The sequence below is a fragment of the Afipia carboxidovorans OM5 genome (assembly GCF_000218565.1).
Lineage (GTDB): Bacteria > Pseudomonadota > Alphaproteobacteria > Rhizobiales > Xanthobacteraceae > Afipia > Afipia carboxidovorans.
Genome location: NC_015689.1, coordinates 56,695 through 113,404, shown reverse-complemented (window position 1 = coordinate 113,404; position 56,710 = coordinate 56,695). Strand labels below are relative to the sequence as shown.

The following is a 56,710-nucleotide window of genomic DNA, read 5'->3' as shown; positions in this document are numbered from 1 at the left end:
CCACCTCCGGATTTGAAAACACGAGCGCGAAGCGGGCGGACATGTCCTGCCACTGCTTCCTGCACGCCGGATCGGCGACGATCTTGTCCTCGACCGACTCGGCGATGGATTTCGGCCATGTGGTAACGCCGGGCACCATGGGAGCGATCTCCTTCTTCCGTGAGAGGGGTGCAGTATGATGGCGGTCGAGAAGACCAAGATGGGCGCCAACGGCGCGCAGGCGCGCTGCCAGTTCATCAAACCGCTGCCTCTGTCGACGTGCCCAGTCCAGGCGGTCTGAGATGAGGGTGCGCGCGGCGCGCATGACGTGGAGACCGCGATTTGCGGCAAAGCGCAGCGCATCTCGATAAAGGCCGCCGCGCTCGTAGTCGAGCGTCGTTTCCTTGGCGTTGCGCTGTGACAGCAGCGGGACCAGACCCCCAGCTTTCCCGAAGGATCGGCGGCCGTAGTACAGCGCGACATCCTCGCGGTGGCGGGTCAGCGCCACGTAGGTCAGGTGCTTGTCAAGCGAGAGGCTCGCGAGCACCTTCACACGGTCGACAGTCGCGCCCTGAGCCTTGTGAATCGTGGTCGCGTAGCCATGGTCAACATTGCGATAAAAGCGCTGGTCGACCTCGACTCGCCTGCGATGTACACCCTCCCCGATCTCGGCCGTAAACCGGCCTTGCGCCGCCTCGACTACGTGCCCGATCATCCCGTTCTTGACGCCGAGAGACCCCTCATTGCGGAGAAACACGATCTGATCGCCGGCCGCGAACCGGCGCTCTCCGTCCTCGGTACGAAACGCGTGGCCAGCGTCAACGAGGCCGCGTGACACGAGGCTGGCGCGGGCCATCTCGTTGAGCGCGCGCACGTCACGACGCAGATGCGCCAGGATCAAGGTCGACTTCTTCGGATCGTAGTCTCGGCTCCAATCATCGATCAACGAAGTCACGGCCTGGGCCTTAAGCTCGGAGCCCATGACGCGTCCGTAATGACGGTACGCCGCCAATGCCTTACCGACCCGGCCACGCGCGAGATCGAGCGAGGCGTCGCGCATCCATTGCGCCTTTTGGCGGTAGATCGTCTCGAGCTCCGCGTAACCGATACGGTCGACCAGGGCACGGAATGCCGCGCCAGCTTCAATCGGTTGGAGCTGCTCAGGGTCGCCGACCAGGACCAGCTTGGCGCCCGCACGCGACACGGCTTCGACGAAAGTCGCCATTTGGCGCGAGGCAACCATGCCCGCCTCGTCGAGCACGAAGACCGTCCGGTTATCGAGGACCGATCGGCCCTTGCTCCATGCGAGCTCCCATGACGCCAGGGTGCGTGACGCGATCCCCGCTTCTTTCTCGAGGCCCTCCGCGGCCTTGCCCGCCAGCGTGCCTCCCACGACACGATAGCCGGCGGCTTCCCATACTTCGCGGGCGGCGCGCATCATGGTCGTCTTACCGGCGCCAGCACGCCCAACCACCGCGGCCGCGCTCCCCGCTGCCGTGATATGCTCGATTGCCGACCGTTGCTCACCCGAGATCATCGCATGGCGGCTCAAGACCGCGTTGCGGATCTTGTCACTCACACCGAAGCTGCTCGATCCCGACAGGCTCACTGCACGTTTTGCCATGTCCGCCTCGACGCGGATCAGCTCGCGCGTGGTGTAGCGCGCCGGCCGTCTCGCGCCGTTCGCGAAGTCGATCCCTTCACGCTCGAGGCGGATCGCATCCGGGCTTTGCAGGATGCGCGCAAGGAGCATCGCGAACGTGCCGGCGTCGTCGACATAGCGATGCAAAACCTTTGCAACATCTCGCTCGTCAAATACGCTCTTCTCGCGCGAAACGATGTCAAGGACGATCTCCGGGCGGCGCATAATCCGCTCAGCCGAGACCTGCCGTTGGTCCTCGAACAGGCGTAGCCGATCGAGGTCTGGCCCCCGCCCCTGACGCCTGGCGCGGCGCTCAATCGCTTTCGCGGCAACGCCGATATGGGTGGTCGGAACAACGTCGATGCCGCGTTCGGCATAGGATCGACCATCCACGCGCACATCGAGACCGGCCAGCGCAAGATGATGGTTCTGAAGGTCAATCCATCCCTGCCGGACCGACAGAAAGTCGTTCTTGTCGCCGGCCCAGAGCTTATAAACGATCTTGCCGGTTCGGCCGCGCAGCGTCGCACCGTCCTCGCCCACGACGTGCACCCGCTTCGGCCCAAATCCATCTTCCGTGAGTGGGCGCAGACTCGTCATCAGATGCACATGGGGATTGCCCGGATCATCATGATAGACCCAGTCCGCAACCTGTCCCTTGGATAGAATGTGCTCGGCAACGAACTGGCGCATGAGCGCCACGTTCTGCGCGGTAGTCAGCTCGATCGGCAGCGCGATGATGTATTCCTTGGAGAGCTGCGCGTCTGATCGCTTTTCGAACGCTTCGAGCTTGTTCCAGAACGCCGCGGAAACCTCGGCAGCGGAGCGCGTAGCCATCATCGCACACGCCCATTGCGGGGCATCCGGCGGCAGAACAAACTCGTCATGCACCATGTTGCGCTTGCCCGTGTAGTCGACAACGCGAGCTTCGGCCTCATAGGTCATTTTCGCGCAATGGCGATACGCGGCTGCCAGCACCGCACTGCGGCCATCTGCGCGGCTGATGATTTGCGGCGTGAAATGCGTGATGGCCAAGGCGGCAGTCCTGTACGAATGACGACACAGCACGTCCGGAGGGAACGGCGGCATCCTTCCGGATGAGCAGAACTACGTCGCGCCAGCGACGTATTACTGCGCCCTTGGTCCGCTCCTTCGGACCGGCGGGATGATCTCAGGAAGTGTCGGCTTCGCCGACCCGTCAAATTTGACGGGGTGCGCTTCGCGCATTTCCCGTCAATTCTCCTTCGCGCACAGCGCGTAAGAGCAAGAGAGAGATCAACCGGAATGAAAAAGCCGTCGCGCCAGATACGAGAAGAAATCGCCCGCCTGCAGGATCAGCTCAAGGCCGCTGAGACCCGCGAGGCAGAGCGCATCGGGCGGCTGGCTTTGAAGGCCGGCCTTGGCGATTTGGAGATTGAGGAGGATGCACTCTTGGCCGCGTTCGAAGAAGCCGCCGCGCGATTTCGCAAGGCTGGCGGCGGATCGAAGCCGACTCGCGCCGCGCCTGCGTCTGAGCCGCCTGGCACGAGTGCGGGCAAGGCTTCTGAGGCTTGAGCGAATGGAACGCACACGCCGCAGCGACGACCGTAAGAAAGACACGCGGGAGAAGATCCAGCTCGGCGGACTGATCGTGAAGGCAGGACTGCGCTACGAGAAACGCGCGGTTCTGCTTGGGATGTTGATCGACGCAGGAGGGCGGATACGCGCGAGCGAGAACGAACGCGAGCGGCTCGCGGCGATCGGTGCGGAGGCCTTCGGTGATGAGCGCGAATAAGGTCGCCCTGTCGATCGTGCCTTCGGCGCTGATGATCGGCGGCATGGTCGCGCTGCGCGGTCATGAGCAATGGCTCGCAAGTTTAGGTAAGACGCCGCAGGCGGCACTCCTGCTGGGCAGAACCGGCATCGCCCTGCCCTATCTGGGCGCGGCCGCAATCGGGTTAGTCTTCCTGTTCGCGAGCGCCGGTGCCCGCGCCGTACGAGCTGCGGGCTGGGGTGTGGTTGCCGGCGCTGGAGCGGTCATCGGCTTTGCGGGTTGGACGGAAGCGATCCGCCTTCTCGGGTTCGTGGACCGGGTCCGCAATGGATCGGTTCTTGCCTATACCGACCCCGCCATGCTCATCGGCGGCCTCGCAGTTGCAGGGTGTGGACTTTTCGCGCTCCGGGTGGCCATGAGCGGCAATGCGGCGTTCGCCGCGGCCGCGCCACGGCGGGTCTCCGGCCCACGTGCCATCCATGGTGACGCGCAGTGGATGACGATTAACGAGGCAGGCCGGCTCTTTCCGGACACAGGTGGCATCGTCGTTGGGGAGCGCTATCGGGTCGACAAGGACGTTGCCGGAGATCATGCATTTCAGGTCCGCGACCCGGAAAGCTGGGGTACAGGTGGCCGCGCGCCGCTATTGTGTTTTGATGCGTCCTGGGGCTCGACGCACGGCATCGTTTTTGCCGGCTCGGGCGGCTACAAAACAACGTCCGTGACAATCCCGACCGCGCTCAAGTGGGGCGGAGCGTTGGTGGCGCTTGACCCATCTGCCGAAGTCGCTCCGATGGTCATCGGCCATCGCCGCAAATTCGGGCGCGACGTTTTCGTGCTGGACCCCAAGGCACCGGAAATCGGCTTCAACGCACTCGACTGGATCGGTCGGTTTGGCGGAACGAAAGAGGAGGATATTGCCTCGGTCGCGTCATGGATTATGACCGACGTGGCGCATACTCACTCTGTCCGGGACGATTTTTTCCGCGCCTCGGCGCTGCAACTCCTGACGGCCCTGATTGCCGACGTCTGCCTGTCCGGTCGCACCGAACCGAAGGATCAACACTTGCGCCAGGTCCGAGCAAATCTGTCGGAGCCCGAGCCGAAACTACGGGAGCGCCTTCAATCGATTTACGACAACTCCACATCGAAGTTCGTCAAAGAAAATGTCGCTTCGTTCGTCAACATGACGCCCGAAACGTTTTCGGGCGTCTATGCCAACGCGGTCAAGGAGACGCACTGGCTTTCTTACGAGAACTATGCCGCGCTGGTCTCCGGCAACAGTTTTGCCACCGACGAGCTCGCCGCGGGAGCGATGGACGTCTTCATCAACCTCGACCTGAAGACGCTGGAGAACCATCCGGGACTTGCACGGCTCATCATTGGGTCGCTGATGAACGCCATCTATAATCGCGCTGGCGACGTCGCCGGCCGCACGCTATTTCTGCTCGACGAGGTGGCCCGACTTGGCTTCATGCGCGTGCTTGAGACGGCGCGAGACGCCGGACGAAAATATGGAATTACGCTTCTGATGCTGTTCCAGTCCATCGGCCAGATGCGCGAGGTGTATGGCGGGCGTGACGCCGCATCGAAATGGTTCGAGTCGGCCTCATGGATGTCATTCAGCGCAATCAACGACCCCGAAACCGCCGAATACATCTCGCGCCGCTGCGGCGATACAACGGTCGAGGTCAGCCAGATCAGCCGTAGTTCGCAGGCAGCCGGTTCCTCTCGAACACGCTCGCGCCTGCTGTCCCGTCGACCCCTGATCCTGCCGCACGAGATTACCCAGATGCGGAGCGACGAGCAGATCGTCTTCACTGCTGGCAACCCGCCACTGCGGTGTGGCCGCGCCATCTACTTCCGCCGCAAGGAGATGACGGCGAGCGTCGCCGCAAATCGCTATCAGGCGGCTTGATGACGGTCGGCGCGCGAGAGGAAATTAATCCACGCCGGCCGTGCAGGAAATCGGGACGTTCCTTGCCTGATGACGCCTTCATCGCAAGATCGACCGGCATCTGGTCGGTTGAACGCATAAGAGGGGAGCGCTGATGGGATTTGGAAGACCTGTCAGGAGACCGCTCGGATTCTTCGGAGGCTCCACCACCCGGAGGCTGGCGACCATCGTGTTGGTTGTCATCGGGATCGTGATGGTGATCGTCTTCATCAACGAAGGAAGCCCGCCTGCATCCCCGCAACCACACATCATGGCGAGATCCGAACAGACGCTCGCGGCCAACTTCGTGATCTGTGGGGAGGGGCCGCGCATCGATTGTGTGGTTGACGGCGACACGTTCTGGTATCGCGGCGACAAAATCCGGATCGCCGACATCGATGCACCGGAATTGAGCCCCCCTCGCTGCCAGCGCGAGGCAGAACTTGGGGAGGCAGCGAAGCGGCGATTGCGGGTATTGCTCAATGCTGGCCCCTTCACCCTCGCGGCCGTCGAGCGCGACCAGGATCGCTATGGTCGCAAACTGCGCACGGTGTCACGAGGCGGACGATCGCTCGGGGACATGTTGATCGCCGAGGGACTGGCGAGGCGTTGGGGCGGACCTCGCCAAAGTTGGTGCGGCGGCTGATGAGAGAGGAGCCGGACACTGGATCGCGAGAGGATCGTAACCCGGAGGGCGGAGACCGCCCTTGCGGGCTCCGTTCGCGCAGCGAATAGAGCCGTCCGCCGAAGGCGGCTCGCCCAAACCTCTACTCACCCTCAAATGTCGATAGCCGCGTCGATCATAATTTTGAATCGGTCAGGCCACTTTGATTCAATTTTCTAATTGGACACTGCGATGCTCGCGACCGAGACTCGTGGGATGGCCAACACCTCCACAACTCCGCGCTTGCTTCGACGGGTCGATCCGGCGCGGAACATGGCGCGCTTTTATACCATCGCGGTATTACCGACATTGTTCGGAACGCATTCCGTCATGCGATGCTGGGGACGCATCGGATCGAAAGGACGGCAGCGGATTGATCTGTTCGAATGCGAGTCGGAGGCTCAGTACGCTTTCGACCGGCTTTTGCAAGCCAAGTGCCGGCGAGGCTATCGCGAATGTTGACGGCGGCAAGGTCCGTGTCGATCTGCCAGAAGATGTACGATCGAGCCTATCGCAAGGCCGGACGGTCGATCCGTCCGGCCTCGCGGCTGGCGCAGGATGAAACCCTCCTATGACGGAGGGAATTCATTTCGCAAGAGAGCATCTTGAGCATTGAGCCGAGCGTCCAACTCGGCGAGCGCGGCGTCCAACATCGCCTTGGTCTCGCGGTACTCCTTGCGGTCGCAGCAATTCCGCAGTTCCGCGCGCAGCTCCTCGATATGCTGTTCCAATATCATGTGTCGTCTCCTTGAGTTCGTGTGAAAGATGACGACGTGGATCGTGACGGTACGGGTGGGTCGAGACCCGCCGCCAGGCGGCCGGCAGAGCCGGCGCGCGGAGGAACCGATTTTGTCGGAGCGCAGCGGAGGCAAAATTGGAGGCGCCGCGCGGTCTCGTACGCGCCCGTAGCGGCATGATATCCTCGGAGGAACTGAGCAGAAGTCTTGGGTCCTGGCCGATAAACGCCGGCGGCGGGCTCGATGCCCGTCGCCGGCGTCCGGGAGCGCAGAAAAGTGAGTCGACCCCGCACAGGGGAAGGCCCCGCCTCGCGGCGGGGCCTTCTTGCGCGGTCTCAGTCGCGGCTCGGGCGCGACCAGATAAGCGAGTAGCCTTCCTCGCCCTCGATCTCGACCAGGGTGGCGTAGATGGCAGCCGGGAAGCTCGGGTCGTCGAGCTTGACCGAGTGGTATTCGCGGCCCGTGTCCTTGTTCTTCTTCTTCCAGACGGCACCGAACTCGATGTTGGCGCCTGCGAGGATGCGGAAGTCCGGAGAGTTTTCGGAGGTGCGCTCGACCGGGACGATCTTCGCCTTGACCGTGCCGAGAGCAAGGGTCTTGACGGTGCCGACGAAGCCATTGCCGTTGACGGTGAAGTTGCCGATGGTAGCCATGTTCGTGTCCTCTTTCGTTTCTCGGGCCGCGACCATCGCGACCTCGATGGCTGTCGTTGACCGGGGGCGATCGGGCCGCACCCGAAGGGCCGAAACGCAGTGGAGGACGGCCAGGACGAGGCTTTCTTGCCTCGCGAGGAATGGACGCGCAGCGGCCAGGGGAAGAAAGCGGAGGGCGGCCGTTGCGGTCTTGAGATCGAGGCGGAGCGCAGCGAAGACGGACCTCGGTCAGACATGCCAAATCGAGGACGCATTGGGCGCATCAGGCCGAACGATCAGGACACGTTGCGGCGCTCGGCCCAAACCTCTGCGTCTTGGCGCCGGTGCCAAAATTGACGACGACGCGCATGCGACAAGGCCGATCTCCGGAATTGACGCTCCGGAGCGCTCTCGGCTGACCGATCGTGCCGCTACCATGCAGGTGTCGCGGGAAAGATGACTCACAGGGCATGGGCCGCTGACATCTCGGCCGGCGCATGATCCGCCGGGGCCAAACGTTGCCGCCAGTCGGAGGTGAGCCGGGAAGAATTGACTCTTCGAGTCGCCGCACCGCAGATCGTGATACGCGAAGAGGGCCCCGCCGCGAGGCGGGGCCTTCGCGAAATTTGCCAGAGGCGAGCAATTGCGCGCGATATGCGCGAGAAGGAACTTCCTCGAATGCCCTGACATGTGCTGCGCGACTCCAATTAGAGCAGCAAGCATCATGCGGCCTCTCGCACTGTATCAGACAGTGGCTGGAGGCTGTGCAGGTACGCGACCGCGCGCTGAGCATGCGCGGCCGCGGAGAAGATGAAGCGCTTGTCGTTTGATAGCACCTCGAGCCACGAGGCCAGATAGCTCGCATGATCCGCCCGAGGTTCAAGCTCGGGCACAATGCCAAGGTCCGCGCTGAGGAAACATGCGCCGAGATCGGCGATCAGCTCTTCGCGTGCGCGTTCACTGCGATCCTTATGATAACGACTGAGATCACGGTTGAGTCGCTTGGGAGCACCGGTCCAGTGAACGCATTCGTGCCCGAGCGTCGCATAATAAGCTGGCGGATCGCGAAACGTCTCGAACGGCGGCATTTGCACGGCGTCGATCGATGTCGCGTAATAGGCCTTATCACCGCCATGACGAATGTCCGCGCCTGTTTGCTCAAAGAACCGGTCAACGTGAGCGACGCGCTCGATCGGACATGGCTTTGGCTCGGTAACGTGACCATAATAGTGGTCTGGCAGACCGTCGATCTGGTCAACACAGAATACCGTGTAGGCCTTCAGGAACGGGATATCCTTCTCGACCTCGTCGCCATGAGCGTCCGTTTCCGTCTTGGTGAAACGGCTTGCGTAGACGACAAGGCTGCCTGTCTCACCCTTTCGGACATGCGCGCCGAGCTCCAGTGCTTGCTTGAATGTCATCCAGATCGGCGATCGAAAACCTCGTGCAACCGCTTCCGACCAAAGCAAGAGGACGTTGATACCCGTGTAGGGTTGCCCGGTATGGCGCAGCGGTCGTGTGATACGTCCGGCCATGTTCGGCACACTCCAGGGTCTGACCCATGGGCGGACGCCACGCTCAAGATCGGCAACGATGCGATCGGTGATTCGCGCGTAGATATCGGCGCGCTGCTTCTGCTCTTTCCTGCTCATTGTGAGGACCTCCGTTTCGGAGGCCGCGCCCATCGCGGCCCCTTCCGGGGTCCGCCGCCGGGCACAAGGACCGCGCACCCGCCGGCATGGCCATCGAGCGAGCACAGTTCAATGAGGCCAAGGGCCGAAGCGCAGCGAAGGACGGCGACGCCGTTGCGCAGGCCGCCGGCCCGGCGCAGGACCGTGAACCGGAGGGGCCGCTGGGCCGACCGATTCTGCTATTTTCGGTTCTGCATTTTGACGGGACTTCTCATCCGGGCGACAGACGCGATGCACTGCGAGTAGCCGGATAGCGATCGACGACATCGGAGCCGCAGCGCGATTCGCACAGCGCGCAAGGGCTTCTTTCTTTAGTCCCGATCCCCCGAATTCCGCACTTCATCGTGCGGCTGATCTCGCGCGGGGCTATTCTTGTGCCGGTTCGACGCGATTCGGACGGATCGCTGCTTTCGTTTCGAATCCCGGCAGAACGGGGACCATCTCAGATGAACCAGGCCGCACACAGATTCGAGCTCGCAGCAACGCCATCAATTCCGACCCTGCCGCATAACATCGAAGCGGAACAAGCGCTGCTCGGCGCGATTCTGATCAACAACGCCGCACTCTTTCGTGTGTCGGACTTTTTGCGATCGGATCACTTCTTCGAGCCGCTTCATGGCACGATCTTTGACATTATGTCGGGTCTCGTCAGCGCCAACAAAGTGGCAAGCCCGATCATCGTCAAGACCTTCCTTCCCGGCGGCCTGAACGTCGCCGGGCTGTCGGCGTCGCAATATCTCGCCCGCCTTGCGGCCGAAGCGACGACAGCCATCAATGCGGTAGATTATGGCCGCACCATCTACGACCTCGCAATCCGGCGTGAGCTCATCAATATCGCGGAAGACCTGCGTAGCGCCGCCTTCGATGCGGCCGTCGATTCCGCGCCGACAGATCAGATCGAGCTCGCGGAGCAACGTCTTTACGAGGTCGCGGAGACCGGACGTTTCGGGGGCGGATTCGAAAGCTTCGATACCGCGCTCGATCACGCGATCGAGCGCGCGGCACAGGCCTATCAGAGCGACGGGCAGTTATCCGGGCTACCGACCGGACTGAAAGACCTCGACGCAAAGATGGGCGGCTTGCAGCCATCCGATCTCATCATCATCGCGGGTCGCCCGGGAATGGGCAAGACATCGCTTGCGACGGATGTCGCGTTCAACGTCGCCCGCGCTTATGAGCCCCCGACTGATACTTCCGGCAAGGCCGCCGCCGGCGGCATTGTGGCCTTCTTTTCGATGGAAATGTCTTCGGAACAACTCGCGACGCGCGTGATATCCGAGCAAGCGGAGGTGTCGTCGTCGCGGATTCGCCGCGGAGCCATTGACGAAGGCGACTTCGAGCGGCTCGTCGAACGCCGGCGGAACATGCGGCAACTGCCGCTCTACGTCGATCAGACCGGCGCGCTCACGGTCAGCCAGTTGGCCGCCCGCGCACGCCGGCTAAAGCGCCAGCGCGGTCTTGACCTTGTCGTGGTCGATTACATCCAGTTGATGCAGGGCCGCTCTCAACGTGCGGCACAAAACCGCGTCCAAGAGGTCACAGAGATCACGACCGGATTAAAGGCTTTGGCAAAGGAGCTTAACGTTCCGATCATTGCACTCTCGCAGTTATCGCGGCTCGTCGAAAACCGCGACGAAAAGCGGCCACAACTTTCAGATCTCCGAGAATCGGGCTCGATCGAACAGGATGCTGACGTCGTCCTGTTTGTATTCCGTGAGGAATATTACCTGAAGAATAAGGAGCCTCGTGCGGGCACTGAGGATCATGTGAAATGGGAGGCTGAGCTCGACGCTGCGCGCGGCAAGGCGGAGATCATCATCAGCAAGCAGCGTCACGGGCCGACGGGCACGGTGCTGCTGTCGTTTCAGGGTGAGTTCACGCGTTTTGCAGATTTGGCGGACGAGCGCGGTTGAGAACCGTCCGACGGGAAAGCCGACATGAAACAAGGCCGCTCTTTTGGAGCGGCCTTGTCAGATCGAGAGAAGCGAGTGGCGGGGCCGAAGCCCCGCCAGCGACGTCAACCGAACGCCGCCATCTGGAGTTCGGCGGCCTTGCGGCTGACGGTCTCGCCGACGTGCTCGGACTGACGCTCGAACGGCTTCCAGCTCTCGCCCACGACATGCTCGTAGGCTACGACAGCGCCCTCGGCCGCCATGCGAAGAGCGTGGGCTTGAATGGCGACCTCGGCGGCAAACTCGCGCTTGCGCTGCGCCGCGGAATCGAAGCCGACAGGACCGTCGAGGTCTTCGTCACGTGCATCGTTGGCGAGTCTCGCCGTCGCCTCGCGCGCCTCGGTGACGGCGCGGCTGTAGAACTGGCCAGCGCCATGGGCCGAGCCGACATACGACCCGACGATGCGCTGAAGGTGGATCTGCATGGCGCGTTCGCTGAGACCTTCCTTGAGTGCGTCTGCGGTCTCGACGATGAGCCTCTCGTGCAGATCGCGGATGCCGTCGCTATCGAGAACCGCGAGGCCGAAGCTTTCGGCGATGCGGGTGGCCTGGGCAGCATCCGGGCTGGCGAGCCGGACCATTTCGAGGGTAGTGCCGCGGCGGAGCGGGATAACGCGGGCGCTAGGGCGGGCGGCGCGAGCGGTCTTGGTCATGGAGAAGTCCTTTCCTGGTTCGCCGTCGGGTTCAATCCGGCACCTGCCGGACCCCCCTTCGGGTGCGGTCGCCCGACGCCGCCGGAGTGAGGGCCGGTTCAAGGTCCGGCGACTGCCAGGCGAGCGAGGTCCGGTTGCGGACAAGCGGGGCTCTTGCCCTGCGCAGGCCGCGACTGGGCCTTGCCGAGATCGGCGGTCTCCGGTCGCTTGCGACTTGGCCTTGAATCGGACCGCCGGCGGCGTAGACCGCAACAAACCCGAGGGGGCCCGACAGGGTACGGGCCACGCCGGCGATACCGGACAGGACGTGACCGGACCGCGGAGCCCGCCCGATGCAGCGACCCGTCCGCTCGTTCTGGAAAGACACCGATGGGAGCCGCTCGCGAGGCCACTGTGGCAGCGTCGCTCACAAGCTCGGCCCGGGCGAGATGCCGCGACCACAAGATTCTCGCGCGCAGGCGAAGCGCGCCGGCGGGAGTCAAGGATCGGCGACGGCGCGGGTCGTGCACCTGACGCGCAATGCCGTCAGGGCGGCATCCTCCCGGGCGAGCTGGCCTGTCAGCGCGTCGATCTCCGAATGCCGCGCGAGCGTCAGGTCGGCGACTAAGGCCTGATAGGCACATTCGTCGACACCGGTCCAGGCGTGCGCGCCGCGCCGGCCGCGCCGTCGTTGCACGCGCGCCGTGATCGTCATTCGCTCCGCGCGTTTGGCGATCTGCCGCTCGATCACGCCGAGTTGACGTTGCGTGCCGCAACGCGCGTCCGCAATCCGAGACAGCAAGACGCCGATGTCAGTCGGACATGTCATGGCCGCCGCTCCGCCGGCCATGAAGGGAATGCGGTTTCGTTGGGCTCGTAATCGCCGGACGTCACGACGGGCGCGATCGATTCCGAAAAATTTCCGGCGGCGATAGCCCAGTCGATCAGCGATGACTGCGGACCGGCGTATTTCCGCATGTTCTCGGTGAGGATGCCGTGCAGCACATCGGCAACCTCGCCCTCTGGATCAGTGTTCGCCTCGATAAGAAGACGCACCGCGACAAGATAAGTTGTCATCGCAATGGCTCCTTTCGCGAGCGAGAGAGGCTTTGCGATGCGGGTGCACGGATCGAGAGCAGAACTGCGCGCTTCCAGCAATCCGCGCCGGTAAAATGCCGGCGTAATCTCGGGTGCCACACCACGAGCTGGTTATTGTGGTCATCGCGTGCCGGCTTCCAGCCGAACGCAGCGGCGATGATTTTCCATGGCATCGCCGCCTCCTATGGTTGCCAGCCGACAAAGCTCGACAGACCGCCATAGAGAGAGTGCCGAGTCTCATCGATGACGAAGCCGAAGCGGCCGACCTGATATTCGTCCGCGGGAACGAGAAAGCGGCGCTCCTCAGTACCCGGACCGCGTTTGCCGCCCAGCGTGGCGACGACCTCGACGAACCCTTTTCGGTGCTCGGATGTGATCGCGGAAACGACAATCCAGTCCGCGGCATGGTCACGCTCGAACGTGCGGCGATCCTTCTCGTGAGATTCGCCCGGCAGAAGCGAGCGGCCATGGATCGCTTCCCAAACGTCCGGATACCAGTCGCGAATGGTCTGCTCGGCATGGTGGCGTTCGTAGTCCGTGAACAGCTCCGGAAACGCCTGGGCGACGGCGGCCCAGGCGGAATCTTCCTCGTACCAGCCGCCTCTTGTGCGAAGTGCAGGGTGTACCTTCGCATTGTGGGCCGCATCGAGATGGAAGCCGCCGTGACCGGCTGTCGAATGACAGACGACGCCGTCGGCATAGACCGTCGCACCCTGCGAGGCACCCCACGGCGTGTTCGCCGTGGAGTGTATTTCGCGACGGCCAAGTGCCGCGCGTTGCCTCAGATGCTCGGCACTTTCCGCGACGCGCGCGCGGAAGGCGGCTTCGTCGGCGACCTCGCCGCTTCGGCTATAGAAGTCAGCGTGCGCCCATTCTTCCATCGGCTTGTACAGCAGCCAGGCCGATGCGAAGTAATAACGGCCGCTGTGGCCCGGCAGCATCGCGAAGGCATAGTCGCCGATCCTGGCAGCGAGAAAATCTTCGCGGGTCCGGGCAAACAAAACCCCCGGCGAATCGGGGGTTGTAGGGCTGATCGGATCGGGGGTGCGTTGCGTCATGCCGCCCTCCCTTCGCTCGATGCCGTCGCGGGATCGTCGCCGACGACCTCGTCCAGGACCGCGTCGGGATAGCCATGGCTCTTGAGCCATGTTTCGGCATCCTCGCGATCGCACGCGAGGTAAACGAGTTCGCCGCTCTCGCCCGCACGGCTGAACACACGGACAGAGCCGATCGCAGGCTGCTCGATGACGCGAAAGGTCAACTCGCTGTCGACCGAAAAGGTGCGATACACGCGCAGGACGACGACACCGCCGCCGCCATGGTCGGCTTCATGCAGCGTGAAGTTCGCTGGCAGCACGGTGTTGCCGACGCATTTCTCATTCTGCTTGCGGGTCAGCCGCCCGCGGCTGTTGCGGCTTTCCCACGCGGCAAGTTTATTTCTGAAGCGCGCAGGCGGCCGTGGCGTGCCGTCCGAGAACTGAATCGTCGCGCCGAGTGGCGCGTGGTCGAAGATCGATCGTGCGGACATCATGTCCTCCTATTTCCAACGGTGAAAACGAAGCCGCCGCCGGCTGGGCCGGCGGCGGGGAACGATTGAGATCGCGGAAGCGGCTACTCGGCGGCTTCGGCGTAGCCGCCATGCTCGTCGTCGCCAGCATCGATGTCGTCGGCGGCATCGTCGTCCTCATCGACGAACGCATTGTCTTCAGCCCATTCCGCGACGATCTCGGCCGTCGGCGCGAACAGTGCCGCCGGATAGACGAAGCGGCCGTCGGCGTAGTGCGCGACCAGCGCTGCGCGCGTGTCCTTCACCCGCTGGCGCGGCAGGACGGGCGTGCCTTTCAGCGATGCCTCGAGCGCACCGCGCGAGAGGCAGGACAGGAATTCCTCCGTCGCGAGATTGGGGAGGAACTCATCGGCACCGATCGCAGAGCCGGCAACGCGCGCGACCACGCCGCTGTTCGAACGGTTTTCACGGCATGACAGAACGTCCGTCAGGACCTCCCGCGCGACCTGCTGCAGCGTCTCGCGGTCATAAGCGAGGCTGCCGTCGTCGCCGATCAGTCGCCGCGCCTGCTGCGCGCGGATACCGTGGTCGGAGTTACGCCCCGAGGCGACCGACACGTTCCCGCCGGCGAAGGCCAGCACGAGCAGCGCGGTCAAAGTGTCGTCCTCGATCGGTGCGCGCGCGAACGCCTCGTGCAATGCATCGGTCCGCAGGTCGCCGATCATATCCATGCCGCGTCGAGTGACATCGGGCCGCGATGCCGGCGCAGTGCTGTCGGAGCCGGAAGCGTGGGAGCCTTTCGCCTTTGCCTTGTCTTTCTTCGGCTTCTGCATCCGGTATGCGATGGACTGCACCGAACCGTTGCGCGGGTCGAGATACCAGCCGGTGCAGTCGCTCTTGTTCGGCTTGCCATAGACGCGCTCGGCCTTCGGCGGCAGCTTTGGATCACCCCAGGTCGTAACCTCGATAACCGTGCTGCGCTTGGGCATATTGGCGGTCATCCATTCCTGCTGCGCACCGAGGAACGCCTCGACGTCGTTGGTGTATCGGCTGTCCTCGTCGGCGGGCGCGAACAAGTCCTCCTGCCACACGATCCCGTAAGCCTGCGCGAGGTCATCGCCGAAATTCGCATGGCGCGCATACATGCGGTCCTTCGTCAGTGCGCGCGCCACATCACTCCATGAGACCTGCGGATCGGTCTTGCGCGGCTTGTGCTTCTTCCAGACCTGCGCCTGCTCGTCCTGTGTGGCTGCAACGATGGTGCGCAGGTGCTGCTCGCTCGGCATATCGCCTTTGGCGATATGGTCGAGCATCGCGGGCAGGATGTTCGCAAGCAGGCGGAGCTTGCGGATCTGACGCACGGACTGACCGAGAGCGGTGCCGATCGACTCCTCGTTCCAGCCGAGCGCGACCAGACGCTCGATGCGACGCCAGAGGTCGACGGGATTGAGCGCCTCCCGCGCCACGTTCTCGATCAGGCTGCGCAGCGCATCCTTCTCCTCGTCGGGATCGGCGACCAGAATCTCGATCTCATCGAGTTTGGCGGCGATCGCCTGCGTTACGCGGCGATGACCGATCTCGATGGTAAAGCCGTTGCCGCGGCCGCGCTGAGCGGTCACGATCGGTGGCTGGATGATGCCCACGGCCTTGATGGTCGCGAGCAGTAACGCGTCACTCTGCGGCGAGGACTTGGTGCGGCGCGTCGGGTCGGGATTCTCGTTGAGCGCGCGTGGATCAACTTTCATCAGTTTCATCGGATTTTCTCCATTGCAGGGTTGCGGACCGCGCGGTTCCGGGCGGCCCTTTCTCGTCTCCTTTCCGGAGACCCCTGCCCCGACCGCAGGGCGCGAGCGGCCGGCGCAACCGCGGGCGAGCATCCCTGCCCGGCCGCCCAAGCGGGGCTCTTGAGCCCTGCGCCGGGCGCCGCGGCCGGGATCGCGGAGGCGGCGGTTGAGACTGCGTCGCCGGCCCGAACGCTCTGCGAGGACCGTTCCCCCTGCTTCCAACCCCTTGCTTTCCACATTTTCTGACGCTATATTGCGCCGGATTATGTGGATAATGGGAAAGGAGGTGGCATGAAAGAGCCTCGCCCTTCCACTGAGAGAACGATTCACTGAGATGCAGATGACTTTGGGACAGTCACGCTTTGCGCCGTTTGGCCTACCTTACTTGGGTTTTGCGGAACTCAATGAAGGGAGACAAAGCGTGACTGCATCCTATGATTATCACATTGGCGTCGATTACCACAAAAGCTACAGCCATCTGGTCGTTCAGGACACGGCCGGGAAGACGCTACGCTCCGGGCGGGTGAAAAACGATCGCCAGTCGCTCGGTTCGTTTCTGGAGCGGTACAGGGAGAACAGCCATGCGGTCGTGGAAGCGACCCGCAACTGGATGGTGATGTATGATTGGCTCGACGACATCTGTGATGATGTCGTTCTCGCCCACCCCTTGAAGGTCAAGGCGATCGCCGACGCGAAGATCAAGACGGACAAGATCGACGCGACGGTTCTGGCCCATCTGTTGCGGGCTGATCTGGTTCCACAAGCCTGGGCGCCGGGAGAGAAGGCACGGGAGCTTCGCATCGCCCTTCGCGAACGGATGTTCTACGTGCGGCTTCGCACGATGGTGAAGAACCGGATCGTGACGGTGTTCGACCGCTATCCAGAGCAGACGGCACAGCTAAAAAAGCTGGGTGACCTGTTCGGCAAGGCCGGACGCCAGCAGTTCGCCGCACTCCATGTCTCGGACATCGACCGCATCCAGATCGATCGCGGTCTCGACTTCATCGGCGACATCGACGTGCGGATCAAGCAGTCGGAAGCCACCATCCGGGCGATGACGAAGACCAACAGCAATGTGAAGCTCCTGAAGACGATCCCCGGCATCGGTGAGTTCTTCGCAAGGCTGATCGACGCCGAGATCGACGACATCCGCCGCTTCCGCACGTCGAAGAAGCTGGCCGCCTATGCGGGTCTTGTTCCCTCGACCTATTCGAGCGGGGGCAAGACCTATCACGGCGGGATCATCAAGCAGGGCAACAAGTGGCTGCGCTGGGCCTTCGTGGAGGCGGTCGCACCAGCCGTCGCCACCGATCCGCAGCTTCGAGCCCAATATGAACACCTGAAGTTCAGAGGAGCGAATAAGGCGCGTGTCGCAATCGCGCGCAAGCTTTTGACGATCGCCTTCCAGATCCTGCGTGACCAGCGCCCCTACGAGCGGCGCGGTCTCAACAGCGAGGAAGGCGCATCGTCGACGACATCCCGGCTGTCCTGATGATCGTTTAGCGAACCTGGCAGGCCTGGGTTGCGCTCTTAAAGGAGAATGGGAAGCCGGGAGCCGAACGCCACTATGTGACCGAAGCCACGAAGACAAACGGCATCAGGGTCACGGATTGGAGAATGGTTCAGAACCGCAGGACAGCAAAAGCCCGTCCTGCGAACGGAGAAGATTTAGCCGATCGGCCGGAACGCCGGTCAAAACACAACCAAGCCCAAGGAAAAGCAGCGCAAAGCTAACGTTTTTCCCTCTTGAGTTCTTTCATTGGAGGCCGATCATGGGTCTGGCCCAGTACGCCGATGATGGATTTTTCGCCCCGCGCAAGATCGCTCAGGCGCTGCGCACCACGAGCGAGGAGGTCGCCCGTACGGCGGGGCTCGGCCGGGATGCGGTGCAGCGCAAGGACCGGGTGCGGTCGGACCGCACCCAGCGGCGGCTGCGCGAGATGATGGAGGTCCTCAACAAGCTCGAGCCGCGCTTCGGCTCGGCGCTCATGGCTTATGCATGGTATCGGTCGGAGCCGCTGCCGGGCTTTTCGGGACAGACGGCGATGCAGCTCGTGCGCAGCGGACGTGCTGAGGATGTTCTCGACTATATCGACGCAGTCGACGCGGGCGTTCACGCCTGATGCCGTATCGCGGGCCGCTGTTTCGCGCGCTCAATCCGGTTTACGCGCGCAATCCTCTCTCCGGAGAGGGTGCTGCGCTGCACGGCGGCCGCTTCAATGTGAAGGGAATGCCGGCACTCTATGCTTCGCTGTCGGTGATGACAGCGTTGCGCGAGGCCAATCGCGCTGGTTCCCTCCAGCCGACCATGCTCGTGTCCTATACGGCCGAGATTGAACACGTGTTCGACAGCCGGGATGACACCGCGCTCGCGGCACACGGGATCGATGCTGCGGCGCTGGCGGACCCGACATGGCGCGATCAAATGAAAGCAGCCGGAGAAGCGAAGACGCAGGCATTCGCCCGGCGGCTTATTGCAGCGGGCTTCGACGCCCTGCTGGTTCGCAGTTTCGCACCGGGTGCCGCGGCTGATGATCTTAACCTCGTCCTATGGCGCTGGAGCGATAAGGCTCCAGCCCGCCTCGTGCTGATTGACGATGAAAACCGCCTGTCACGTTAGCCCATCACGCGGCAATCCGGTTGGCTGGGCTCTCGCTGTCGTTGGCGAGCTCGGCCTCGATCGCGCAGAGCTGCTGGCGCTTGTCGGCGAGTTCGGCGGCGAAGGCGAAGTCTCCGCCTTCCCGTGACTGGTAAGCGGCCAGCCGCCTGCGCGCGTCAATGAGACCCTGGCGGAAGTGTTCCTGCTCCGCCTCGAAATCACCAACTGCGTGCTCCAGACGCGAGATCGCGCCAAGCGGCGTCACCGTCACCGGAAGGTCGATCTCATCATTGGTACCGGTACGCATCAGCCTCGTCGTGTAGCAATAGCCGTCGCGGCCGATGCGCTCGCCGACATATTCAACGTCGAATCCGCCGATCGATGCGATGACGCTCGCGCCTTCGTGCTGAAGCTGGACCAGTGTGAGGAGCTCCTTCATCAAGGCACGGCCGGCCTCCTTGCGCTCGGAGTAGCGCCTCTCCTTCACGCGCATCGCGAAGGCCTCGCCGCCAGTTGGCACGAGACGGGCGATATCCTGGCCAATCTCGGCGATGCGCCGGGTTGCAAATTCGATGTCGCGCTCAGCATCGCGGACCTGCCGGCGCACGGCATGTTGATCGTCGATGTGCGCAGCACGCAATCGATCAAGCCGCGCGATATCCGCTTCAAGTCCCGCCTTGCGCATCAGTCGCTCGTCGCCCGATGCAATTGCCTTGGCCATGGCGAACTGGTTGGCCTGGCTCTCTCCCAGATCTTCGAGCCGACGGATCGAGGTGTCGCCCGAGAGCGCGGCCGCGATGAAGCGGGCCTTGCGCTCGTTATTCTGCCACATCTGCGCATCGAGGCTGCCTTCAGTCGCGTAGGCGTAGATATCGACTTCATCATTCTGGTTACCCTGCCGAACGATGCGACCTTCACGTTGCTCGATCTGCGAGGGCAGCCATGGCACGTCGAGGTGGTGAAGCGCCCGCAGTCGGAGCTGCGCATTGACGCCCGTGCCCATCGTGTCGGAGGATCCGAGCAGGAAGCGAACCTTGCCGGCCCGCACATCGCCGAACAGGCGCTGTTTGGCTTCAGTCTTCTTGAAGTCCTGGATGAATGCGATCTCGCTCGGCGGAACGCCCATGCGGATCAGTTCGTCCCTGATCCAGCGATACGCGGAGAAGCCCCTCGTCTTCTCGACGTTGATGGTGCCGAGATCGGAGAAAATCATCTGTGCCGCGCCGGGAAGCTCGAACGGCTTGCCGTCTGGGCGCACATAGGTGTTTTTCGCCGTCTCCCGCCAGATGCGGAAGGCGTTCGCGATCAGCTTGTTGAGCTTATTCTCAGGCTCGTTGTCATTGTCGGAATCGACCAGGCGCAGGTCGATCGCTGCGTGACGGCCGTCCGTGATGACAGAGAGCAGGATATCGTCGCCGGGCTCAGGCGGCCGGTCGCGCTCTTCGATTGCCTTGATGCGCGCGTCGAGCAGAACCTGGTATCGCTTGAACGCGGCGGTCGGCTTCGCGGTCAGGATCTGACGCCGGCCGGTCGAGATCGCTGGCACCTTCACATATTGCCGCAGGTCCTCCGGCATCACCACGTCCGCGAAGGAGCGGAACATGGCAATCAACTCCGGCACGTTGACGAACGTGGCAAAGCGCGTCACCGGCTTGTATTTGCCGGAGGGCTGGAGCTCGAGTTCGGTCGACACGTCGCCGAAGGTCGACGCCCAGGCGTCGAACTCGTGCAGTCCACGCTCGAGGAGCGCAGCGAAGCCGAGATAGCGCTGCACCGAGAACATCTCGCCAAGTGTATTGGTGATTGGCGTGCCGGACGCTAGAACGAGCGCTCGTCCCGGGTTCTTGGTCTCGACGAAGCGCGACTTCACGTAAAGGTCCCATGCGCGCTGCGAGCCGTTGGGATCGACGCCCTTCAACGTCGACATGTTGGTGGCGAAGGAGAGCTTTCTGAACTCCTGCGCCTCGTCGACGATGATCTGGTCGACGCCGATCTCCGAGATGGTCAGGAGATCATCCTTGCGCGTGGAAAGAGATTCGAGCCGCTCCTGCAATCCCTCCTTCAGCCGCTCGAGCCGTTTTCGTGAAACGCGGTCGTCGCTCTCGACCTTGGTCAAGAGCGTCTCATAGAGCTCCAGCTCGTCCTGGATCATCTGCTGCTCGAAGGCCGAGGGCACGCTGATGAAGCGGAAGGCGCTGTGCGTGATGATGATCGCATCCCATGTCGCCGTGGCGGCGCGCGACAGGAACCGATGCCGCTTGTCCTTGGTAAAATTGGTCTCGTCGGCAACGAGAATGCGGGCGTTCGGATAGAGTGCGAGGAACTCGCGCGCCGCCTGCGCCAGGCAATGACCGGGAACGACCAGTATGGCCTTGGCGATCAGGCCAAGCCGGCGCTGCTCCATGACCGCGGCTGCCATCGTCATGGTCTTGCCGGCGCCGACCGCATGAGCGAGATAGGTCGACCCGGAAGAGATAACGCGCCAGATGCCGCGCTTCTGGTGCCCATAAAGAACAAAGGCGCCAGAGGCGCCCGGGAGCTTCAGATGAGAGCCATCAAAGGCTCGTGGCGCGATGTTATTGAAGCGATCATTGTAGAGCCGGGCCAGCCGGTCAGTCCGATCCGCATCGGACCAGATCCAGCGCTGGAAGGCATCCTTGATCTTCTGCAGCTTTGTCTTTGCGGCCTCGGTGTCAATCACATTGAGCACCCGCCGCTCGCTGTCACCGTCCTTGATGGTGTCGAAGATTTGCGGAACGCGGCTGTTCAGCGCATCGGAGAGCAGTTCGCCGGCATGTCGGCGATCCGTGCCCCATTCCGACGTACCGGCCGCCATCCATCCAAGCTGTCGGGCCTCCACAGTCCAGGAGGCGAGCTCAGGCATGTGGTGGATTTTAATCTCGGCATCCATCGTCTCCTTGACGAATGCAATAATGTCGGCGGCCGGAATCCACGGCGCGCCGAGTCGGGCGGTAATGTCGGAGGGACGCAGATCAGCAGGCTGTACTCCCTGCAGCGCGGCGACGTTGCGCTCATAGACCGGGTCGAGCGCGGCGGCGGCCTTCGCCGCCTTCAGCCTGTCGCGGACCGGGCCGGACAGATAGGCGTCCGCAGTTTGCCAGGAACCGTCGGCAGGATCACAGAAGATCGCGCTGCCGAGCTCGGCAACGACATCGTCGCGATCGCGATGCAAGAGTTCGGCGATATGATCGACGTCGACACGGCCGCGCTCGTTGAGAACAACAGCGAGTGCGTCGGCCGCGCTCGTGATCACCGGTGCGGCCGGCGGTGAGATCACACGTTCGGTAAAGATCGGACCGGGCTTCGCCGTATTGGTTTCGAGGTCGTAGTCCTCGATCGAGGCGACCAGCCAGCAGTCGGGATCGTCGAGAAATGGCTGGATATTGGGGCGGCGATGCGTCTCGCGCACCTCGCCGGTTTCCTCGTCCTCTGTCAAAGACACCGTAGTGAAATTAATCGGGCCGAAGTCGCGCACGAAATTCGACCAGGCGATGCGCAGCTTCACCTGCGCGTCCTTCCATGGCCGATCGAGCTCTTGGGTTTTCAGGACCTCGCGCACAGCGTCCCGGATCGGGATAAGCTTGCGGATGATGCGGATGTGCTTGTCGGGCACGCCATCGCCGCTGCGGCCCTTGCGCATCTTCACCGCGACGGGCTCGCCGTCGAGGATCTGCATCAGGCCGCGGGCCTTGTCGAAGAAGTAGCTGCCTTCGCGGACATGCCGGTCGGATGGCAGATCGTCCAAGGATGGATCGTCGAGCGCCTCCAGATCGAGATCGATCACCTCCGGCTCGCCATCATAAATCGCTTCCGGGAGGAACTGGATCGCTGTCGAGATGGCCGCAGCGAGGTCCTCGCCTTCGCGAGGAAGGCATGTGTAGGTCTCACCGAAGGGACCGGAAGCCAGGGCATGGGCGCCCAGCACGAGATCCGGGTGCTTCACGAACCAGCGATTGACGCGGATCGCACCTTCGTCGTCTGTCGCCGGTCGGACCTCGTCGAGATCGAGCCACGACAGATCGCCTTCCGCGTCTCCGATTTTGTGTTTGCGGAAGAACAGCACGTCGACAACCACCTCCGTGCCGGCGCTGGCGCGGAAGCTGCCCTCAGGCAAGCGGATTGCGGCAATAAGGTCGGCCGATTTCGCGATACACTCGCGCATGGTGCTGTCAGCTTTGTCCATTGTGCCCGCACTGGTCACGAAGGCGGCAAGCGCACCGGGCTTCAACAGGTCGATCGCCCGCGCGATGAAATAATCATGCAGGCGAAGGCCGAGCGATCGATACGCGCGATCGGAACGGACGGTGCGATCCGAGAACGGCGGATTACCGATCGCAAGATCGAAGCTCGCCGGCAGCTCCGTGCGAACGAAATCGCCGGCGATGATACGCGCCCGCGGCTGCAACAGCCGAGCGATGCGTGCAGTGACGGGATCGAGCTCGATGCCGGTGACGCGGGAGACGTCACGCAGGCCGTCCGGCATGAGTGCCGGGAACAGGCCTGTGCCGATGCCGGGCTCCAATATGCGGCCGCCGCGCCAGCCGAGCCGCTGGAGCCCTGACCAGATTGCCTGGACGATGAACTCGGGCGTGAAGTGAGCGTACTGGGTACAGCGGGCTAGCGATGCATAATCGGCTTCACCGACAGCGTCCTCCAACGCCGTGCCGATCTCGTCCCAGCCCTCGCGGAAGTCACTCTCTCCGGGCCGACGGAAGACTCCGTTGGCAAGGTCGGATGCGCCAAAGCCTGTAAAGAGGATCAGCTTCGCCTGCTCCTCCGGAGTGGCGGCTCGCTCGGCGGCCCCGATTTCTGCCGCAAGCCGGATCGCGGCGATATTATCGCGGGCGCGTTCCTTCCAGCCGCGTGCGAGACCACGGCTATCCGCGAGATAGAAATTGCTGCCTTGTAAATGCTGGGCGGGCGGTGCCGATCGTGCGACCATAGCGACCGCAACAGCAGAAGCCGGAGCCGACGGATTGGCATCGTCGCCATCGTCCGCGACGGATGCTGAGTTACCGGCGAATGCGGTGACGCCGAGGCCGAGGCCGGACGACAGAGCAGATGTGTTGAAGAGATCGAGAGTAAAGGGATCGTCGTGCGCCATTGGAGAATCTCCTTGTCATGAAGGCGCGCGCCATCGTCCGGCCCAGGCTGGCCGGCGACGGCGTTCGCATCGTGTGGAAGAAGGGGACCGGCATTGCCGGCGGTTGAAACGCGAAGCCCGGCGCATGGCCGGGCTTTCGCGAGGTTCGAGCGGTGATGCCGCCTATGACGTTCGTTCGGACGGAGTGGGCCGAGGGTTTGGCGATGCCTTGGCGGCCTCGTTCCAGAATTTCTCAAGCATGTCGGCCGTAGAGCAGTATCGGATGGCGTCAGCGGTGATGAGCATCACACTGCCGCCGAAGCCGTTGGGTCGCATCCTGGTGCATGTGAACGCCGAGGTTACAACGATCTCATCGATCGTGGCGGATCGGCGCACGATGTCCTGAAACATCTGATCCCAGCCGTTCTCGCTGTCGGTGAGATCGACGTCGATGTCGTCCGGAGGGTCGTCACCGGCCTGCTCATCGTGTCGCGTGAGCAAGGCGCTGACATATTTGCCGATGCTGCTTTCACCGCGATCTCGTGACGCCTCGAAAGCGGTACGCAGGTCCTCAACGGACAGGGTGACAATGTCGCTCGGCCCACACTCCGAATGGAAATAGATGCCGTCTGTCTCGCTCTCCGCGTCGAAGGCGAGATCGAGGATCAGCCGCTCCAGCGGCGTCATGTCCGCGGGCGGGATGTTGGGCTGAACGACCGTCGGGGAATGATAGTCCGTCATGGCATCCTCCCTCACGCCGCGATCGCTTCGGGGAGATAGCGCAGATGCACGGGCAACTTCGCGGCGATCTCGTCGTCCGTGAGACGATCGAGCAATTTCAGCAAGCTCCCATGCCGTCCGCCATAGAACAACACGGTGCGCTTGCCGCGGTCGGCTATCGGCCAGCGTTCACCGGCGTAGCCGCGATAGTCATCATGCGTGATCGACCATATGTGCTCGAGCCGTTCGTCGCGCGTCATGGTGCAGACAGGCCGAGATTCGCGCACGATGATGGACTGCTTCATGCGCTCAGGCGAACCGCGATCGGACAGGTCGCAGTAGCCGTGGAAATACCGCGGCCGGTCGCTGACCTTGAGGTTAAAGAAGATGCTCGTTAAAGCGCCGGTCAGCGGCCGCGAGAGCGCGAACATGTCCCACTCCATCCAAAGCGGCGGAAGGATGTCGAACATGTACTGATAATTTTCCGGAGAGATCTCGAACCATTCGCCCACATAAAGGTGTTGATCATCGGCTGGATGTGCATTTGGCCGCTGTTCATGGCGATCGAACAGTCTGAACATCTGCCGGCGGTCGGCGACGCCCTGGAAGATTTTGCGGATCGGAGAGAGGGTCATAAGCGGGCTCCTTTCAGCCTCGTCGGGCGGAAGCGCGGCTCATCATTCCGATTTTGCCATCATCTTCGGCCCTTCCTGACCCTTCCCTCGCAGCCGCCTCACCGGTCCGGCGGGTCAAGGGGCGCGGCACGCGGGCGAAGCTTCACCCTTGCACGCGCCGGCCGGGCATGCGGCAGCGCGTTGCTATTTTCTGTTTCTCCACTCTTTCCTGTTTGGGGCTTTGTTTTCGGCCGATGCAGCGCCGCGGCTCTTTGCGGCCGCTGCGATCCCCACTAGGGATTACCGGCGTTGTCGCAGCACGGCCTGCAGATCTTCGTTCCAGTCGTCGCGCGCGGACCGCAGGCGCTCAAAGCCCGAGCCGACCTCTTCAGCGATCGCACGAATGCGATCACCGAACACGTCGCCCTGCCGGTTGCTGTCGGTCGCGGCGACAAGCAGCGCTTTCGGGCGCGCGCCGAGGATTCGAATTGCCGCCTCGGTCGCGGGCGACCAGCCGCCGCCAGTGCTGAGATAGAGGGAATCGTGGCGTAGCCCCTCAATAGCAGCGAGACTCATCGCGTCGATTGCCGCTTCGGTAACGCAGGAACGTAATGCCTGTGGGGTGCCGAGACGGAAGAGCACTTTCGATCCACCGGTTGCAAACCCGCGCCACTCCGGGCCGCGCTCCTCCCAGCCGACCACGCTCCCGGCATCATTGGTGTGCGAGGCCCACATGCTTCCGTGGGGACCTTCGCGAAGCCGGTCCTGTTCGAGAGCTTCCTGAATCAGGTGGTCGGGAATGGAGCGCGACTCCGAGAGGTAGCGCCAGGCCGGCGAGCCTGGCCGCGGTTTGAGGCGAGCATTCCAACGGTTCGCAAGCGGCAGTGCGGGCTTAGCCCGTGCCGGACGGTTCCAGGCCGGCTGGGTTGGCACGAACCCGTCGAGCTCCGCGACCTGCTCCAGGGCCTCAGGAAAGTTCTTCGCGCCAAGGTGTTCGGCGAGCTTGAAAACGTCGCCCTTGGCCTCGGACATCGGGTCGAACCAACCGCGCCCTTTGTGGATGACGATGACGATCTGACCCTCGCCGCGGCGGTATTTGACCGCGTCGCGAGTGCTCTCCTTCAGGTCGACTTTCCAGCCTGCTTTTTCCAGGAGAGACGCACAGGGCACCTTCCCTCGCAACGCATCGATGTCTTTCTGGTCCATGACATTTATGCCGAACCCGCCACGCCGGCGATGTCCAGCCCTTTCCTCGGTTGACTTCCCTTTTCCCGTGAATTGCGGGACGCCCCCGGCCGGCCGCGAAGCCTGCCGGGGGCAAGGGCGCGCTGGCGAGACGTCGTTCCGGCCGCCTTCCTGTCGCGGCGGAGCTTCCCTTGCGCCCGGCAAGGCGCAAGCGGCAGCGGATGGGCCTCAAGGTCAAAATCACGGCTCACCCCCCCCCCCCCCCCACCGCTCCCCTGACCACACACCACCACCCAGATCGGACGGACACCACGTTTCGGGCGCGCGTCCCAACGCCGGTGCTGCCCGTCCCGCCCGATGCCCGGCTGCTTTAGGCCGTGTGGTCCCAGGTTCGACCCGTCAGATTTGACGGGGTGCGCGAACCTTCCGCTCGCGGAATCCTCAGGCCATGGCGCAAGCAACAATGAGGGCAAAGATGCCGGCGAACGGATTGGCGCGACTGCTTGAGCTCAAGGTGAACACAGACAGGGCCGGACCTGTGCAGCAGACGGGCGCGCAGTCCGGGCCAGTTGCCAGCCTGGATCAAGTGGGGAGACATCAGATGCCAGCCATCGGTTTCGTCAACAAGCTCGATGATGGTTCCTATCGCGGTACATTGCGGACGCTATCGATTTCAGCGGCGCTCAAGATCATTCCGAACAAGGAGAAGAAGCCGGGCAGCGACCAGCCGGACTATCGCGTCTACGGTAACGACGCCGAGATCGGCGGCGGCTGGGATCGCAAGAACAAGGACAATGGTGCAGACTTCGTTGCCCTGTCCTTTGCTGCCCCGGAATTCGGCGCCCGCAGGCTGTATGCAAATCTCGGCAGGATGGCCGGATCGGACCGGGATGACGAATTTGCGGTGATCTGGAATCCGGCGGAGTAATTCGTACATGCAGCGAGCGTGGTGATCTTGCTTGCGTGAGGGATCGATGCCCGAAGGGTGAAAACCCGGCCACGCCGGGGTTTCAGCGGAGCCGAGAGCCCGGCCCGCAGGGACACGCCGTCCGCCTCTCGTATCTGCTGCGTATCGGACCTAAATAAAGGACAAGTGCAACGCATATGAGCAACATGTCCGCTGGGCCGAATACCGCAAGATGATGCAAGATCTTGCGCTCGACATTCCGGCGCAGCAGACCGACCTCGATCTGCCGCAAGCCGACGATATCAAGATCAATGATCGCGGACCGGTGATGCGGCTACGTGACAATCATATTGAACTTCCTGCATAGCCTTGTTCGGCGAGCCACGCCGTTAGCTTGTCAAACGTCGGCATATCCATTTGGGTTCGCTGTGCGCTTGACTGGTGTGGACCTGTGATTCACGATGACTATGGGAAAGGGTCGTCCTTCGGTAGGAGGTAACGCCTTGTGAGGATTTGTCGACCGGAATTGTTTGGGAGTGGAGGCTTGCAAGAGCGCCCCTCCTTCCCATGCTGCCAAATATCCACTTGGCAATCCTGGCATCCCAATCGGACATTATTCCGTCATCAGAGATCGGAAGCAGGATGCGGCTCTCGCTTCTGTATACCTGCACTATATTAGCGGAACTCTCGCGTGTTTACCTCAATCTCATCGGAGTGGCCGAAAGGATCGCAAATCTTTTTGGCATGCTAGACTTCGCGGCTGCGACGCCTACGAATATGGACCACCATGCCGCATCTAGTCATCTTTGGCCCAGCTTCTCCCGCCATGTTCGCCCGCGTCGGCTATTGATCTAAAAAGATAGATTGTAGACGCTAAACGTGACGCGTTATGGCAGTCAAGAACGGATCGCACATGAAAGAATGGATCGTCTCGTTCCCACGCAGTGAGTTCGCGCGATATTATTTTTTTCGCTGTATGTCTGGATTCTTCTATGTGTCGGAGCAGTCGGGATAGTCGTATATCTCGATCGATACAAAATATTTGTTCAGAGAGATCGGAGCTACATCTACGAGTTTTTCAAAACAAGGCGAAAGGAAGCCGCCATTCTTCTTGTCATGTTTGGTGTCGCATACATGATGTTCATTGGTCTGTTTGTTCTATTGACGATGGCCAAACGATATTCAGGAGGAATTAACTGATCTTGTTCGACGACGGTTTCGGCCGAATTAATGCTTGACTGGCCCCCACGGAGTGGTCCGGTCAGAATGTTAGTTTAGGGATTGCATTTTGCCTATCTCCTTTGGTGCTGGCCAGACGAGAGCCTCGGGTGCGGGTGGTTGATATCCCAGCGATGAGTGTGGACGGACCGTGTTGTAGTGACGGCGCCAGTTTTCGATCACGATCTGCGCCTCCTTCAATGTGTAGAAGATCTCGCCGTTGAGTAGTTCATCGCGCAGTTTGCCGTTGAAGCTTTCGCAGTAGCCGTTCTCCCACGGACTTCCGGGTTCGATGTAGGCCGTCTTGGCGCCGACGGCGACGATCCAATCGCGCAGAGCCTGGGCGACAAACTCGGGCCCATTGTCCGACCGTATGTGCGCAGGAATGCCCCGCGAGACGAACAGCTCGCATAGCGCCTCGATGACATCCGTCGCTTTGAGCTTCCGTGCGACACGGATGGCCAGGCTCTCACGACTGAACTCGTCGATGATGCACAACATCCGGAACGCCTTGCCATCGTGGGTGCGGTCAGCGACGAAGTCATAGGACCAGACATGGTTGGGGCGCTCCGGCCGCAGGCGGATGCACGAGCCGTCGTTGAGCCACAGACGCCCGCGTTTAGGCTGTTTAGCAGGGACCTTCAGCCCCTCACATCGCCAGATCCGCTCGACACGCTTCTTGTTCACCGTCCAGCCGGCTCTGCGGAGCAACGCCGTAATCCGGCGATACCCGTAGCGGCCATATTGGCGGGCAAGCTCGATGATGTCGGCAGTCAATGCTACCTCGTCATCGGGTGTCGTTGGAATCTTGCGCTGCGTCGATCGATGCTGACCTAATGCCCGGCACGCCCGTCTCTCAGATATGCAAAGCTCGGTTATCACATGATCCACGCACGCACGGCGTCGGGAGGGGCTTAGAAGTTTCCCTTTGCGGCCTCCGCCAGGATCAGCTTGTCCAGCGTCAGATCCGACACCGCTCGCCGGAGCCGGGTGTTCTCGGTCTCCAACTCCTTCAGTCGCTTCACCTGGTCGCCCTTCAGGCCGCCATACTCATTCCGCCATCGATAGTACGTGACTTCCGTCACGCCTATCGCTCGGACTGCGTCTGCTACCTGCCGGCCCTGTGCCATCAGCACATCAACCTGCCGCAGCTTCGCAACAATCTCTTCAGCCGTATGCCTCTTCCTTGCCATCGATCTTATCCTCCATCCGAAAATCATACTTCAGGGAGGACCACTTCAAAGGGGGCAGATCAGACAATGTGGTTGCATTCATCCGCAGCCTGTCCAACCCCGGCGACAAAACCATTGCCGCCGACAAGATCGCAGCCGGCAAGGAGGCCTTCGCCGCCAATTGCGCCGCCTGTCACGGCGAGAATGCCAAAGGCAGCCATGATGCCGGCGCGCCCGATCTGACCGACGCTTTCTGGATTTACGGCGGCGATGCCCAGTCGATCACCGACACCATCTGGGGCGGACGGCAGGGTCACATGCCGACCTGGGAAGGCCGCCTGTCCGATGTCGACCGGAAGATCCTCGCGCTTTACATCACCGACCTGCGGGGTGCGAAACAATGAGCGCCGGTATCGCACTTGGCCGACGCGGCCGCCAGGCGATGTGGATGATCGCGAGCGCGATCATCCTCGTTGTCGCCGTCGCGAACTGGCATCTTGTGTACGTCGCCGTGACATCGCAACCCGATTGCGTGTCGCATCTGAAACTTGGCAGCGGTCACGCCGCGCAGAATTCTTTCAGCGCCGCGAAATCGTCCTGCACGCCGAAATAAACGAGGGCTGACATGGTCGTCATTCCGGCGGTTGTTCCGCCACTGCCACACGAAAACCGCTGGACCCGCAACCTGCCGGCCGCGACCGCCTTCAAATGGCTCGCGCAGGGCTGGCAGGATTTCCGCACCGTTCCCGGCCCGAGCATCGCCTACGGCATGCTGATCTTCCTGCTGTCGGCCGCGATCATCGACGGACTGTTCCTGTTCGGGCGCGACTATATCCTGTTTCCCGCGCTTGCCGGGTTCATGGTGACGGGTCCGCTGCTGGCGATCGGGACCTACGCCAAGAGCCGGCAGATCGCGCGCGGCGAGCCTGTCAGCCTGATGCGGATGATTTTCGTCCGCCCGGCGGCGGGGGCTCAACTTCTGTTCACCGGCGTTCTGCTGTGCCTGTTGATGCTGATCTGGATGCGCGCCGCTGTCATCGTCTACGCGCTGTTCTTCGGGCTTCTGCCGTTCCCTGGCCTCGACCATGTCGCCGCGATGCTGTTCACCACGCCCGTCGGCTGGGCGATGCTGATCGTCGGCAGCGCGGTCGGCGCGCTGTTCGCCTCCTTCTCCTTCGCCATCAGCGCATTCTCGATTCCGATGCAGCTCGAACAGCGCGTCGATGCGCTGACCGCGATGGGCACGAGCTTCGCGCTGGTCGGCAAGAATCTGCCGGTGATGCTGACCTGGGGCATGATCGTGCTGGGATTATTCCTGTTGTCCCTTGTGACCGGCCTGCTCGGTTTGATCGTGGTGTTTCCGGTGCTCGGGCATGGCACCTGGCACGCCTATGAAACAATGAAGGCCGCGCCTTCCGCCGAGAAGGCGAGCTGATCTGAATCTCCGGCGGTGATCGCCGGATCGTCAAAGCCCTTCGCGCCGCCAGTCGCCGCGAAGGGAAATTGGAGAAGCCGATGACGTGTTGCACCTCCGCCGGAGGCATCGCGCTGACCGTCGCGAACGACATCAACAAGGACGGCGAAATCCTGCTCGCCAGCCGGGTCGTCGGCGACGGCCTCCGCCAGACTGATCTCTCGGTGCCGTCCATTCATTGCGGCGCATGCATCCGCAACGTCGAGACCGCGCTTGCCGCGCTGCCCGGCGTCGAGGCCGCGCGCGTCAACCTCTCGACCAGGCGCGCCACCATCCGCTGGCGCGATGGCGCGCCGCCGCCCTTCATCGAGACATTGCGCCATGCCGGTTACGAGGCGCATGTCTACGACGCGGGCGCGGAGGTCAAGGACACCGGATTCAGCGAACTGATCCGCGCGCTCGCGGTCGCGGGGTTCGCCGCGAGCAACATCATGCTGCTGTCGGTGTCGGTCTGGTCCGGCGCGGATAGCGCGACCCGCGACCTGTTCCACGCGATCTCCGCCGCGATCGCCCTCCCCACCCTTGCCTATTCGGGCCGCGTGTTCTTCCGCTCGGCATGGCGCGCCCTGCGCCATGGCCGCACCAACATGGATGTGCCGATCTCGATCGGCGTGCTGCTCGCCTTCGGCATGAGCATCTACGAGACCGCGACCCACGGCCCGCATGCCTACTTCGATGCCTCCGTCACATTGCTGTTCTTCCTCCTGATCGGCCGCACGCTCGACCATCTGATGCGAGAAAAAGCCCGCACCGCCGTCAAGGGCCTCGCCAATCTCGCGGCGCGCGGCGCGCTCGTGCTGCAACCGGACGGCAGCCGCATGTACATGCCCGTCAACGAAATCGCAGTAGGCATGACGATCCTGCTTGCTGCGGGCGAGCGCGTACCGGTCGATGCAAACGTTCTTGCGGGTCACTCCGACATCGACAGCGCATTGCTGAGCGGCGAGAGCACGCCCGTGGCAGCCGCGCCGGGCATGCCCTTGCAGGCGGGCGTGCTGAACCTCACGGGACCACTGACGCTGGTCGCCACCGCAGCCGCGAAAGATTCAACGCTCGCCGACATGGTCCGTTTAATGGAAGCCGCCGAGATGGGCCGCTCGCATTATCGCCGGATCGCCGACCGCGCCTCGCAACTTTATGCCCCGGTGGTGCACGCCACCGCGTTTCTCACTTTCGTCGGCTGGATGATCGCCACCGGCGACATCCACCGCGCCGTCACCATTGCAATTGCCGTGCTGATCATCACCTGCCCGTGCGCGCTCGGTCTTGCCGTGCCGATGGTGCAGGTGATGGCCGCCCGCCGCCTGTTCGAGAACGGAATCCTGCTCAAGGACGGCGGCGCGCTGGAGCGGCTCGCGGAAATCGACGCCATCGTGTTCGACAAGACCGGCACGCTGACCTCCGGAATACCGCGCCTGATCGACCCCGCCTCGATCGATCCGGATTCATTGAAGCTCGCCGCCGCCATCGCGGTTCATTCCCGACACCCCTATTCGCGCGCTATCGAAGCGGCTTATCCCGTCAATTTCGTTCAGCCCTTCCAGCCGGGTGCGGTCACCGAACATCCGGGTTGCGGGCTGGAAGCGCGCATCGGCCCGCATTGCTACCGCCTCGGCCGCGCCGGATGGGCGCTCTCCCATGCCGCCGATGGCGACGACGGACTTGTGCTCGCGGAAAACGGCGCGCCGCTCGCGCGATTCCAGTTCGAGGACCGCCTGCGCGAGGGCACATCGACCGCGCTTGCCACTTTGAAGCAGAATTTCGAGATCGAGATTCTGTCAGGCGACCACGACGAAGCAGTCAGCCGGATCGCCGACACGCTTGGTCTTCGCTATTCCGCCGGGATGCGGCCCGCTGGCAAAGTGGCGCATATCCGCGACATCGAGACCAGCGGCCGTAAGGTGTTGATGGTCGGCGACGGGCTAAACGACGCGCCCGCGCTCGCCGCCGCTCACGCGTCGATGGCGCCCGCGACCGCCGCCGACATCGGCCGCAACGCCGCCGATCTTGTGTTCCTGCACGAAAATCTCGACGCCGTGCCGCGCGCCATCGGCATCGCGCGCGCGGCGGCAAGGCTCGTCCGCGAGAACCTGAGCCTTGCTGTCGGCTATAATCTGATCGCGGTGCCGGTCGCGATCATGGGATATGTGACCCCGCTGGTCGCCGCGATCGCGATGTCATCGTCATCGATCATCGTCATCGCCAACGCGCTCCGGCTTGGCGGCCGCGGCACAACCGAGACTGCTCCAACAAAGCCCGTTCCATTAAATATCGTGGAGCATGCGTGATGGATGATTTTCTGTTTCTCGTCCCTGTCGCGCTGCTGCTCGGGCTTGCCGGCCTCGGCGCCTTCATGTGGGCGCTTGGCAATGGACAATATGACGACCTCAACGGCGCGGCCGAGCGCATCCTGCTCGATGATAAGGATGTGCCGCTTTAAAGCGACACATCCTGTTGCCGTCGAGATCTGTGTTACGAAATCCTTCAGAACCGTCCGGCGAGCGTCAAGCGGATCGCCAGCGGTTCGATCGGGTGCAACACACGATCCATGACGCCCGTGCCACAAACCGCAGACGGCGGCGGCGAACCAGAGCCGCACATCGCGTACAGGTTGTCGGTCTTCAGCAGCGACCCATAGGCATAGGTGATCTGGTCCGCCTTTGCGTCGAACAGGTTGATCGCATCGAGCTGGATGCGCCAGCCGTTCTCGAAGCGATAGCCGATCCGTCCGTTGAACACGCTGGTGGCGGGCGAGCGGAAGACATTGTCTTCGGTCAACGGCCGCTCGCCGAGATAGCGCCAGCGCAATCCGGTGAACCACCCTGTTGCTTCGCCGATCGTGATGCCCGCGGACGCGATCAGCGTCGGCGCGCCGGGGACATAATTGCCGGGCGCATTGCCGATCTGGGCTTCCGGATACCCCGCAAGTTCGGCGTAGGCATCCGCCTGATCCTGGTTGAATCCGACAAACCGGGCGTGCGACCACGCCACGTCGGTATCCAGCGTCAGCCACTTCAGCGGTTTGTATCTGTTGGTCCACTCGATGCCGTAGCGGCGGCTCGCGCGGCTCGCTTCCGTATCGCCGCCGTCACCCACGAACACGATCTCCGAAGCCTGATCCAGCATGAACAGGCTGAAGGTGGAATCGAGGCCTGGAATGAGCCGTGTACGCAGCCCCACCTCCGCACCTTTGGTGCGCACAAGCAGCGGCGACGCACCGACCGGATCGGATGCCGCGTTCGGGTCCTGAACACGATCGACAGGCACTTCGCGAATGGTGCTGCCGCGCGCGTCGTTGCTGTGCATGCCCATGCCGGCTCCGACGAACAGTTCGGTCTTGTAGAACGGCCCAAACGTCATGCTGAATTTCGGGCTGCCCATCGTGGCACTGGCCTTGCCGGAATTATTGGTATCAAACAGGGAGTTCACCGTGGTGGTGTAGTAATCGCCGCGCCAGCCGAGCGTGGTGCGGAACCAGTCCGTCCAGCGCACGGTGTTCTGGATATAGGCCGCGACGCTTGTTTCCTTCACCTTGTCGCTGCGGGTATTGGCGAGGAAATTACGTTGATAGGTCGTGGTCAGCGCGACGTTGATGTCGTCATAGCGCGTCTGCAATCCGATGGTGGTTTCGGATGGCAAGCCGGCAAAGCTGCCGACAAAGGTGCGCGACACCGCGCCACCGGCCACCACGCGATCGTCATGCTGATGGAATTGATCGCCCAGCGTCGGATCACTGAGGTAATAGGTAAAATTGTTGAAGAGATCGAGACCACTCTTGATAACGTAAGCGTTGGCCTTCCACGAGCCGAGGTCGTCGGTCTGCGCCACGCGCGTCGAGAGCGAGAAGCGATTGGCGCGGCCTCCGTCGCTGGGATCTTCCGCATCGAAACGCCCCAGCAGCCCGCTGGTGATGGCGCGCAGCGGGATCTGGTCCGTCGAATTCCAGCGGTTGCCGTAAGCCATCGCCGTCGCGGAAAAGCCATCGGTCGCGGTGCCCTGCGAATAGCGGACCATGCCATTGAGCTTGCGCACCTCGTCCGGATTGCTCCACGGCCCGTTGTAAATGTTCGCTTCTCCGGCGAACAGCAGATTGCCTTCGCCGAGCTTGACGGAATTCATGACGAACGCGCGCTTGTAGCCGAAGCTGCCGAACGTCATTTCCGCGAGGCCGCGATTGACGCGGTCGATCAGATCGAGATTCAAGGCGCCCGCCGAACTGAAGTCCCCCTCGTCGGCATAATACGGCCCCTTGCGGACGCGCATGCTGTTGACCGTTTCCGGCATCAGAAAATTGAGGTCGGCATAGCCCTGCCCGTGCCCGTGGGTGCGCATGTTCACCGGCATGTCATCGACCGTGATCGCCATGTCGGTACCATGATCGAGATTGTAGCCGCGCAGGAAGTACTGGTTGGCCTTCCCCTCGCCGCTGTGCTGGGTGACGATCAGGCCGGGCGCTGCTTCCAGCACTTCACCGGGCCGCGTCACCGGACGGTCATTGATCTCCTTGCCGGACACCGTCATCTCGCTCGCCATCGACGGCGCCGATGCGGAGCCGCCCGCGACGTTCGGCGCTCCGGAGAACGCGGTGTCCACGGGGACGGGCTTGTGGGCCGGGTCGCGCGCAGGCACGGCACGACGCGCGGTGGTGCGTTCCGAATGCTGGGGGCGCTTCTTTTTCCGATGAGTGTGCGGCGCAGGCATGATCTCGATCTCGGGCAACGCCGATGGCTCTCTCGGCGTATGAGGATGCGCCGACGCCGGATACATATCCGCTAGCAGGAACGCGGTGGCTGCCAGCGGTACAAATCGCGACGTCATCAATCGCGGTCCGGTGTTCTGTCGCGCTCCTAAAAATGCTTCTGGAGATACATGCGCTGCTTTATTTGATGTTGCTGACATTCAGCCCTCCCCCTTTTTGGTTTCTCTTACAGAGAGACGCTGGACATGCTGTCGCGTATAATCCGCCTCGGCGTTGCGTGCGGCGACCTCTGTGCGATTTCTGCGATATGAAAAAAATCTAAAATCATCATACTCTTGGAGAAAAAAATGGAGCGGATCACGATCACTCTCGACGACGACCTTCTTGATGAGGTGGATCGCATGATCACGACCAACGGCTATCAGAACCGCTCCGAAGCCATCCGCGATTTCGTGCGCGCCGGAATTCAGCAATCGCGGCGCGATGCCGGACGCAGCGAGAATTGCGTCGCCGCACTGGTTTATGTCTACGATCATGCAGCGCGCGAACTGTCGAAGCGGCTGGTGGAAAGTTTTCACGGCCATCACGACCTGTCGCTCGCGACGCTCCACGTCCACCTCGACGACGACATGTGCATGGAGGTGACGGCGCTGAGAGGCCCGACGGCGCAAGTGCAACATCTTGCCGAACACGTCATCGCCGAACGCGGCGTGCGCTACGGCCGCGTCGTGATGATCCCGGCGAAGCCCGCGGGCAACCGGCATGGCTCGCACGGGCACGGGCATTCCCACTCGCACGACTGACGCTGCACCGCGTTCGCCCAGACGATGTTTGCGGTGCGCGTCAAACATGGGCAAGCACCGTCTCATAAATCGTGGTTGCGCCAATCCCGACCGTGACAATGCCGACGACCAATTGAAGGCCACGGTTCGCCCAGGTCAGCGACCGCGCCGACACCGCGAGCGGCACCGCGATCACTGCCGACAGCACCCCCATGCCGATCATCGAGCCGACGCCGAACAGAACGAGATAGAGCAAACCGTAAGCCGGACTTGCGACCTGCGACACCGCGATCACCAGCAGCGCCGCCGAGCCTGCCATGCCGTGGACGAGACCGACCAGCAGCGTCCGCCAGCGGAAGCCGTGGCCGTGATCGTGCGTGCTGCGCTGGTGCGGCACCGCATCGTCACGATGGCTATGCGCATGGAAATGTGACGCCCCGTCATGCGCATGGGAATGGAAATGAACGCGGTCGCGCCAGAGTTGCCAGAGCACGTAGCCGCCGAGAATGACCAGCATTATCCCGACAGCAAATTCCAGCCGCTCGGCAAGATGCTCCGGGATCATCTGGCCAAGCAGCAGCGCGGCGCCGGCGAACAAAAACAGCGTGAGGGTATGGCCAAGCCCCCAGGTCAGGCCGTGCTTGACGATCTCGCGCACGCTGGAGCGCCGCGCCGCGATGCTCGACACCGCCGCGATATGATCGGCCTCGAGCGCGTGATGCATCCCGAGCAAAAATCCAAGCCCCATAATCCCGAACATCCGTCCCCCACAACCTGCCAGACTTCGGCTCAGAGAATGGCGGCGTCGGCGCGCGCCTCGGTGGCCTGCGTCCGCAGCCATTCGTACCACTCGGCCATGCCCTCGCCGTTGCGCGAAGAGACTTGCAGCACGGCGATGTCCGGATTGACCTTACGCGCGTTAGCGACGGCCTTGGCCACGTCGAAATCGAGGTGCGGTAGAAGGTCGGACTTGCTCAACAGCATCATCCGCGCGGCGCGGAACATGTGCGGATATTTCAACGGCTTGTCCTCGCCTTCTGCAACCGACAGCACGACAACTTTGGCGCGTTCGCCAAGATCGAACAGCGCTGGGCAGACGAGGTTGCCGACATTCTCGATCAGCACTGTCGCGCCGACCGGAGGCTTTAATGCAGCAAGGCCCTGCGCCACCATATCTGCTTCGAGATGGCAACCCATGCCGGTATTCACCTGCACGGCTGCGGCACCCGCAGCGCGAATGCGCTCGCCGTCATTCGCCGTCGCCTGGTCTCCCTCGATTACATAAAGAGTGTTTTCATTCTTCAGATCGGAAATAGTGCGTTCAAGCAGTGTGGTCTTCCCCGCGCCGGGTGAACTGACGATATTGACCGCAAGGATTTCACGGCCCGCCAGCCATGCACGATTGCGTGCCGCCAGCGCATCGTTCTTGGCCAGCACCCGCGCTTCCAGCTCCTCGATTTCCGCGGGCTGCACATGAGAGCCATGGTCATGATGGTGACTGTGGGCGTGATCGTGGCCATGATGATGGCCGTGGCTGTGGCGCGTGCCATCGGCATGCACATGATCGTGTCCGTCATGATCATGATCGTGATCGTGGTGATGGTGGTGGTGATGACCATTATGATCATGGTGGTGGTCGTGGTCATGATGATGGCTGTGATCATGATGATGATCGTGACCATGGTCATGACTATGCCGCGTGCCGTCGGCATGAACGTGCTCGTGCGCATGGTTGTGAACATCCTGCGCGACGATTGTTTCCGTGCCTGTCTGCAAATCAAGCACGGTGGCTTTTGTCTCGCTGCTGCATCCGCAATGCCCGCACATCAGACCATCTCCTGCTTGAACACTTCGCTCATCATTTCCATTTTTCCATGCCAGCGCGCTCAACAGATGCGCGGCAATTGTTCGCCGACCAGCATGTCGACGATACGGCTGCCGCCGAATACTGTTTTCATGACCACGCGGCCGGCCTCGCCATCTCCGATATGGCCGATCAGCGCAGCCTTCTCTCCGAGCGGATGGACGCGCATCGCCGCAAGCGCCGCCGGAATTTCGTCCGGTGGCACCACGATGACAATCTTGCCTTCATTGGCGAGATAGAGCGGATCGAGCCCGAGAATTTCGCAAACGCCACACACTTCCGGCCGCAGCGGCGTCTGATCTTCCGCGATCAGGATCGATACATTCGAAGCCTCCGCCACCTCATTCAAAACGGTCGCAAGACCCCCACGGGTCGCGTCCCGAATAAAACGGGTGCCCGGCGCGGCACAGAGCAGCGCCTCGATCAGGCCATGCAGCGGCGCGCAATCGCTTTGGATGTCCGCATCGAGGGCGAGATCTCCGCGCGCAGCCAGAATCGCCGCACCATGATCGCCGAGCCAGCCATTGACGAGAACCCCGTCACCAGGTTGCGCTCGCGACACGCTGATATCCCGCCCTTTCGGAATGACGCCGATGCCTGTCGTGGTGATAAACAATTTATCGGCAGCACCACGCGGAACAACCTTGGTGTCACCCGTAACGATGCCGACGCCTGCGTCCGTCGCAGTCTTCGCCATCGACAGCGCAAGGCGGCGCAGCATATCGAGCGACACGCCCTCTTCGACAATGACGGCGCATGAGAGATAAAGGGGCTTCGCACCGCCCACCGCGAGGTCGTTCACCGTTCCGCAAACCGCGAGCTTGCCGATGTCGCCGCCTGGAAATTCCAGCGGATCGATCACGAATGAATCGGTCGTGAAAGCGAGACGATCGCCATGCACCGCCAATGCGGCGAGGTCGAACCGCGCCTGATCCTCCAGTGCTGGCGCGGAGGCGCCTGCAAAAGCGGATATAAAGACATCGTCGATCAGATCCTTCATCGCCTTGCCGCCGCCGCCATGGGCGAGCGTCACGGTCGGCACATGAATCTTGCCAAGCTTGCGACGCGGCGGAAGCTGGACGACGTTCATGCCGCACCTGTTTTCTGTCGGGTGATGCCGCCATATTGATAATAAGCGGCGCAGGCTCCCTCGGGGGATACCATCAGCGCGCCAAGCGGTGTCGCAGGCGTGCAGGTGGTTCCGAACACCTTGCATTGCCACGGCTTGAGCACGCCCTTGAGCACCTCGCCGCATTGGCACGATTTGGGATCGGCAATCTTCGCATTGGGAATGTCGAACTTCCGCTCAGCGTCGAAATCGGCGTAAGCATCGCGAATCTTCACGCCGGAATGATCTATCGACCCAAGGCCGCGCCACTCGAAAAATTCACGCAGTTCGTAGACTTTGCCGATCGCCGCCAGCGCGGGATCGTTGCCGTCTTCCGGCACGATGCGCGTATACTGGTTCTCGACTTCCGCGCGGCCGTCCTGAATCTGCTTGAGCAGCATCCAGATCGACTGAAGAATATCCAGCGGCTCGAATCCGGCCACCACGACCGGACGGCTGTAGAAATCCGCGACAAAATCATAAGGCGCCGTTCCGACCACCATGGAAACGTGGCCTGGCCCGAGAAAACCGTCGAGATGCAGGTCCGGACTGTCGAGTACGGCCTTGATCGTCGGCACAATGGTGATGTGATTGCAGAACACCGAAAAGTTTTTGATGTTCTCCGCCTGGGCTTGCAGCAGCGTCAGCGCGGTGGACGGCATCGTGGTCTCGAAGCCAAGCGCGAAAAACACCACCTCATTGTCCGGATTTTTCCGGGCGAGTTGCAGCGCGTCCATCGGCGAATAGACCATGCGCACGTCGGCGCCCTCGGCCTTGGCCTGCAGAAGACTCTTCTTTGAGCCAGGCACGCGCATCGCGTCGCCAAAAGTAGTGAAGATCACGCCGGGATTCTCTGCGATAACCACGCAATCATCCACGCGCCCCATCGGCAATACGCAGACCGGACAACCCGGGCCATGAATCAGTTCGATGGTTTTCGGCAGCATCGTTTCAATGCCGTAACGGAAGATCGAATGGGTGTGCCCACCGCAGACTTCCATGATGTTGATCGGCCGCGTTCGCGTGATCTCGATCTCGTCGGCCAATTTTTCGATTTCACGGATCAGGATCCTCGCCTTCTCCGCATCGCGAAACTCGTGGGCGAATTTCATTGTGCCGCTCCCTTTCCTGCCGCCGAGCCGCGCTCATCGGCAAGAAGCGTGTGAACAAGATCCCAGAGAATGTGATATGCGGCGACGTGGCATTCCTGGATGCGATGGATCGAGGTGGATGGAACGACGAGGCAGTAATCCACCGCGCCACAAGTCTTCATCCGGCCACCATCGCCACCGGTGAGACCCATGGTGACGATGCCCATCTCCTTTGCCTTGACGAAAGCCGCGACCAGATTTTGCGAATTTCCGCTGGTCGAAATCCCGATCAATCCATCGCCCTTGCGTCCCTGCCCGATCAACTGGCGGACAAACACATGGTCGAAGCCAAGATCGTTGCCGACCGCTGAAATCATCGCGAGGTCCGCGACAAGATTCGTCGCAGGCAGCGCCGGGCGCCCAGCCGTCACGGGATGAACGAATTCGACGGCGACGTGACTCGCGTCGCAGCTCGATCCGCCGTTTCCCATGGTGAACAGCCTGCCATTCTGGCGGTAAACACCGGCCAATGCCTTCGCAGCCCCCACCAGCAATTCAGCCTGCTCGCCGAAAAAACGTGCGCTGGTCTCGCGGGAGTCCGCGGATTTCTCTTTTACCGAGTGCAACAGCGCCGCCTGCATCTTCGCCGGGTCCTGAGTGCCTCCGTGCAGGAAAGGATAGAGCCCCTTGAGTTCACTCTGCTTCGACATGGCGTCCTCCTAATGCACAGACAATGTCGTAATCGCTTCGAGTTCGGCTTGCGCTTCACCCAGTTCGATCAGAATTTTCAGCGTTTCGGCCGCCTGCTGTTCATCGATCCTGCTCATGGCGAAGCCGACATGGACCAGCACCCAGTCGCCGACACAGGATTCCACCGGGTGTTCGTCGCTGACGATGCAGGCGATGTTGATCTGACGCTTGACGCCGCTGACATCGACGGTCGCAAGCTTGCTCTCGGCATCGTCGATCCTGACAATCTGACCGGGAATTCCGTGGCACATAATTAATTTCCTTTCCGCCGGTCCGTGCCAGCCTCGATCATCCGCGCAGCCGCGACGACCGCCTGGCCAAGAGCAATGCCGCCGTCATTGGCAGGAACCGCGCTATGAGAGAGCACGCTAAAGCCGCGCTCCTTCAGATTCCGCGCGGTCTCCTCGAACAAAATGAAATTCTGAAAGCAGCCGCCCGACAACGCGACAGTGTCGAATGACGCGGTGCCAGCCTCCCGCCGCGCCAGCATCACCGCCATGTCCGCCAACGCAACCGCCAGCCCCTTATGAAAGCGGGCCGCCATGACCGGAATGCCGACGCCGCCGGCAAGGTCCGCAAGCAGCGAACGCCACATCGGCGCGAGATCGAAGGTCGCGGGCTTTTGCGTTTGCGCGATCAGTCCGAACCGATAGGCAAGCGCCAAAGGCTCATCATGTAACGTCTCGCGACAGACATGGCTCTCAAGCAACGAGGCCGCCTCGCCCTCATAGGCCTGACGCGCAAAGGAGAGGCCAAGCGCGGCCGCCACCGCATCGAACAGACGACCGCATGACGAGGCGACCGGCGCATTCGTACCGCTTCTCATCATTGCGTCGAGCGTTGTGCAGGGCTTCGACGCCAGCCTTTGAATGGCAGGAAGTTCGGGAAATTCAGCGATGCATTCGCGCCAACCGATGGCCGTGACGAGATGCGCATAGAGATTGCGCCACGGCTCGCGCGAGGCGCGCGCCCCGCCCGGCATCGCGACAGACGGAAAGCAGCCAAGGCGCGCGACCGAACCGTAACCGCCAAGCAGGAATTCGCCACCCCAAATCTGGCCATCGTCTCCATAGCCAAGGCCATCAAGCACGATGCCAAGTACCGGCGGCGCTTCGCGCGCGCAACCATTGTCGGCGAGGCAACTTGCGAGATGGGCATGATGATGCTGCACCTCGACCAGAGGCAGAGCGTCGTCGCGGGCATGCTCACGCGCGAGCTTTGTCGAGAGATAATCGGGATGTCTATCGCAGGCGAGCGCATCCGGGCGATGCGCGAACAGGTCGCGATAGAGCGCGAGGTTACGGCGATAGTCGTCATAGGTCGCCGCGTCTTCAAGATTGCCTTGATGCTGAGACAGCACGGCGCGGCCTTCGGTCAACAGGCAGAAGGTCGCCTTCATTTCCGGACCGAAGGCGAGAAGTTCTGGCGCCGCCTCGAAACCGGGAGGCAGCGCCCGCGCGGCCGGGGCATAACCGCGCGCGCGGCGCAAAATCCGGATATCACTCCCCATCACGCGAACAACCGAATCATCCACGCGATTGGCAATGATGCGATCATGCACCAGTGCATAAGGCGCAATGCCGGCAAGCAGGGCCACGGCCTCCGCATCATCGGTCACCTGCGGCATGTCGGAGACATTTCCGCTCGTCATCACCACCGGCCTGTCGAGCGATTGGAATAAGACGACGTGCAGCGGCGTCGAAGGCAGCATGAAGCCCAACATCCGCTGCCCCGGGGCAATCGTCTCCGGCAGCTTCTCCCGCCCTGACGATTCAAGCAGGACGATCGGCGCCTCCCGCGAGAGTAGCACCGCCTCCTCCTGCGCATCGACCGAGCAATAGCGCCGGACCATATCGAGATCGCGCGCCATCAGCGCGAATGGTTTCGCCTCGCGGCGCTTGAGGCCGCGCAACCGCGCCACCGCATCGGGATCGGTCGCATCGCAGGCGAGCTGATAACCACCGAGCGCCTTGATCGCGACGATCTCGCCGCATGCGATCAGCAGCGCGGCGGCGGCGATGTCGTCCACGGCATCAGGGAAACGCGGAACAGCACCGCCATCGAAGCGCACGAGACGCAGCTGCGGACCACAGGCCGGACAGGCAATCGGCTCGGCGTGAAACCGTCGGTCCGCTGGATCGGCATATTCGGCTGCGCAATCATCGCACATCGGAAATGCCGCCATTGTGGTGGCGTCACGATCATAAGGCACGTTGCGCACGATGGTCAGGCGCGGCCCACAATGGGTGCAATTCGTGAACGGATAGCGATAGCGGCGCGCGCGCGGATCGGAAATTTCCGCGGCGCAAGCCGGGCATATCGCGGCATCCGGCGCAATCTCGGTGCGCGGCACACCCGACAAGCTCGGCGCGATCCGGAAACCGGCATCGAGCGCTTCGGCACACGGCGAAATTTCGATGTTCGCAATCTGCGCAAGCGGCGGCGGATTAGTCCGCAATTCGGCGACCAGATGCCCGATCAGCGCACTCTCGCCACGCAACCGGATCAAGACGCCTTCACCGTCGTTGCACACGTCGCCGTCAAGGCCATGGTCCTGCGCCAACCGCCATACCGTGGGACGAAAGCCGACGCCCTGCACACGGCCGCGCACCCGCACCTCGACCGTCTGGACCGCTTCGGCTGGGCGAACGGCCGACCTTTTCATGGCTCGGCCCTCGATGCGCAATCTCTCGCACGAGAGGCAATCGCCACCGCAACCAGAACGCCATGCCGCACGATAGAAATCATTGAGGCAAACTCACTCGGGCGCGATCCTCGCGACATGTCATTTTTTCACAGAATCGGATCGTCGATCGCCGAGCGAGGCCCGCATCCAAATGACCGTAACGCAAACAATCGATCGCCTCCGCAGTGCGATCACGCGGCACGGCGAGCAAGGTCGCGCGGACGCCTTTGCAGGGCCACTTGGTGAAGACATCTGACGGGGGCCGGATCAGCATCGGCACACGCGGCGATCACGGAATCAAATCGATAGACGGAGATGCACCGCATCGACCGCGGAAATAATGGGACACACGCTTCCTCCAAACATGTTGTACCGGGACATCGTTCAGCGGCCCCTTGGGAAGAGCTAAGCAAGTGATGTGCCATCGCCGCCGCGCCAAGCTATTCTGTTTTATTAACAAATACTTACCTCATATCGGGGCAAGCGTTAACATCTGTTTTTCTTTATTCTAATGTAAATCCAAATTCCAATCTGGAAACAAATCTTCCAGTTTCGGCCTCGAATCTTCCGGTTTGCCCCCCCCGTTTTAACCCGATCCCTTTGATGAAGGTGGCGAATGCGGGAAAAAGGACGCTTCAGCGTGATAACGGCCGTCCATCAATGGATAGACCGCTTCCAGCACCAATCGTCCCGGCTTCGCTATCCTTCCGCCGCATCAGCGTTACGTTCGCCCCGACATGTGCGCGAAACCGTAGCCACCCGCATGGTCGCGGCAACGGCGCAAACGCGGCAGCGCATCGGATGGACCCGCGCATGATGCTGCCCAAATCATGATACTGACCAAGTCAAGTCCGCCGCAGAGAAAGCAGACATCGTCCACACGCCGACCCTTTGCACTGTGGTCAACGCCTTCCTATACTTCTGCGATGGGAGAGATTTCGAATACCCTGAACCCGGCCTTCTCGGATGCCGCCTGGATCGACGTGATCCGGCAGATGGACACGACGTATTCGGAGCTGCTCAAATATCAGGTCGAGCTCGAAAAGAAGAACTCCGATCTTGAGGCCATGAGGGCGTTCATCGAATCCGTTCTCGGCTCGATGACCGACATCCTGATCGCCTGCAATCTGCAAAACCAGATCATACAGACCAATGCCGCCCTGGTTCGCCGGACCGGCATTTCAAGCCAGGCGTTGACGCATCTGCCTGTCACCGACCTCTTCGCCGAGGACGATCGCGACAAACTCGCCGCGATGCTGACCGCCGCCGCAACCAAGATGCGCACGCAGCGCCTCGAACTGACACTGCAGACGCAGGACACGCCGGAAATCCTCGACGTCCATGCGGCACCCCGTATCGACTCGCGTGGCCGCGTCGTCGGTATCGTGCTGATCGGACGCCCGATCGGCGAATTGCGCCGCGCCTATGTCGAGCTCAACAGCGCACACGAGAAACTTATTCACGCCCAGGAACAACTCGTGCATTCGGAGAAGATGGCTTCGCTGGGCCGTCTCGTGTCCGGCGTCGCGCATGAGATCAACAATCCGATCAGTTTTGTCTACGGTAACGCGCATGCCCTCGAGCGCTATGTCGGACGCCTCGAAACCTATTTCCAGCAAGTGCAGGCCGGTGCGCCGCGCACCGAATTGATCCGTCTGCGCGACGAGTTGAAAATCGACAAGGCCGTCGGCAATCTGCGCGAAGCGATCGCAGGTGCACTCGAAGGCGCCGAGCGCGCGCGCGACATCGTGGAATCACTGCGCCGTTTTTCCGCACACGGTCACGGCGAGGCGCAGCCTTTTGATCTTGTCGGCATCACCCGCACCGCCCTTGCCTGGGTCATCAAGGGACATGAGCCGCGCCTGCGTGCGATCATCTCCGCGCCCGAACGCATGATCGTGGAAGGACGCAGCGGTCACATCCAGCAGGTTCTGATGAACATCATCCAGAATGCCTGCGACAGCATGGAGGAACGCAAGGAAGGGGCGATCGACATCGGCCTCACCGAAGAGGCCGGTTATGCAGTTCTGAGAATCGGCGACCAGGGACTGGGCATGTCACCGGAAGCCATGCTGCGAATGTTCGATCCCTTCTTCACCACCAAGCCGGTCGGCAAGGGCATTGGCCTTGGTTTGTCCATTAGCTATAAAATCATCCAGCAGCATGGCGGCTCCTTGATGCCGATGAACAAACCGGATGGCGGTGCGATGTTCGAGATACGGCTGCCGCTGCGTTGGTGCGGCACAAGCGAGGCGACCCCATGAAACGCCCCACCCGCACCGTGCTCTGGCTTCAGTCCGGCGGATGCGGCGGCTGTACCATGTCGATGATGTGCGCGGAAAATCCCGGATTGTTCGCGACGCTGGAAAATTTCGGGCTCGATTTTCTTTGGCATCCCTCGCTCAGCGAAGAAAGCGGCACGGAAGTTGTCGATATTCTGAACGACATTATTACGGGCAAACGCACGCTCGACATTCTCTGCTTCGAAGGCTCGGTGTTGCGCGGCCCGAACGGAACCGGCAAGTTTCACATTCTGGCAGGCACCGACCGGCCGATGCTGGACTGGCTGCGCCTGATCGCGCCGCTGGCGAACTACGTCGTCGCCGTGGGGACCTGCGCAACCTATGGCGGCATCACCGCCGCAGGCAATAACCCCACCGACGCGACCGGCCTGCAATATGACGGGCGCAATGAAGGCGGCGCGCTCGGAGCCGCCTTTCGCAGCCGTAGCGGCCTGCCCGTCGTCAATATCGCCGGATGCCCGACCCATCCCAACTGGGTCAGCGAGACGCTCATGCTGCTGTCGGAAGACGCGCTCGCGCTGTCCGATCTCGATACGTTGCGGCGGCCTCGCTTTTACGCCGACCACCTCGTGCACCATGGCTGCTCGCGCAACGAATATTATGAATACAAGGCCAGCGCCGAATCGTTGTCCGAGATCGGCTGCATGATGGAAAATCTGGGATGCGTCGGCACGCAGGCGCACGGTGATTGCAACACGCGCGCCTGGAACGGCGAAGGCTCCTGCACGCGCGGCGGCTATCCCTGCATCAACTGCACCGCGCCCGAGTTCGAAGAGCCGGGCCGCATGTTTACCGAAACACCCAAGGTCGGCGGGATTCCGGTCGGCCTGCCCACCGACATGCCGAAAGCATGGTTCATCGCGCTCGCATCATTGTCGAAAGCCGCGACACCCGCGCGCCTGCGTCAGAACGCGACAGCAGATCACATCATCGCGCCGCCAGCCGACCGCAACACGAACCTCAAATGAACGAGGAAACGCGACGGATCATTGCAGGCCCCTTCAATCGCGTCGAAGGCGATCTTGAAATCCGGCTCGACATCAATGGCTCGGCCGTTCGCGCGGCCTATGTCAACTCGCCGCTATTCCGCGGCTTTGAACAAATTCTCGAGGGGAAAGATCCGCGCGACGCCTTGACCATCGTTCCGCGCATCTGCGGCATCTGCTCGGTCTCGCAGTCGATGGCGGCGGCGCACGCGCTGGCGGCTGCCGAAGGCATCGCGCCGCCGCCCAACGGCGAACGCATCGCCGCGATCATTCATGCGGCGGAGAACATCGCCGATCATCTCACTCACTTTCATATCTTCTTCATGGCTGATTTCGCCCGCGCGATTTATGCTGGCGAGTCCTGGTACGGCATGGCCAGCGAGCAGTTTCGCGCCAAGAACGGATCATCCGTTCAGGACGCGATGAATGCCCGCGCCAGCCTCCTGCACATCATGGGGCTGCTTGCGGGAAAATGGCCGCACACGCTCTCGGTCCAGCCCGGCGGCGCCACAAAGGCGCCCGACCAGCGCGACCGCGTCCGGCTGCTCGCCATCATCCGTCAGTTTAAAGACTGGATCGAGAAAAGCATCTTCGCCGCGCCGGTCGAACGCATCCTCGCGATCGACAGCCTCGAATCGCTTCGCGCCTATCATGCCGAAGCACCGCAGCATGGCAGCCTGCGTCTGTTCCTGACGATCTGCGACACGCTCGAACTCGGATCGATGGGCCTCGGCCCGAAACGCTTCATGAGTTACGGCGCCTATCCGATGGACGGGCGGCATCTGCTGCCACCGGGCATCTGGCTGAACGGCAAGATCATGCCGGTCGATACCGGTCTGATCGCAGAAGATCTGACAAGCGCGTGGATGAACGGCGAGACCGCACATCCGTTCGAGGGCCGGACCTTGCCGGACGAAACCATGGCGAACGGTTATAGCTGGTGCAAGGCACCGCGCATGGCGGGACAGACCGTGGAAGTCGGCGCTTTCGCGCGCATGCTGATTGCGGATCATCCCCTTGCGCAAGGCTTGCTGCAAGACGGCGCGGCGAACGTCCGCGCGCGAGTCGTCGGGCGCTTGTTCGAGATCGCATCGACCGTGCTGGCGATGGAGCAATGGGCCGCCGATATCGTGCCGGGCGAACCGGCCATGGTTCACGGCCGCATCCCGCAGTCGGCGAAGGTCGAGGGTCTGACCGAAGCGGCGCGCGGTTCGCTCGGACACTGGCTGGTCGTGGAGAAAGGGCGGATCGCGTCCTATCAGATCATCGCCCCGACAACCTGGAATTTCTCGCCGCGCGATCAGGCCGGCACGCCCGGCCCCGTCGAACAGGCGCTGCGCGGTGCACCAGTGCGGCACGGCGAAGAAACCCCGGTGTCGGTGCAGCACATCGTGCGCTCCTTCGACCCCTGCATGGTGTGCACCGTGCACTAGGCCGCCAACACGCGACCTTTTCACTTCTCTGGAAACTGGCAAGCAGACTTCCAGGCCGGATTTCGGTCTGGAAGTCGCATGACGCCGCTCAACATCCGCAATTTCAATCAATACGTTGATCTTAAAGCGATAAACCGCTTGGCAAGACACTTGCTTCTCTGCCCTTGCGGATTGCGGGAGGCAATCCGCGGTTTTCGCGGAGAAACATAAATGACACCCACCGAAACATTCTATGAGGTCATGCGGCGACAAGGCGTCACTCGCCGCTCGTTCCTCAAATTCTGTTCACTCACGGCGACGGCGCTCGGCCTCGGCCCGGCCTATACCTCAGAGATCGCGCACGCGATGGAAACCAAGCCGCGCACCCCGGTACTGTGGCTGCACGGCCTGGAATGCACCTGCTGCTCGGAGTCCTTTATCCGCTCCGCGCATCCGCTGGTGAAGGACGTCGTGCTGTCGATGATTTCGCTCGACTATGACGACACGCTGATGGCCGCCGCCGGACACCAGGCGGAAGCGGCACTCGCCGACACAATCGAACGCTACAAGGGCAATTACATCCTCGCCGTTGAAGGCAATCCGCCGCTCAACGAAGACGGCATGTTCTGCATCATCGGCGGCAAGCCGTTCGTCGATCAGCTTCGTTACGCCGCCAAGCACGCCAAGGCGATCATCTCGTGGGGCTCTTGCGCCAGCCATGGCTGCGTGCAGGCGGCGCGGCCGAATCCGACCCGCGCGACACCTGTGCATCAGGTCATCACCGACAAGCCGATCATCAAGGTGCCGGGCTGTCCGCCGATCGCCGAAGTCATGACCGGCGTCATCACTTACATGCTGACATTCGGCAAGCTGCCCGAACTCGATCGCACCGGTCGGCCGAAAATGTTCTACTCGCAGCGCATCCACGACAAATGCTACCGCCGTCCGCATTTCGACGCCGGCCAATTCGTCGAATCGTTCGACGACGAGGGCGCGCGCCGCGGCTACTGCCTCTACAAGGTCGGCTGCAAGGGCCCGACCACCTACAATGCATGTTCGACCATTCGCTGGAACGAAGGCACCAGCTTCCCGATCCAGGCAGGCCATGGCTGCATCGGCTGCTCCGAGGAAGGCTTCTGGGACAAGGGCTCCTGGTATGCCCGCCTGCAGGACATCCATCAGTTCGGCATTGAAGCCAACGCCGACCAGATCGGCGGCACCGTCGCGGTTGGCGCCGCCGGAGCTGTTGCGGCTCACGCGGCTGTCAGCGCGCTGAAACGCGCCCAGACCAAACGCCAGACCACCACGACGACCACCCCGAAGGAGCATGTCTGATGTCCGTGATCCAAACGCCGAACGGCTACAAACTCGACAATAGCGGCCGCCGCGTCGTCGTCGATCCCGTCACCCGCATCGAAGGACACATGCGTTGCGAGGTGAACGTCGATTCCAACAACGTGATCCGCAACGCTGTCTCGACCGGCACGATGTGGCGCGGCCTTGAGGTCATCCTCAAGGGCCGCGATCCGCGCGACGCATGGGCGTTCGTCGAACGCATCTGCGGCGTCTGCACCGGCTGCCACGCACTCGCCTCGGTGCGCGCGGTGGAGAACGCGCTCGACATCCGCATTCCCCCGAACGCGCATCTGATTCGCGAGATCATGGCCAAGGTGCTGCAGTGGCACGATCACGTCGTGCACTTCTATCACCTGCATGCCCTCGACTGGGTCAATCCGGTCAACGCGCTGAAGGCCGATCCGAAGGCCACCTCCGAGTTGCAGCAGCTTGTCGGCCCCAATCATCCGATGTCCTCGCCGGGCTATTTCCGCGACATCCAGAACCGCCTGAAGCGTTTCGTCGAATCCGGCGAGCTCGGCATTTTCAAGAACGGCTATTGGGACAACCCTGCCTATAAGCTCTCGCCGGAAGCCGATCTGATGGCGACGGCGCACTATCTCGAGGCGCTCGATATCCAGAAAGAGATCGTCAAGATCCACACCATCTTCGGCGGCAAGAACCCGCATCCGAATTTCATGGTGGGCGGCGTTCCGTGCGCCATCAACATGGATGGCGACCTCGCGGCAGGCGCGCCGCTCAACATGGAGCGGCTCAACTTCGTGCGCGCGCGTATCGAGGAAGCCTACGAATTTTCCAAGAACGTCTACATCCCGGACGTCATCGCCATCGCCACCTTCTATAAAGGCTGGCTCTATGGCGGCGGCCTGTCGGCGACCAACGTGATGGATTACGGCGACTACGCCAAGGTGAATTACGACAAATCGACCGATCAGCTCAAAGGCGGCGCCATTCTCAACGGCAACTGGAATGAGGTATTCCCGGTCGATGCTGCCGATCCCGAGCAGATCCAGGAATTCGTCGCGCACTCCTGGTACAAATATCCCGACGAAGCCAAGGGCCTGCATCCATGGGATGGCGTGACCGAGCATAATTACGCGCTCGGCCCCAACACCAAGGGCACCCGCACCGACATCAAGCAGCTCGACGAAGCCGCGAAATATTCGTGGATCAAGTCGCCGCGCTGGCGCGGTCACGCCGTCGAGGTCGGCCCGCTGTCGCGCTACATCCTCAACTACGCACAAGGCAACCAGTACGTCATCGAGCAGGTGGACTCTTCGCTCGCGGCATTCAACAAGCTGGCGGGGACCAACCTGACGCCGAAGCAGGCCTTGCCTTCGACCATCGGCCGCACCCTGGCCCGTGCGCTCGAAGCCCATTACTGCGCGGCGATGATGCTGGACGACTGGAAGGAACTGATCGGCAACATCAAGGCCGGCGATTCCTCCACCGCCAATGTCGAGAAATGGGACCCATCGACCTGGCCGAAGGAAGCCAAGGGTTACGGCCTCGTCGCTGCACCGCGCGGCGCCAACGGCCACTGGATCAGGATCAAGGACGGCAAGATCGCAAACTACCAGTGCATCGTGCCGACCACCTGGAACGGTTCACCTCGCGATCCGGCCGGTAACATCGGTGCGTTCGAAGCATCGCTGATGAACACGCCGATGGAGCGCCCCGAGGAGCCGGTCGAAATCTTGCGCACGCTGCATTCGTTCGATCCATGCCTCGCCTGTTCGACTCACGTCATGAGCGAGGACGGCGAGAATCTCGCGAAAGTCACCGTGAGATAGGGAGGCGATCATGAGCGACATCACCAATATGAGACATGAAGGTGTGTTGGAGACGGAAAGCCACGAACTCGTCGGCGGTTCGCGGCAAACCTCGGTCTATGTTTACGAGGCCCCCGTTCGGCTATGGCACTGGATCAACGCCATCGCCATTCTGGTGCTCGCACTGACCGGCTTCTTCATCGGCAGACCCCTGCCGACGATGCCGGGCGAGGCGAGCGCCAACTTCCTGATGGGCTATATCCGGTTCACCCACTTCACGGCCGGATATATCCTGGCGATCGGCTTCCTGTTCCGCTTCTACTGGTCGCTGGTCGGCAACCATCATGCGAAGCAGCTCTTCCGGTTGCCGCTCACGAGCCGCCACTGGTGGAGCGAGATCTGGTTCGAACTGCGCTGGTATCTCTTCATCGAGAAACGGCCGAAGAAGTATGCGGGCCATAACCCACTCGCGCAGATCGCAATGTTCCTGTTCATCACGATCGGCACGATGTTCATGATCCTCACGGGCTTCGCGCTTTATGCGGAAGGCTCACAGCGGGGAAGCTGGCAGGACACCCTGTTCGGCTGGGTGATCCCGCTGGTCGGTCAGAGCTTCGACGTTCACACGCTGCATCGTCTCGGCATGTGGTGGATTCTGACTTTCGTCATCATCCACATCTACGTCGCCATCCGCGAAGACATCATGTCCCGCCAGAGCATCGTTTCGACCATGATCTCGGGTCACCGGACCTTCAAGGACGACGATCCGTCCTGATCCTGAAAAGCTTCTCTCCTAACTCAGGCAGCCTTAATGGCTGCCTTTTTTTATGTCGCGGGCATGGAAAGAATCCATCCACTTCGCCCGGTTTCTGAGAGAAGTATTTCCATTGCAGAGTCGCGAGCCTGCCTTTCCCCTTCTAACTATATGAAAATACGTACATTTCATATTTGACGGCCGCTGGCACGATTCTTGTTTTTAATCATTCAAAGAACCGGTGCTGACACCGGCGGGAGGAACGCGTGAGTGAAGAGTCTTCGATTCTGATTCTCGGAATCGGCAATGTTTTGTGGGCCGACGAGGGATTCGGGGTGCGCGCCGTCGAGCGTCTGCACCAGCAATATGCTTTTCCTGACACCGTCACCGTGATGGACGGGGGCACGCAGGGCATTTTCCTGCTGCCGCATGTTCAGGCTTGCTCGACCCTTATCATTCTCGATGCCGTGGATTACGGGCTGCCGCCCGGCACCCTGAAACTCGTCGAGGACGACAGCGTCCCGGCTTTCATGGGAGCAAAGAAAGTCTCTCTCCACCAAGCCGGTTTTCAGGAAGTTCTGATCACCGCCAAGATGCTCGGCTGGACGCCGCGCCGCATCCTGCTGGTCGGCCTTCAGCCGGAAATGATCGAGGACTATGGCGGGTCGCTCCGCCCGTTGATCGTGTCCCGCATCGACGATGCGATTGCCGCCGTGCTCGCCGAATTGCAGCGGCTGAACGTGCCGGTGCAGCGCCGCGACAGTGCCGCCGAGGAACTCGGTCCGGGCGCACTGGAGCAGCGTCTTTACGAAAGCGGCCGCCCCAGCGAAAACGCCGCGTGCCGCACAGGCGACGAACGTTTCCTCTCGGACTGGAGCGCCTGACATGTGCATCGGCGTTCCCATGAAAGTCCTGTCCGCCGGTGAGTTCACGGCGAGATGCCTCGATGAAGCATCGGACATGCCGCAAAGCGTGGACATCCGGCTGGTCGGTTCGGTTACTCCCGGCCAATGGCTGCTGGTATTCCTCGGCACCGCGCGCCGCATTCTCGACGACGACGAAGCCGCGCTGATCCGCAGCGCCTTACGCAGTCTGACCGCTGTCGCGGATGGCGATGACATCGCCGGACTGTTTCCGGACCTCGACAACCGCGAGCCGGTGCTTCCGCCCCATCTGGAACAGATCCGTCGCGGCAACACCGTGCATTAGGAGATTTACGATGTCGAAAGCCATCAAAAGACTGACAAACGACCTCGGCTACCCCCTGCTCGATGCTGCGAGCTACGACGATTTTGCCTCCGCGAAAGGAGAGCGGGTGGTTTTTCTCACTGGCGATCCGGTGAAGAATCTCGAAACCGACGATGTGGCCGCGATCCTGCCCGAGCTCGTGCAGGCGTTTCAGTACCGCTTCAAGCCCGCGGTGGTGGATCGCGCGATCGAGCAGTCGCTCCGCGAACGTTACGACGTCTGGCCGACCCCGTCGCTGTTGTTCCTGCGTGACGGCGCGCTGATCGGCGCGGTGCCGAAAGTTCGCGAATGGCCGGACTACCTTAGCGAGATCAAATCGATTCTGGACCGCCCGCAACCCGCGACAGCGCAGTAACAGCAAGGATAGTCATGGCTTACAGTTTCACGACGCCCCCGACGGGATTCGGGCCAGGTAGCCAGCCTTCCGAGGAAGACGGCACCGATCTCAGCTATCTGGCGATGCCGTCCGGCATGCGGACCTTCGAGCCGCATTACCCGATGGTTGATGATCCCGAGAAAGTGCGGCCCGCGGTAGACGCATTGCGAACGCTCGCCGCTGCTGCCGCGAGCTGGACACCTGAGCGCGGCAACATCCGTTTCGACATTCCCCCGCTCGATGCGCAGAACACCAAGGTGTTCGCCGACGCGCTGGGCGAGGGTGAGGTCGCATTGCGCATCGACGCAAACCCGCGCATCGAATCCCAGGAATCCGTCTTTGCCGGCGTCTGGCGCATCCGCACGCTCGGCGCGAATGCACAAGAGCATATCGAGATCGGAGCGGTGCCCGGGGCGGCTCTTGCCGCCAACACCACTCCGCCCTCACCACCGATGCCGGTGCCTGGCGTCGTGAACGGACCGTTTCTGCTCGCCGAGATCACCGAAGCGCTCGACAAGCGGCGGCGAGGCGATCCGCCGCACGTGGTGAATCTCACCTTGATGCCGCACACCCCTGAGGATCTCGATTATCTCGCGGCGGCGCTCGGTCCGGGGCAAGTGACGTTCCTCTCGCGCGGTTACGGCAATTGTCGCATCGAAAGCACCGGCCATCCCGGTGTCTGGCGAGTTCGCTACTACAATTCGCAGGACGCGTTGATCCTCGACACCATCGAGGTTTCCGACATCCCGGAAGTGGCGTGCGCCGCCCCGGAGGACATTCGCGATTCCGCAACGCGGATCGCCGAAGTCGCGGAGGCTATCGCATGACCTCCGCGCGATTTGAAGGCTCGTTTCTCGGCGACACGAAGAAGATCGGCGACGACGCGATCCTCGAATGCAAGATCTGCTGGTACAGCTACGATCCGGCGGTCGGCGACGATATACGCCAGATTCCACCCGGCACACCCTTCTCGGCGCTGCCCGGCGACTGGCGATGCCCGCACTGCGATGGCGCCCGCGATCAGTTCATGGTGATCGATTCCGATCCCCCCTCGCCCGCATCGGAATCCCCTCTCGCGCGCGACCTCGTGGAAAAACCCAAACAACTGACCGAATCCTTCCGTCAGGTCTTCAACACAAAAATGCGCGATACACCGTTCAGCAACAATTCGCTGAACGTCGAGGCTATCGGCTTCAGGATCTGGGAAAACCGGATCGTCGGCATTCTGATGATGCCGTGGTGCATGAATATCGTGGTGCTGCCCGCCACCGACGAGGACTGGTCGCAACTGCGCATTGGAACGAAGCGAAACTTCGCGTTCCCATCCGGCTGCTATGAATTCATCTTCAATAACCGCCCGCCGGCGGGCGGTTATTTCGCCTGCTCGCTGTTTTCCTCGATGGCGGAATTCGCCAGCCAGCTCCAGGCCACCGACGTTGCCCGTGCGGCGATCGCAGGATTGTTCGACGAGGGCAACCTTGACGAAGACACCGACCGCACCGCCGACATCAGCGCGATGCGGCAGGCCGAACTTGCAAGCGCGGCGGAGCGTGAGGCTGCACGGGCCGCCTCTTCAGACGAGACGGCAACCGCTCACATCCCCGCGAATCCGAGCCGCCGCGCGTTGATCAGTGCAGGCCTTGCAGATTCACCCAAGGATCCCGTCATCCCGTGACACAGGTCCTGACGATAGGCATCCAGCAGATTCGCGGCGAAACAAGATTCTCCGTTTCCGTTCGCGGCACTCTGTTTCCGACGCACTTGCTCGTCGGACGGCGTTGTGACGATGCGCTCCGGCTGATGCCGCTTATCTTTAATCTCTGTCCCGCGGCCCAAGGTGCGGCAGCCGCAATGGCGATGGGAATCCTGCCGACAACCGGCACCCACACAGTGATCGCATACGAAACGCTGCGCGAGCACGCTTTGGTGATGCTGCGCGACTGGCCGCTGGCGCTTCATGATGTTCCATGCAACGACGACTTGTCCGGCCTTGCCGGACTATGCGACAGCCACCTTCGCGATCTCGAGCATACGCTGTTTTCGACTCGCGCCACGGATGTCCTGGACGATTTCGATGGCTGGTTGAAAAACAGCCAGAGTCGGCCCGCGAAATATCTTAAGCAGGTGGAGAAGTGGCCCAAATCGTCGGGGCGGACAGCGGCGGAATTTGATCCTACGTTCATCGGCCGTGTCATCCAGCATCCGGCGCTGTCTCGCATCGTGGACAACGAGGGCATCACCCTTTTCGCCCGGATGGCGGCCCGCGTGGTGGAAGCCGCCACGCTCATCATCGACATTACCTCGGGCGACGCTGGTATCCGCTACGGGCGGACCGACACCAGCGGGGGCTGGGCCGAAGCGGCCCGCGGGCGGCTGCTCCATTATGCGCGGCTGCGGAACGGCGCCATCGAGGACTACCGTATCGAGACGCCAACAGATAGCATGATCGGAGATAGCGCATTTCTCCAGAACCTGCTCCAATCGGCAGCGACCGGACCATCCGCCGGGCGCAGCGACCGTATC

The 56,710-nt window shown here is 62.1% G+C and carries 52 protein-coding genes (2 of these 52 running past the window's edge); 29 read left to right on the top strand and 23 right to left on the bottom strand.

Annotated features, from left to right (window positions below; all coding sequences use genetic code 11):
* On the bottom strand, positions 1 to 2,656 hold the 5' portion of the coding sequence (gene traA, locus OCA5_RS17600; RefSeq protein WP_013913803.1) for a Ti-type conjugative transfer relaxase TraA. It extends 656 nt beyond the left edge of the window; the window shows 2,656 of its 3,312 coding nt (coding positions 1-2,656); its start codon is at positions 2,654 to 2,656; its stop codon lies off the left edge, out of view.
* Positions 2,657 to 2,905: 249 nt separating this feature from the next.
* On the opposite strand from traA, the gene traC reads away from it, so the two are divergent.
* The 5 genes from traC (at position 2,906) to OCA5_RS17575 (ending at position 6,436) form a co-directional block, all read left to right on the top strand.
* Positions 2,906 to 3,175, top strand: a complete 270-nt coding sequence (gene traC, locus OCA5_RS17595; protein ID WP_013913802.1) for a conjugal transfer protein TraC — start codon at positions 2,906 to 2,908, stop codon at positions 3,173 to 3,175.
* A 4-nt stretch (positions 3,176 to 3,179) separates the two neighbouring features.
* A complete protein-coding gene (traD, locus tag OCA5_RS17590; RefSeq protein WP_013913801.1) occupies positions 3,180 to 3,395 on the top strand; it encodes a type IV conjugative transfer system coupling protein TraD in 216 nt (71 codons plus the stop codon).
* Positions 3,382 to 5,292: a Ti-type conjugative transfer system protein TraG gene (traG, locus tag OCA5_RS17585; protein ID WP_013913800.1), complete on the top strand. Its 1,911-nt coding sequence runs from the start codon at positions 3,382 to 3,384 to the stop codon at positions 5,290 to 5,292. The genes traD and traG overlap by 14 nt, the downstream gene beginning before the upstream one ends.
* A 133-nt stretch (positions 5,293 to 5,425) precedes the next feature.
* The gene (locus OCA5_RS17580; RefSeq protein WP_013913799.1) at positions 5,426 to 5,956 is read left to right on the top strand and encodes a thermonuclease family protein; all 531 of its coding nucleotides are present in this window, start codon (positions 5,426 to 5,428) and stop codon (positions 5,954 to 5,956) included.
* A 210-nt stretch (positions 5,957 to 6,166) separates the two neighbouring features.
* Positions 6,167 to 6,436 carry a WGR domain-containing protein gene (locus OCA5_RS17575; RefSeq protein ID WP_340622491.1) on the top strand — a complete coding sequence of 90 codons (270 nt, stop codon included), beginning with the start codon at positions 6,167 to 6,169 and terminating at the stop codon, positions 6,434 to 6,436.
* Positions 6,437 to 6,543: 107 nt separating this feature from the next.
* Here the strand turns inward: OCA5_RS17575 and OCA5_RS19330 are convergent, their stop codons facing one another.
* The 3 genes from OCA5_RS19330 to OCA5_RS17565 all read right to left on the bottom strand — a co-directional run bounded on the left by OCA5_RS19330 (position 6,544) and on the right by OCA5_RS17565 (position 8,995).
* Positions 6,544 to 6,711 (bottom strand): hypothetical protein, encoded by a 168-nt coding sequence (locus OCA5_RS19330; protein ID WP_013913797.1) that lies wholly within the window; start codon positions 6,709 to 6,711, stop codon positions 6,544 to 6,546.
* Positions 6,712 to 7,046: 335 nt separating this feature from the next.
* On the bottom strand, positions 7,047 to 7,400 hold the full coding sequence (locus tag OCA5_RS17570; RefSeq protein WP_013913796.1) for a DUF736 domain-containing protein: 354 nt from the start codon (positions 7,398 to 7,400) through the stop codon (positions 7,047 to 7,049).
* A 665-nt stretch (positions 7,401 to 8,065) separates the two neighbouring features.
* The gene (locus tag OCA5_RS17565) at positions 8,066 to 8,995 is read right to left on the bottom strand and encodes an ArdC family protein (RefSeq protein ID WP_013913795.1); all 930 of its coding nucleotides are present in this window, start codon (positions 8,993 to 8,995) and stop codon (positions 8,066 to 8,068) included.
* 485 nt (positions 8,996 to 9,480) lie between these two features.
* Here OCA5_RS17565 and OCA5_RS17560 point away from each other — a divergent pair, with 485 nt between their 5' ends.
* On the top strand, positions 9,481 to 10,947 hold the full coding sequence (locus tag OCA5_RS17560; RefSeq protein ID WP_013913794.1) for a replicative DNA helicase: 1,467 nt from the start codon (positions 9,481 to 9,483) through the stop codon (positions 10,945 to 10,947).
* A 104-nt stretch (positions 10,948 to 11,051) separates the two neighbouring features.
* Here OCA5_RS17560 and OCA5_RS17555 read toward each other — a convergent pair whose 3' ends face one another.
* The 6 genes from OCA5_RS17555 to OCA5_RS17530 form a co-directional block, all read right to left on the bottom strand.
* The gene (locus tag OCA5_RS17555; RefSeq protein WP_013913793.1) at positions 11,052 to 11,639 is read right to left on the bottom strand and encodes a hypothetical protein; all 588 of its coding nucleotides are present in this window, start codon (positions 11,637 to 11,639) and stop codon (positions 11,052 to 11,054) included.
* A 478-nt stretch (positions 11,640 to 12,117) separates the two neighbouring features.
* Positions 12,118 to 12,447: a hypothetical protein gene (locus tag OCA5_RS17550; protein WP_013913792.1), complete on the bottom strand. Its 330-nt coding sequence runs from the start codon at positions 12,445 to 12,447 to the stop codon at positions 12,118 to 12,120.
* A complete protein-coding gene (locus OCA5_RS17545; RefSeq protein WP_013913791.1) occupies positions 12,444 to 12,695 on the bottom strand; it encodes a hypothetical protein in 252 nt (83 codons plus the stop codon). The genes OCA5_RS17550 and OCA5_RS17545 overlap by 4 nt, the downstream gene beginning before the upstream one ends.
* Before the next feature lie 203 nt (positions 12,696 to 12,898).
* Positions 12,899 to 13,774, bottom strand: coding sequence for a DUF7007 domain-containing protein (locus tag OCA5_RS17540; protein ID WP_013913790.1), 876 nt, complete (start codon positions 13,772 to 13,774; stop codon positions 12,899 to 12,901).
* Entirely contained in the window at positions 13,771 to 14,244 is a 474-nt protein-coding gene (locus OCA5_RS17535) for a hypothetical protein (protein WP_013913789.1), read from the bottom strand. The genes OCA5_RS17540 and OCA5_RS17535 overlap by 4 nt, the downstream gene beginning before the upstream one ends.
* Positions 14,245 to 14,327: 83 nt before the next feature.
* Positions 14,328 to 15,977 (bottom strand): ParB/RepB/Spo0J family partition protein, encoded by a 1,650-nt coding sequence (locus tag OCA5_RS17530; RefSeq protein WP_013913788.1) that lies wholly within the window; start codon positions 15,975 to 15,977, stop codon positions 14,328 to 14,330.
* 451 nt (positions 15,978 to 16,428) lie between these two features.
* Here OCA5_RS17530 and OCA5_RS17525 point away from each other — a divergent pair, with 451 nt between their 5' ends.
* The 3 genes from OCA5_RS17525 (at position 16,429) to OCA5_RS17515 (ending at position 18,627) form a co-directional block, all read left to right on the top strand.
* Positions 16,429 to 17,499 carry an IS110 family RNA-guided transposase gene (locus OCA5_RS17525; RefSeq protein ID WP_013913787.1) on the top strand — a complete coding sequence of 357 codons (1,071 nt, stop codon included), beginning with the start codon at positions 16,429 to 16,431 and terminating at the stop codon, positions 17,497 to 17,499.
* Between the two features lie 280 nt (positions 17,500 to 17,779).
* On the top strand, positions 17,780 to 18,130 hold the full coding sequence (locus OCA5_RS17520; protein WP_013913786.1) for an MbcA/ParS/Xre antitoxin family protein: 351 nt from the start codon (positions 17,780 to 17,782) through the stop codon (positions 18,128 to 18,130).
* Complete coding sequence (locus OCA5_RS17515) at positions 18,130 to 18,627, top strand: RES family NAD+ phosphorylase (protein WP_013913785.1); 498 nt, start codon at positions 18,130 to 18,132, stop codon at positions 18,625 to 18,627. Before OCA5_RS17520 ends, OCA5_RS17515 begins: the two co-directional genes overlap by 1 nt.
* Before the next feature lie 4 nt (positions 18,628 to 18,631).
* Here OCA5_RS17515 and OCA5_RS17510 read toward each other — a convergent pair whose 3' ends face one another.
* The 4 genes from OCA5_RS17510 to OCA5_RS17495 form a co-directional block, all read right to left on the bottom strand.
* Positions 18,632 to 23,731 carry a helicase-related protein gene (locus tag OCA5_RS17510; protein WP_013913784.1) on the bottom strand — a complete coding sequence of 1,700 codons (5,100 nt, stop codon included), beginning with the start codon at positions 23,729 to 23,731 and terminating at the stop codon, positions 18,632 to 18,634.
* 162 nt (positions 23,732 to 23,893) lie between these two features.
* Positions 23,894 to 24,451: a hypothetical protein gene (locus tag OCA5_RS17505; protein WP_013913783.1), complete on the bottom strand. Its 558-nt coding sequence runs from the start codon at positions 24,449 to 24,451 to the stop codon at positions 23,894 to 23,896.
* An 11-nt stretch (positions 24,452 to 24,462) separates the two neighbouring features.
* Positions 24,463 to 25,065 carry a DUF1419 domain-containing protein gene (locus OCA5_RS17500; protein WP_013913782.1) on the bottom strand — a complete coding sequence of 201 codons (603 nt, stop codon included), beginning with the start codon at positions 25,063 to 25,065 and terminating at the stop codon, positions 24,463 to 24,465.
* A gap of 279 nt (positions 25,066 to 25,344) precedes the next feature.
* Positions 25,345 to 26,250: a DUF3991 and toprim domain-containing protein gene (locus OCA5_RS17495; RefSeq protein ID WP_013913781.1), complete on the bottom strand. Its 906-nt coding sequence runs from the start codon at positions 26,248 to 26,250 to the stop codon at positions 25,345 to 25,347.
* A 580-nt stretch (positions 26,251 to 26,830) separates the two neighbouring features.
* Between OCA5_RS17495 and OCA5_RS17490 the strand changes: the two genes are divergently transcribed.
* On the top strand, positions 26,831 to 27,157 hold the full coding sequence (locus OCA5_RS17490) for a DUF736 domain-containing protein (RefSeq protein ID WP_013913780.1): 327 nt from the start codon (positions 26,831 to 26,833) through the stop codon (positions 27,155 to 27,157).
* Between the two features lie 211 nt (positions 27,158 to 27,368).
* Positions 27,369 to 27,503, top strand: coding sequence for a hypothetical protein (locus tag OCA5_RS18995; protein ID WP_422836372.1), 135 nt, complete (start codon positions 27,369 to 27,371; stop codon positions 27,501 to 27,503).
* Between the two features lie 902 nt (positions 27,504 to 28,405).
* On the opposite strand, the gene OCA5_RS18985 is transcribed toward OCA5_RS18995, so the two are convergent.
* A protein-coding gene (locus tag OCA5_RS18985; RefSeq protein ID WP_148261419.1) for an IS3 family transposase occupies positions 28,406 to 29,547 on the bottom strand; the annotation gives its coding sequence in 2 pieces (ribosomal slippage) (positions 28,406 to 29,283 and positions 29,283 to 29,547; 1,143 coding nt in all).
* Between the two features lie 68 nt (positions 29,548 to 29,615).
* Here OCA5_RS18985 and OCA5_RS17475 point away from each other — a divergent pair.
* The 5 genes from OCA5_RS17475 (at position 29,616) to ccoS (ending at position 33,440) form a co-directional block, all read left to right on the top strand.
* Complete coding sequence (locus tag OCA5_RS17475; protein ID WP_422836371.1) at positions 29,616 to 29,930, top strand: c-type cytochrome; 315 nt, start codon at positions 29,616 to 29,618, stop codon at positions 29,928 to 29,930.
* The gene (locus OCA5_RS17470; RefSeq protein ID WP_013913777.1) at positions 29,927 to 30,139 is read left to right on the top strand and encodes a hypothetical protein; all 213 of its coding nucleotides are present in this window, start codon (positions 29,927 to 29,929) and stop codon (positions 30,137 to 30,139) included. The genes OCA5_RS17475 and OCA5_RS17470 overlap by 4 nt, the downstream gene beginning before the upstream one ends.
* 12 nt (positions 30,140 to 30,151) lie before the next feature.
* Positions 30,152 to 30,961: a DUF2189 domain-containing protein gene (locus OCA5_RS17465; RefSeq protein ID WP_013913776.1), complete on the top strand. Its 810-nt coding sequence runs from the start codon at positions 30,152 to 30,154 to the stop codon at positions 30,959 to 30,961.
* 80 nt (positions 30,962 to 31,041) lie between these two features.
* The gene (locus tag OCA5_RS17460) at positions 31,042 to 33,288 is read left to right on the top strand and encodes a heavy metal translocating P-type ATPase (RefSeq protein WP_013913775.1); all 2,247 of its coding nucleotides are present in this window, start codon (positions 31,042 to 31,044) and stop codon (positions 33,286 to 33,288) included.
* Positions 33,288 to 33,440, top strand: coding sequence for a cbb3-type cytochrome oxidase assembly protein CcoS (gene ccoS, locus OCA5_RS17455; protein ID WP_009340005.1), 153 nt, complete (start codon positions 33,288 to 33,290; stop codon positions 33,438 to 33,440). Before OCA5_RS17460 ends, ccoS begins: the two co-directional genes overlap by 1 nt.
* A gap of 44 nt (positions 33,441 to 33,484) precedes the next feature.
* Here the strand turns inward: ccoS and OCA5_RS17450 are convergent, their stop codons facing one another.
* Complete coding sequence (locus OCA5_RS17450) at positions 33,485 to 35,818, bottom strand: TonB-dependent receptor (protein WP_013913774.1); 2,334 nt, start codon at positions 35,816 to 35,818, stop codon at positions 33,485 to 33,487.
* A 228-nt stretch (positions 35,819 to 36,046) separates the two neighbouring features.
* Here OCA5_RS17450 and nikR point away from each other — a divergent pair, with 228 nt between their 5' ends.
* Positions 36,047 to 36,502: a nickel-responsive transcriptional regulator NikR gene (gene nikR, locus OCA5_RS17445; RefSeq protein ID WP_013913773.1), complete on the top strand. Its 456-nt coding sequence runs from the start codon at positions 36,047 to 36,049 to the stop codon at positions 36,500 to 36,502.
* Positions 36,503 to 36,542: 40 nt separating this feature from the next.
* Here the strand turns inward: nikR and OCA5_RS17440 are convergent, their stop codons facing one another.
* The 7 genes from OCA5_RS17440 to hypF are packed head-to-tail and all read right to left on the bottom strand — an operon-like array spanning position 36,543 to position 43,959.
* Positions 36,543 to 37,241, bottom strand: coding sequence for a HoxN/HupN/NixA family nickel/cobalt transporter (locus OCA5_RS17440; protein ID WP_013913772.1), 699 nt, complete (start codon positions 37,239 to 37,241; stop codon positions 36,543 to 36,545).
* Between the two features lie 29 nt (positions 37,242 to 37,270).
* A complete protein-coding gene (gene hypB / locus OCA5_RS17435) occupies positions 37,271 to 38,308 on the bottom strand; it encodes a hydrogenase nickel incorporation protein HypB (RefSeq protein WP_013913771.1) in 1,038 nt (345 codons plus the stop codon).
* Positions 38,309 to 38,367: 59 nt separating this feature from the next.
* A complete protein-coding gene (hypE, locus tag OCA5_RS17430; protein WP_013913770.1) occupies positions 38,368 to 39,435 on the bottom strand; it encodes a hydrogenase expression/formation protein HypE in 1,068 nt (355 codons plus the stop codon).
* Entirely contained in the window at positions 39,432 to 40,565 is a 1,134-nt protein-coding gene (hypD, locus tag OCA5_RS17425) for a hydrogenase formation protein HypD (protein WP_013913769.1), read from the bottom strand. Before hypD ends, hypE begins: the two co-directional genes overlap by 4 nt.
* Positions 40,562 to 41,254 (bottom strand): D-sedoheptulose-7-phosphate isomerase, encoded by a 693-nt coding sequence (locus tag OCA5_RS17420; RefSeq protein ID WP_013913768.1) that lies wholly within the window; start codon positions 41,252 to 41,254, stop codon positions 40,562 to 40,564. Before OCA5_RS17420 ends, hypD begins: the two co-directional genes overlap by 4 nt.
* Before the next feature lie 9 nt (positions 41,255 to 41,263).
* Complete coding sequence (locus tag OCA5_RS17415) at positions 41,264 to 41,545, bottom strand: HypC/HybG/HupF family hydrogenase formation chaperone (RefSeq protein ID WP_013913767.1); 282 nt, start codon at positions 41,543 to 41,545, stop codon at positions 41,264 to 41,266.
* Between the two features lie 2 nt (positions 41,546 to 41,547).
* A complete protein-coding gene (gene hypF, locus OCA5_RS17410; RefSeq protein ID WP_013913766.1) occupies positions 41,548 to 43,959 on the bottom strand; it encodes a carbamoyltransferase HypF in 2,412 nt (803 codons plus the stop codon).
* 947 nt (positions 43,960 to 44,906) lie between these two features.
* On the opposite strand from hypF, the gene OCA5_RS17405 reads away from it, so the two are divergent.
* The 12 genes from OCA5_RS17405 to OCA5_RS17350 form a co-directional block, all read left to right on the top strand.
* Positions 44,907 to 46,244, top strand: coding sequence for a sensor histidine kinase (locus tag OCA5_RS17405; RefSeq protein ID WP_013913765.1), 1,338 nt, complete (start codon positions 44,907 to 44,909; stop codon positions 46,242 to 46,244).
* Complete coding sequence (locus OCA5_RS17400) at positions 46,241 to 47,251, top strand: NADH-quinone oxidoreductase subunit B family protein (RefSeq protein ID WP_013913764.1); 1,011 nt, start codon at positions 46,241 to 46,243, stop codon at positions 47,249 to 47,251. Before OCA5_RS17405 ends, OCA5_RS17400 begins: the two co-directional genes overlap by 4 nt.
* The gene (locus OCA5_RS17395; RefSeq protein ID WP_013913763.1) at positions 47,248 to 48,702 is read left to right on the top strand and encodes a nickel-dependent hydrogenase large subunit; all 1,455 of its coding nucleotides are present in this window, start codon (positions 47,248 to 47,250) and stop codon (positions 48,700 to 48,702) included. The genes OCA5_RS17400 and OCA5_RS17395 overlap by 4 nt, the downstream gene beginning before the upstream one ends.
* A 210-nt stretch (positions 48,703 to 48,912) precedes the next feature.
* On the top strand, positions 48,913 to 50,016 hold the full coding sequence (locus tag OCA5_RS17390; protein WP_013913762.1) for a hydrogenase small subunit: 1,104 nt from the start codon (positions 48,913 to 48,915) through the stop codon (positions 50,014 to 50,016).
* Positions 50,016 to 51,830, top strand: a complete 1,815-nt coding sequence (locus OCA5_RS17385; RefSeq protein WP_013913761.1) for a nickel-dependent hydrogenase large subunit — start codon at positions 50,016 to 50,018, stop codon at positions 51,828 to 51,830. The genes OCA5_RS17390 and OCA5_RS17385 overlap by 1 nt, the downstream gene beginning before the upstream one ends.
* Positions 51,831 to 51,840: 10 nt before the next feature.
* Complete coding sequence (cybH, locus tag OCA5_RS17380) at positions 51,841 to 52,584, top strand: Ni/Fe-hydrogenase, b-type cytochrome subunit (protein WP_013913760.1); 744 nt, start codon at positions 51,841 to 51,843, stop codon at positions 52,582 to 52,584.
* 245 nt (positions 52,585 to 52,829) lie between these two features.
* A complete protein-coding gene (locus OCA5_RS17375) occupies positions 52,830 to 53,447 on the top strand; it encodes a HyaD/HybD family hydrogenase maturation endopeptidase (RefSeq protein WP_013913759.1) in 618 nt (205 codons plus the stop codon).
* Position 53,448: 1 nt separating this feature from the next.
* Positions 53,449 to 53,772, top strand: coding sequence for a HypC/HybG/HupF family hydrogenase formation chaperone (locus OCA5_RS17370; RefSeq protein WP_013913758.1), 324 nt, complete (start codon positions 53,449 to 53,451; stop codon positions 53,770 to 53,772).
* A gap of 10 nt (positions 53,773 to 53,782) precedes the next feature.
* A complete protein-coding gene (locus OCA5_RS17365) occupies positions 53,783 to 54,166 on the top strand; it encodes a thioredoxin domain-containing protein (RefSeq protein ID WP_013913757.1) in 384 nt (127 codons plus the stop codon).
* Positions 54,167 to 54,180: 14 nt separating this feature from the next.
* Positions 54,181 to 55,014 (top strand): hydrogenase expression/formation protein, encoded by an 834-nt coding sequence (locus tag OCA5_RS17360; RefSeq protein ID WP_013913756.1) that lies wholly within the window; start codon positions 54,181 to 54,183, stop codon positions 55,012 to 55,014.
* Positions 55,011 to 55,862 carry a [NiFe]-hydrogenase assembly chaperone HybE gene (gene hybE / locus OCA5_RS17355; protein WP_013913755.1) on the top strand — a complete coding sequence of 284 codons (852 nt, stop codon included), beginning with the start codon at positions 55,011 to 55,013 and terminating at the stop codon, positions 55,860 to 55,862. Before OCA5_RS17360 ends, hybE begins: the two co-directional genes overlap by 4 nt.
* Before the next feature lie 176 nt (positions 55,863 to 56,038).
* A protein-coding gene (locus tag OCA5_RS17350; protein ID WP_244420550.1) for a nickel-dependent hydrogenase large subunit crosses the window boundary here: on the top strand, positions 56,039 to 56,710 show its 5' portion. It continues 72 nt past the right edge of the window; the window shows 672 of its 744 coding nt (coding positions 1-672); the start codon lies at positions 56,039 to 56,041; its stop codon lies off the right edge, out of view.

What these genes read in the sequence shown, in the direction of transcription:
- traC (WP_013913802.1), top strand. Translation starts at nt 2,906, where the DNA reads ATGAAAAAGCCGTCGCGCCAGATACGAGAAGAAATCGCCCGCCTGCAG.
- traD (WP_013913801.1), top strand. Translation starts at nt 3,180, where the DNA reads ATGGAACGCACACGCCGCAGCGACGACCGTAAGAAAGACACGCGGGAG.
- traG (WP_013913800.1), top strand. Translation starts at nt 3,382, where the DNA reads ATGAGCGCGAATAAGGTCGCCCTGTCGATCGTGCCTTCGGCGCTGATG.
- OCA5_RS17580 (WP_013913799.1), top strand. Translation starts at nt 5,426, where the DNA reads ATGGGATTTGGAAGACCTGTCAGGAGACCGCTCGGATTCTTCGGAGGC.
- OCA5_RS17575 (WP_340622491.1), top strand. Translation starts at nt 6,167, where the DNA reads ATGCTCGCGACCGAGACTCGTGGGATGGCCAACACCTCCACAACTCCG.
- OCA5_RS19330 (WP_013913797.1), bottom strand. Translation starts at nt 6,711, where the DNA reads ATGATATTGGAACAGCATATCGAGGAGCTGCGCGCGGAACTGCGGAAT.
- OCA5_RS17570 (WP_013913796.1), bottom strand. Translation starts at nt 7,400, where the DNA reads ATGGTCGCGGCCCGAGAAACGAAAGAGGACACGAACATGGCTACCATC.
- OCA5_RS17565 (WP_013913795.1), bottom strand. Translation starts at nt 8,995, where the DNA reads ATGAGCAGGAAAGAGCAGAAGCAGCGCGCCGATATCTACGCGCGAATC.
- OCA5_RS17560 (WP_013913794.1), top strand. Translation starts at nt 9,481, where the DNA reads ATGAACCAGGCCGCACACAGATTCGAGCTCGCAGCAACGCCATCAATT.
- OCA5_RS17555 (WP_013913793.1), bottom strand. Translation starts at nt 11,639, where the DNA reads ATGACCAAGACCGCTCGCGCCGCCCGCCCTAGCGCCCGCGTTATCCCG.
- OCA5_RS17550 (WP_013913792.1), bottom strand. Translation starts at nt 12,447, where the DNA reads ATGACATGTCCGACTGACATCGGCGTCTTGCTGTCTCGGATTGCGGAC.
- OCA5_RS17545 (WP_013913791.1), bottom strand. Translation starts at nt 12,695, where the DNA reads ATGACAACTTATCTTGTCGCGGTGCGTCTTCTTATCGAGGCGAACACT.
- OCA5_RS17540 (WP_013913790.1), bottom strand. Translation starts at nt 13,774, where the DNA reads ATGACGCAACGCACCCCCGATCCGATCAGCCCTACAACCCCCGATTCG.
- OCA5_RS17535 (WP_013913789.1), bottom strand. Translation starts at nt 14,244, where the DNA reads ATGTCCGCACGATCGATCTTCGACCACGCGCCACTCGGCGCGACGATT.
- OCA5_RS17530 (WP_013913788.1), bottom strand. Translation starts at nt 15,977, where the DNA reads ATGAAACTGATGAAAGTTGATCCACGCGCGCTCAACGAGAATCCCGAC.
- OCA5_RS17520 (WP_013913786.1), top strand. Translation starts at nt 17,780, where the DNA reads ATGGGTCTGGCCCAGTACGCCGATGATGGATTTTTCGCCCCGCGCAAG.
- OCA5_RS17515 (WP_013913785.1), top strand. Translation starts at nt 18,130, where the DNA reads ATGCCGTATCGCGGGCCGCTGTTTCGCGCGCTCAATCCGGTTTACGCG.
- OCA5_RS17510 (WP_013913784.1), bottom strand. Translation starts at nt 23,731, where the DNA reads ATGGCGCACGACGATCCCTTTACTCTCGATCTCTTCAACACATCTGCT.
- OCA5_RS17505 (WP_013913783.1), bottom strand. Translation starts at nt 24,451, where the DNA reads ATGACGGACTATCATTCCCCGACGGTCGTTCAGCCCAACATCCCGCCC.
- OCA5_RS17500 (WP_013913782.1), bottom strand. Translation starts at nt 25,065, where the DNA reads ATGACCCTCTCTCCGATCCGCAAAATCTTCCAGGGCGTCGCCGACCGC.
- OCA5_RS17495 (WP_013913781.1), bottom strand. Translation starts at nt 26,250, where the DNA reads ATGGACCAGAAAGACATCGATGCGTTGCGAGGGAAGGTGCCCTGTGCG.
- OCA5_RS17490 (WP_013913780.1), top strand. Translation starts at nt 26,831, where the DNA reads ATGCCAGCCATCGGTTTCGTCAACAAGCTCGATGATGGTTCCTATCGC.
- OCA5_RS18995 (WP_422836372.1), top strand. Translation starts at nt 27,369, where the DNA reads ATGATGCAAGATCTTGCGCTCGACATTCCGGCGCAGCAGACCGACCTC.
- OCA5_RS17470 (WP_013913777.1), top strand. Translation starts at nt 29,927, where the DNA reads ATGAGCGCCGGTATCGCACTTGGCCGACGCGGCCGCCAGGCGATGTGG.
- OCA5_RS17465 (WP_013913776.1), top strand. Translation starts at nt 30,152, where the DNA reads ATGGTCGTCATTCCGGCGGTTGTTCCGCCACTGCCACACGAAAACCGC.
- OCA5_RS17460 (WP_013913775.1), top strand. Translation starts at nt 31,042, where the DNA reads ATGACGTGTTGCACCTCCGCCGGAGGCATCGCGCTGACCGTCGCGAAC.
- ccoS (WP_009340005.1), top strand. Translation starts at nt 33,288, where the DNA reads ATGGATGATTTTCTGTTTCTCGTCCCTGTCGCGCTGCTGCTCGGGCTT.
- OCA5_RS17450 (WP_013913774.1), bottom strand. Translation starts at nt 35,818, where the DNA reads ATGACGTCGCGATTTGTACCGCTGGCAGCCACCGCGTTCCTGCTAGCG.
- nikR (WP_013913773.1), top strand. Translation starts at nt 36,047, where the DNA reads ATGGAGCGGATCACGATCACTCTCGACGACGACCTTCTTGATGAGGTG.
- OCA5_RS17440 (WP_013913772.1), bottom strand. Translation starts at nt 37,241, where the DNA reads ATGTTCGGGATTATGGGGCTTGGATTTTTGCTCGGGATGCATCACGCG.
- hypB (WP_013913771.1), bottom strand. Translation starts at nt 38,308, where the DNA reads ATGTGCGGGCATTGCGGATGCAGCAGCGAGACAAAAGCCACCGTGCTT.
- hypE (WP_013913770.1), bottom strand. Translation starts at nt 39,435, where the DNA reads ATGAACGTCGTCCAGCTTCCGCCGCGTCGCAAGCTTGGCAAGATTCAT.
- hypD (WP_013913769.1), bottom strand. Translation starts at nt 40,565, where the DNA reads ATGAAATTCGCCCACGAGTTTCGCGATGCGGAGAAGGCGAGGATCCTG.
- OCA5_RS17420 (WP_013913768.1), bottom strand. Translation starts at nt 41,254, where the DNA reads ATGTCGAAGCAGAGTGAACTCAAGGGGCTCTATCCTTTCCTGCACGGA.
- OCA5_RS17415 (WP_013913767.1), bottom strand. Translation starts at nt 41,545, where the DNA reads ATGTGCCACGGAATTCCCGGTCAGATTGTCAGGATCGACGATGCCGAG.
- hypF (WP_013913766.1), bottom strand. Translation starts at nt 43,959, where the DNA reads ATGAAAAGGTCGGCCGTTCGCCCAGCCGAAGCGGTCCAGACGGTCGAG.
- OCA5_RS17405 (WP_013913765.1), top strand. Translation starts at nt 44,907, where the DNA reads ATGGGAGAGATTTCGAATACCCTGAACCCGGCCTTCTCGGATGCCGCC.
- OCA5_RS17400 (WP_013913764.1), top strand. Translation starts at nt 46,241, where the DNA reads ATGAAACGCCCCACCCGCACCGTGCTCTGGCTTCAGTCCGGCGGATGC.
- OCA5_RS17395 (WP_013913763.1), top strand. Translation starts at nt 47,248, where the DNA reads ATGAACGAGGAAACGCGACGGATCATTGCAGGCCCCTTCAATCGCGTC.
- OCA5_RS17390 (WP_013913762.1), top strand. Translation starts at nt 48,913, where the DNA reads ATGACACCCACCGAAACATTCTATGAGGTCATGCGGCGACAAGGCGTC.
- OCA5_RS17385 (WP_013913761.1), top strand. Translation starts at nt 50,016, where the DNA reads ATGTCCGTGATCCAAACGCCGAACGGCTACAAACTCGACAATAGCGGC.
- cybH (WP_013913760.1), top strand. Translation starts at nt 51,841, where the DNA reads ATGAGCGACATCACCAATATGAGACATGAAGGTGTGTTGGAGACGGAA.
- OCA5_RS17370 (WP_013913758.1), top strand. Translation starts at nt 53,449, where the DNA reads ATGTGCATCGGCGTTCCCATGAAAGTCCTGTCCGCCGGTGAGTTCACG.
- OCA5_RS17365 (WP_013913757.1), top strand. Translation starts at nt 53,783, where the DNA reads ATGTCGAAAGCCATCAAAAGACTGACAAACGACCTCGGCTACCCCCTG.
- OCA5_RS17360 (WP_013913756.1), top strand. Translation starts at nt 54,181, where the DNA reads ATGGCTTACAGTTTCACGACGCCCCCGACGGGATTCGGGCCAGGTAGC.
- hybE (WP_013913755.1), top strand. Translation starts at nt 55,011, where the DNA reads ATGACCTCCGCGCGATTTGAAGGCTCGTTTCTCGGCGACACGAAGAAG.